Below are 57373 nucleotides of genomic sequence, written 5' to 3'. Positions count from 1 at the left end.
ATCGTCCCTAAATGCACCCTTATAACCGTGTTGGTCAGCACATAAGGGTGCCGATCCACTGTAAACGCACCCTTATACCCGTGTTGGTCAGCACATAAGGGTGCCGATCGTCTGTAAATGCACCCTTATAACCGTGTTGGTCATCGCATAAGGGTGCCGATAGTCCCTAAACGCACCCTTATAACCGTGTTGGTCATCACATAAGGGTGCCGATCCACTGTAAACACACCCTTATAACCGTGTTGGTCATCACATAAGGGTGCCGATAGTCCCTAAACGCACCCTTATAACCGTGTTGGTCATCACATAAGGGTGCCGATCGTCTGTAAATGCACCCTTATAACCGCGTTGGTCATCGCATAAGGGTGCTGATCCACTGTAAATGCACCCTTATAACCGTGTTGGTCAGCACATAAGGGTGCCGATCAACCGAAAACGCGCCCTTATACCCGTGTTGGTCACCATATAAGGGTCTCGATCAACCGAAAACGCATCCTTATGACCTTGTTTGTCACTTGATAAGGTGCCGATCATCAACAGAACACTACATGGTCATAAGGGTGTCAATAAAACCAAGAGCGTTTACGTATAAGTGGATATCAGTCTCCCTTGCAAAACCCTTCTCTTAAATATACGTATAACCACAAAGAGCTTCAATGAAATTGCAACTTTCTTAGTAGGAGGGCATTTTGGCGGAAAAATGTTATAGTAGTATTTAAACTGTCAAAGTATTTCGATATAGCAACGTTAGATCAGAGTTTATGCTAGTCGATATGCTTATTATTTCACATAATAGCTGCTTTTGTGATATATTAATATTTAAAATATTCTCACAAGTTTTAGGAAGGTGAAAAAATGACATCAGGAATTGAAGTAAACGACAGCAGTTTGCCTTTGCGCAGGGATGTAAAAATGCTTGGAAACATCCTTGGGGACATACTTGTCTATCATGGCGGGGTAGAATTGTTCGAAAAAGTAGAAAAAATCAGGGCGATGTGTAAAACACTCAGAAATGAAAATGACCCTGACACTTATTCTGCATTGAAAGCAGAAATCCAGAATTTATCTGTTCCAATGAGAAAAAACATTATCCGCGCATTTTCTGTATATTTCCATTTAATCAATGCAGCGGAACAAAATCACCGGATCCGCAGACGCCGCGACTATCTGCTTAAGTCTGAAATCAGCGCACAGCCAGGCTCTATTGAAGCAGCAATCCTTTCATTAAAAGAGAATTATATATCCTCAGATATTATTCAAAATGTTATCAATACCATTTCCCTGGAATTGATCATCACAGCACATCCTACAGAAGCTACCAAGCGTTCAATCCTTGAAATCCAAAAAAGGATTGCTGATATTCTTAAAAGCCTAGATAATCCGCTCCTGTCCAAAAAAGAGCGAGAAGGCATCGAGGAAAGCTTATTTAATGAAGTTTCTGTCCTTTGGCAGACAGATGAACTAAGGGACCGCAAACCGACGGTCATCGATGAAGTCAGGAATGGTCTATATTATTTTGACCAGACATTGTTCGATGTCTTGCCTGAAATCCATCAAGAGGTAGAAACAAGCCTGAAGGAGCATTATCCGGAACATGAATGGAAAGTCCCGCATTTCCTACGTTTTGGATCATGGATTGGCGGGGACAGGGATGGAAATCCAAATGTAACCCCGGAAATAACATGGGAAACATTGCAAAGACAAAGACGCCTGGTACTTAAAAAATATAAAGCTGTCTTAGTTGATTTGATGAAGCGATTCAGCCATTCAAATACACGTGCAGCTGTAAGTGAAGAATTACTTCATTCTGTTATAAGGGATGAGGAGAAATATCTAACGGAGGATCAAAAGTGGAATGTTGAAGGCGAGGTGTATCGACGAAAATTCGCTGTCATCATTCAAAGGCTTAAAGAAGCGGGTAAATCAGACATCGGCTACAAAGCATCAGAAGAAATGCTCGATGACCTTCTTGTCATTAAAAGAAGTGTTTATAAGCATCATCCGGTAAATCATGAACTTAAAACTTTACAAAAATTGATCAGACAAGTTCAGCTGTTCGGATTCCATCTTGCCACACTTGATATCCGAAACCACAGCGGGGAACACGAAGCAGCAATATCAGAAATTTTAAAAAAGGTAGGAGTCGCCCAGGATTATCCATCCCTATCAGAAGAGGAGAAGCAGGAATTGCTTGTCAAGATTCTCGAGGATCCACGGTCATTGCTTCTGCTTCATGAGGATTACTCTAAAGAGACGCAGGAAATGCTCGAGGTATTCCAGATGATCAAACGTGCGCACAGAGAATTCGGAAAACGCTCGATTTCGGTTTACTTAGTAAGTATGACGCAATCTGCGAGCGATTTACTAGAGGTGCTTGTACTCGCAAAAGAAGCTGGAATCTATAGACTCCATGCTGACGGTACGCTGGAAACAGATCTTAATGTCGCTCCTCTTCTCGAAACAATCGATGATTTAACTGCAGGTCCCAAGATTATGGAAACATTATTTAATTTGCCATTATACCGCAATCACTTGAAGAAGATGGAAGATCAGCAGGAGATCATGCTTGGATATTCGGATGGAAGCAAAGATGGCGGTACATTGACAGCAAACTGGAAGCTATACAAAGCTCAGCTTGAAATTAATGAGATGGCAGAGAAATATCAAATCGCGCTGAAGTTCTTCCATGGACGAGGCGGATCATTAGGACGGGGAGGCGGACCGCTGAACAGGAGCCTTCTTTCACAGCCAGTAGAGACCCTTGGCCAGGGGGTAAAAATCACGGAACAAGGGGAAGTTCTTTCTTCCCGTTACCTGTTGAAAGACATTGCATACAGAAGTCTGGAGCAGGCCACATCAACTATGATGAAGGCGGCAGCTAATGTTTTGAAGGAATCGGAACAAGGCCACCTTCGAGATAAAAGATGGGTAGAGGCGATTGAACAAATCTCTTCTGTTTCGTTAAAGAAATATCAATCATTAGTTTTTGAAGATCCTGATTTCCTGGTTTATTTCAATCAGGCTACCCCGCTTAAAGAGCTCGCAGAACTCAATATTGGATCAAGGCCGATGAGTCGTAAAAACAGCAGCAAATTTGAAAACTTGCGTGCTATTCCATGGGTATTCGCGTGGACACAGAGCAGGCAGCTATTTCCTGCTTGGTATGCAGCTGGTTCTGGCTTGCAAACCTTTGCGCAGGAAAGTCCAGAGAACCTGAAGTTATTGCAGGAAATGTACGCAGAATGGCCTTTCTTCCGCAGTACAGTTGATAATCTACAAATGGCGTTGATGAAAGCCGATATAACCACCGCTCAGGAATATACAACATTGGTGGAGGATAAACTTATTGCTGACCGGATTTTCGGTAACATTCTTGAGGAGTACGAACGCACCAAGAACATCCTGCTCCTAATAACAGAGGATGATGAGCTGCTTGATCATACACCGAATATCAAGGACTCAGTTCATAGGCGAAATCCATATGTCGATCCGCTAAACTTCATTCAAGTGGAATTAATTAAGGAACTTCGGAAGGATGAAGACCCTGAGGATGAATTATTGACCCAGGTATTATTGACAATCAGCGGTGTTGCTGCTGGTTTAAGGAATACTGGTTGACAAGAAGACCCGCTGATGGCGGGTCTCTCTTTTTAAGTTTATGGGCAATGCAAAATTTAACCCGACAATTTCATTTGTCTTTCCAGAGTCATTTGGGTTAAAATTTCATGGTTAAGTGTTTTAGCCATCTTAAGGGTAAGGTTCAGGATTTTGCGGATGCCTTCTTTGTGCCCATTAATAATAGCAAGGCTGTCACACTGAATTTCACTATCAACATTAACCTTTTGTTCGTAAACAGGATATTCGATATGACCGAGTTCATGCCAAATAATTGCTTCCTTAATATCATGATCAGCACAGAAAGAGGGATAATCATATACAACGATGAACCAATCAAACTCTGTTTCATAGGATTTGTAAAATAGGGTTAGGATACGTGAATCAATATCCCATACATCAAGCCACTTTTGACTTCGAAATCCAAATACCTTTAAGATTGCCTCTTTATTCTCGATAATCGCAATTCTCCCATATGCACGATACTTCTCCTGATTCAAAAGTTCACCGATGCACTTCAATAATATCCCCCTCTTCTAGAAGCCTCTCTAATATTGTTAAATATATTAGTCATTGCTAAACAACATGAGTAAAATAATGAGGGCCGGGAATACAAAAATTGGAAGGAGGGTGCTTAGTGCTTTGTTCACATAGTTATTTGAAAGTCACGCGAAGAATTCAGGATAATGAGCAAATATATGAAGAAAATGAGCAGTTCATTCGAATGTATCACGACAGGATCACCACAGCTTCAGAGATTTTTTACCTTCATGACATTCTGGATATCTCATTTAAAAACATGTCCGGAAGGAACGGGTTCCTTTACCTCCATACAACACGAGGAGTGTATTCGTTTTTTACTAATGCAACGCCGGACCGGCTGATCAAGGTCTATCAAGAAATAAAACAGCAAAGTAAACGGTGAAATTACATAATAAGCAGCATAAAATCGCACTCTATTTGCAAAGGGTGTGATTATATGTTTACTTCCATTGCTGGTGCTTTAGGACACCAACTGAATGAATATTTTATGGTTGCAGGTTCGATTTCATTGCAGGAATTATTGGAGGCTGAAGCAGAATATCATAGGGTATTAAAGCAATATTGGCAGCAGAATAATTACCTTACATATAAATGGTGGTTCCTTGTGATTCTTTCCATTATTCCGGCTATTATCTGGTGGATTAAGGTCGATAAAACAAAACTGATCGAAAATACAGCATTTGGTTTGTTTTATGGTGTTACAGCTATTTTTTTAGATTCAATCGGCAGCAATGCCATGGTTTGGACCTATCCAGTAAGGCTGACACCATATTTGAATCCTCAGCTATATCCCTATGACGTTGGAGTCGTCATCATCCCTTTCATGATGTTATATGAAAGATTCAGTAAGTCTTTTAAAAAGTTTTTCATTGCTACGGGTTTGTTATCCCTGTTTCTGGCTTTTGTTGCGGAGCCGTTTATGGTGTATCTAGGGATATATAAAGAAATCATATGGAAACACATTTATTCCTTCCCGATATACTGGTTAGTCGGATTGATGTGTTGGGGAATCATTAATAAATTCAAATCCTATTCGGCTAAGTCGTAATCTCTGGCTCTCAGGCCAGGGATTTTTAATGATATATTATTACAGAAGGAGGTGGCCCTATGACAGATTTTACAAAGAAGGTAATTACAATCATCAAAAAAATTCCTTATGGGAAAGTAATGACATATGGTCAAATCGCAAAAGCCGCTGGAAGTCCTGGAGCAGCTCGCCAGGTTGTCCGAATACTCCATTCCATGGCAGAAAAATATAATCTTCCCTGGCATAGAGTGATAAATGCCAAAGGGGAAATTGCTTTTAGGAATGAAGAAATGTTCCTTACGCAGAAGTCCATGCTTGAATCTGAGGGTATTGAATTCATATCAAATAAGTCAGTTTCACTCCGACTCTATCTATGGGATAGTGAGTGGGAATATATTCAATAATTTTTGCCTCTACCGTTGCAGATAGATCAAACTCGGTTATTCAACCTGCAGGTTATTGGCGGTTGAATAAAAAAAAACACCCATTTTGGGTGGTTCCTCGAATTAGCTCTTCGTAAGATATTGTCGATCTACTGAAAGCGGGGGCTGCTCTAACCATTCATTTGCAATCATGATATTAACTCCATCTTCGGAATATTTTAGTACCTCTGCATTTAATCGAGAGTAGTCGATTACGAGGTCGCTTCTTTGGCTCTCAGAGATAGCCATTCCATAGTTACCAATACCCGCATAAATCATAAGGCTAAAATGGAACATCATCAGCTTTTCTGAAAAAGGGGACTCCGTTGATTGTGTGACTTCTTGTTCGAATCCAGGAGGAACGGGGAGCGAGTTTTTTTCTAAATAATCTTGGAAGACTCCCTGGTGCTTTATGGCAATTTCCTTTCCTCTGAGGAAATAGTTTTTAACTTTTTTCGTTTTTGCAGCCTGGCTAAATCCGGTTGACAGTGCTGCACCCAATTGGTTGGTTTCAATATTGAAATGAAGATGGGTTATTTCTGTTCCAGAAAGTGACCCCCTGCGGCCAAGACCCTCAAGAAAGAAAGATTGCTTTTGGATGAATTCCACCTTCTCTGGATAAGGAATACATGGCGGCCGTGTTGCCAATCCTTTTTCCAGTGCAACCAGTGAGGCTTTCTTTTCAAGCTCCATTGATGACATCAGTGCTTTCGAATAAAAGGATTTCACTTCATCTCGATAAATATTTGGAAGCATCCGGCTATATCCGCCAATTCCTCCACCGGCCATATTCTTTATGTACTTAAGATAAAAAATATCAGAAAACAATCTTTGTACTTTTAAATTGACATCCTGATCTGTAAATCCATGTGGAACTGATACGCCCTCTCTGACAAACATGAATTTTATTTTATCTACATGCTGTTGTGAGAGGTCTTGTGCAAACTCCGCCACTAATTTTATATCGGGATCCTCAATGTTTTGCAAAAAATACTTTAATACACAAACTGACATCGTATCGCTTAAATATGTTGCCCATAAATAAGATAGTTCCGCTGCTGTCATTTTTATTGTATTATGAGTGAATTCCAAGCATTAGTCCCCCCTTGATTCATGAAGTAATATTCCCATTATCTATCGTAAATATAATGATTAATTAATACATAATTCAGTGGATTATTTCTAAATTTAAGTACGATTCTTCTGATGGTTTTGTTCCTTCATGATTAGGGAAAAAACAAAGAGGAGTAAATTGCATAGCGAGGTAGATTATGGATATTACAGAATTAGAAAAAGAAATCAGTGGTTATATTGGACGAATATTAAGAGAAAATTTCGGGCGTGGTCCCGGTAATGTCTTTTGCACCATTTCCCGTCCGTTTGTATCCATCTATATCACCAATTTTTTATCCCCAATGGAGAACACCCTAATTTCAAATAAACAAAGTGTCTATGTCCAAAAGACAAGAGACCTAATGATGGAAACACTTGAGGAACAAATCAAATCATTTATCCAGATAAATACGAAAGATGAGATTAAGGAGTTTTATTACGATTGGAACCTGGAAGCCAAATCAGGCATGTTTTTGTTTGTTTTTAAAAATGACCGGCCATATAATTTCAAAGACTTTAATAATAAAGAGCTTATAGAAAGAGAAACCGTCGAGCTCAGCATGGAAATACAGAAGGCGCCAGAAGAAACATACTGCAAATTATTAAATGAACGTACTCTGGTTATTGTGAGGCATGGCATTTTAATAAGCCTGGAAAAAGAATTCATTCAATTGGGATTTCAGGAAACTTTGAAAATCGCCAAACGGAATCTTGAAAAGAAGGTAATCAATGACCATAGAAATGCCTATGAAATATATTTAAACGCAGATATCAGTGATTACTTTGTGGACTGGAACTTTGATCAGGATAAGAGCTACACTTTATTTGTACTGCGGCCATAAATAAAACTTCCTTGCTTTATGGCAAATAAGATGTTACCATACTTATTAGGGTAATGATTAAAACTCTTAATCATACTTATTTAATAAATTTTTGCTTTACTTACTGATACAATTAAATTACTATTTCTGATAGCAATGAGTGGGCATAGAACCAGATCATAAGTCAGAAAAGGACTAATGCAAATTACTCCTTTTCTGACTTTTTTTATTGGAATTTATTAGGAAATATATAAATTAAATTGAAAAGGACTGATGGTACCCCATAATGAATATAAGCAAAAGAGAACTACTTACATGTATAGAAACATTTATTTCAGAGAAGAAGATGACTCTCTCTGGAACACCAAATACAATAAAGAAAAAAGAGTTGGAATCCTATTTAGAAGAATATGCTGCCGAGCAGGATATTGCATACGAAAAAAAGGTAGAGCCAACCAGGAGTATATACACCTTTACTGTAGAAGGCAAAGAGGCAAATGTTGAATTTTTCTATCGATACAGCCATTATTATACTAGACATTCTATTACTCTTAAATAATTCAAGCTGTTCCAATTGGAGCAGCTTTTCTTTATGAATTGCTTTCAAATGTATTGAAAACAATATAAGGATATAGGATAATTTTCTCAATGTTGTTTTATTAGAGGTGGCGAAATGGAAGAATCCTTTAATCACTTTTTTGAAAAGTATTTGGAAGCATGGCGAACTTCTTCTTTAACCGGATTAAAATCAATGATTTCACTAGAATACCAGGCAAGGGAAATAACTGCAGACAAAATTTCAGACTTTGGGTATGAAGAGTCAATTCAGGGATGGGAGCATGGATTTAATTTTGTTAAAGGTAACGGGGCCACCTGGGATTTGAAAGAGATAAAGAGGATCCAGCTCCGGGATCATGAAATAATGGCAGTGATTATTGCAAAACTGATTGTTGATGGAAAAAGCATGGAAACTTACAATCTATTTTTTCAAACATTCTCCTACGATTTCGGCTGGAAGCTGATTAGGAGTTACATAGAAGCAGGGATACCTGTCGGGCAGTTTGATTAATATAACAACTGGGGGGATGAACGATGAGCATCGCAGTAAAAGCCACCTTAATCTTTATTGGGACACTTTCAATTATCCTGGGAGTCATCGGAATCTTGGTTCCTCTATTGCCAACCACCCCTTTGATTCTGCTGGGTGCGGCCTGTTATGTCAAAGCTTCCGAGAAACTTTACCTGAAATTAATCAGGAATAAATGGTTAGGAGGATATATAAAAGATTTCCGAGAGAAAAACGGAATCACATCGAAAAATAAAATTTTGAGCATCTCTCTTATGTGGTTATCAATATCTGGGACCATATTATTATTTGATATCGATTTTTGGCTGGCAGCTGTTCTCATTATTATAGCAATGACGGTAAGTGCGTATATTCTTTCCTTCGATACGGTTTAACCAGCTGGGAAAGGATCTATAATGCAGCAGCTTCATAAACTAAAACTGAAAGACTGTTTAAAATCAGCATGATTAACAGATATTCGTATGGTTTCTTATAACAAAGAGAAGGCACTTCTCCTTACAGTAAGTTTTTATAGATAATTATTTATCATCTGTAAAGAGAAACTCTCTGTTTGCTTTTTGAGTCTAAAACATTCCTACAAGTATAAACAGAAGGAATTTTCAATATGAGAAAGAAAAAGGAAATTGTAAGGGTCATAGGATGCTTCATTAATAATGCAGGGGCATGGGGCGTAAATAAATATTTATTGTATGGGGCATAAGGCAGTCTAGTTGGGCTTGCTTCAAACTTTTATACATGGCCTTTCCACAATACGAGTTAGCGGAATGGATTGTAATCCGGTTTGCATACAGCTGTTTTTGAATCATTATTTCTACGAGCATAGTGCCATTTCTTATTTTGCTTGTAAGGTCATGGTCAAGTGAAAGATGGTCGATATCATAATTTCTGAGAAGGTATATGCATTCATCAATCGTTTCCGCCAAGACATAGCCCTCCGGTGCTTTACGATAATCATCAAGGAAAACACTTATTTTCTCCATTTCTAGCACTCCTTCCGTAAAGGGGGTGACTAAGAAAAGTCGAATAACCCATATTTTTCTTCCTTAATCTAAACCCTAACACATATTGTGACATAATGGGACATATTAATCTTGGGAAATTATTCAATATTTGCTGTTCACTTTAATTGTATTTAGTGTTTGATTAGAATATGGCGGTAAAATTAAACAAAATCTCGTACGCTTATTGTCAAGGTTTTGTTTTAAACGACGAAAAATCCTTGCGACAAAAAAAGGATTGGCGAGACTGAAAGGAGGAGATGGTAGATGCAATACATTGATGAACTGACTGTAAACCTTTTCGTCATGGGAACAACCTGTGTGCTCCTTTTGGGACGCCTTTTCTAGTTGAGGCCTTCTTGTTTTCTGGGTCTTTTTCTATTACAATGACTCCTTTTAAAAACCCCGGCAATACGCTTGCAATTCCACTACCTGCAACTACCACTCTATTTTTGGCTGCTTTTTTTATGCATCCATTTTCCCCAATTTTCTATGTATTAATAGGATGTTGAATTATGTCCTGTAAGTTAAACTGTATATATCTGAATATAAATGCATATCTGGTTAATTTTACGTAAAGAGGTGGAAAAATGAAAGAGTTACAAATATATGCGAAGGAATATCAAAAAGATATGGGCTGGGAAATAAGTTCTGAGGATTATAGCAAGAGCAGAGCTTCCCTTTTGAACAACTACTTACTATTAACCACAGAAGTAGCAGAAGTAGCCGAAGAACTTATAAAGGCTTTTAACCTTACACAAGGGCTTGTTCAGGAAGGGCTCAATGAGGAGGCGGCTTTTTCGATGGCAAGGGAAAGCATCAAACAGGATATTGGCAAGGAACTCTCCGATTGTCTAGCCTATTTACTAAAGTTTTATAATTATTTTGATATAGACCTGGAAGATAGTTTTTATGCAAAAATGGAGGAAGTTCGGGTGCGTAAAAACAAGGATCTTTGAATAATTAGTTAATAGAAGATTCTTGAGGAGTGGAGTCAATTTAATGAATGAACAACAGTTTGATAAAATGCTGAATATAAAAACTGCCGGCACACAGAAAGGGTTTATGCCATCTTTGCATTATCATCGGTACGAACCTACTCCATATAGTGCACTAGAGTTGTTTTTCCGTGAGTATAAGTTAAACCGCCATGACCAAATTGTAGATTTCGGATCTGGAAAAGGGCGTTTAAATTTTTATCTTAATTATCATTTCAATATAAATGTCACTGGTATTGAGATGAATGAAACTTTCTATTTTGAAGCGCTTCAAAATAAACAATGTTATTTAAAAAACCATCGGAACAGAACAGAATCTATTCACTTTTATTGTACTTTGGCAGAGGATTATGAAATCTCACATCTTGAAAATAAATTCTATTTCTTCAATCCATTTACGGTACAAATCATGATGAAAGTTGTCAATAATATCATGACTTCATTTGAAAAAGACCCAAGGGAAATTGATTTGATTCTTTATTTTCCCTCGGAAGACTATATCTTTTATTTGGAGACGCAAACACCATTTGAGCTGGAATACGAATTGAAATTGCCAGAGCCTAATCCAAATGAAAGATTTTTAGTGTATAGAATGAAAAACTTAAATTAAATTTTTTCTATAGGATGACTTAGTATATATTCCTGAAATCTTAAAGGAATTTCATAATTAATAGAGAAAGTATTACTGACTATGGAATGATTAGGAGGAACCGTATTGGAAGAGAAAGTGTTGAACGCAATCCAGGATGAGTATCCAGAGGACTTTGCCTGGTGTTATGGTTGCGGAAGGATGAATGAACATGGTCATCACTTTCGCACAGGATGGGACGGAGAGAAAACAATCACTATTTATAAACCTGAAAAGGAGCATATGGCATTGCCGGGTTTCGTGTACGGGGGGGTCATTGGTTCTCTTGTTGATTGCCACGGCACAGGTTCAGCTGCCTTATATCTCCATCGCAAAAATGGAAAAGAACCAGGTGAGGGGGCAGAGCCGCCAAGGTTTGTAACAGCTTCGCTGCATGTCGATTTCCTGAAGCCAACTCCTCATGGTACTGAATTGAAAGCGATTGGAATTGTTCATGAGATCCATCCTAAAAAGTATCGTGTAGAAACAGAAGTATTTTCAGGTGAGGCCTTATGTGCAAGGGGAGAAGTAATAGCTGTTGTCATGCCAGATACTTTTTTAGAAAAATAGAATGACAAAAACTGAAGACCCTGAAATCCCTCAGGGTCTTCAGTGAGTTACTTAACAGGTTCAAGCAAGTTCGTCGGAAGGTATCCTTCTTCACCGGAATCCTTCATTTTCACTTTGGTACGTCTGATGTCTCTTTCCAGGATTTCGGCTTCGCTGCCCTGTTTGATTTCCTTTACATCTTGATTTTTTACAATCTTGTCCACTCCTTCTATATCATTCAATTCAATTAATTCATAGAGTTCATCGTACGCTTCTTGGGAAAGTGCAAGATAGGCATCTTTTTGGATAGTGGCACTATCCCCATTTTGCAGTGTGTTCTCTTTTACTTGCTGTTCACTTTCTTTGTAGGAATCCTTCATGTTCTGGATGATTCCTGGAGTCTCTTTCTTGACTTTATCTACAACTTCTTTAGATTTTTCCTCGGTTGCCTCTGTTGCATTTTTTGTTTCTTCCTCTAGCTGTTTGGCTCCATGTTTAGCCTCATCACTATTGCATCCAGAGATCAACATAACTGCCATTCCAGCAGGAATAACCCATTTTTTTAAAGAAACGGCCATAATTGAAGTCCTCCTGATTAAACTGCTTTTATTTTGTAGGATACCACCCGGATTACTTGTTAAAACATTCATCATCCCGTCGACAAACTTTTGATTTTATATAATAATACCGTTATATATTATTTTCTGGGGGATTATTATGAAGTTAAAAAGGGAGATTTCACCGAATTGAGGCCGCAAAGAAGTTTATAGATGACCGATTTCCTGATTGTGATGGAGCAATGCTGGCGGGGAGTGTAACCCGGGGGGAAGCAACAGTTACTTCCGATTTGGATATTATTGTTTTTATAAAGGAAATCCCCACTGCATACAGGGAATCATTGATCGATTACGGATGGCCGATCGAGGTATTTGTCCACAATATACATACCTGTAGAGAATTCTTTCAAAATGATGTCAGAAGGGCGAGGCCCAGTTTGCCGAGAATGGTGGCAGAAGGCCAGATTATTAGGGATGGAGAGTTCCTGGCCGGTATAATTGATGAAGCAAAAAGTATCCTCCAAAAAGGGCCTGATGAATGGACAAAAGAAGAGATAGAAATCAAAAGATATTTTATTACAGACACCCTCGATGATTTGATTGGATCGAATAACAAGGCTGAGGAAATCTTTATCGCGAACGAATTGGCCGGCCAACTTCATGAATTTGTGCTTAGGGTTAACAAAAGGTGGATCGGCAAGTCAAAGTGGGCAGTCAGGGAATTAAGGAGATTTGATCCTGTTTTTACAGAACAATTTACAAGCTCATTCGAAATTTTTTACAGAACCGGTGATAAAGAACTGGTTGTACAATTGGCCGAACGAATTCTAGAGGAATCTGGAGGCAGATTGTTTGATGGCTTTTCTATTAAATAATAATAGCAGCCAGTCTAGGCTGCTTTTCATTTTTGTGGTTACGACTTTTTGAACCAATTAGAATATGTTAATGGTGATTTTATATTCCTTTTTGTAAGAAGGTTCCTTAAGGTAAATAACGGTATTCAAGTTCTTTGTGTTTAGAAAAAAACTAAATAGCATCTATACTTTATACCGCATCCAGATTATCAATTAAGCTTTGTAGGTAAGGAAGGCCGCAATACAAAAACAGCCGATGATGAACAGCTCTATCATGAGTAACTCTAGGACTCCTGATGCCCAAGCTCCTGCAATAGGTGCCAGGATCCCCATTATCAGACCAGTTATATACCCATTCAATAAAGATTTATAGTCAAAGAGATTGCCAAACAGGATACCTGATATTACTCCGATGATGACCGAGAACAAAGTGGCTTCAATAAAGTAAGAAGGATATAAGTTAATAAAAATAATCCCCGTACCCAGTGCCAATCCGCCACCGGCCATCATGGTTATTTTCATTCCCAGGTGAAGGCCGATATGCTTCCTTCGCTGGTACAGATAGATATATAAAACATAAGCAGATAAAAAATTGATTGGGTAAAAAATCACGATCCATTCCGGCAAGATTCATCACCTCCACATTCACTTTATTCATGCAACAAAAGAGAAGTGTTTGATCTCACGCTTATATTTTTAAAAATTATGTCCTTGATTCACCTGAAAGAGATTATAATATACTGAAGAACATGGTGTTTTGACATTTTAAAAAGGCTATTTTCTCAAACTTTGTTGCTATTGATGACAAAATAGGATGGAATACCTAAGTTTCTTCACAAATTAACGCTTAATAAGAGAAAAGAGCTTGCCAACTTAGTACCGACCTGCAAAATGGCTTTTATCACGTTAACAACAATCTTTACGAAAACAGCCTTTTAAAAACAAATTATTTTTTTCGCGTGAATAAAGAAAGGGTGTTGCCATTTGGATGAAATTCTTAAAAAGCTTCGCTACAAACCAGGAAATGCTGCGATAATGAATGCACCGGATAAATTCCAATTCGCTATTGACCAACTCGATGGCATGAACGATTTTTTACTTTTATTCGTTAACAATAGTCAAGAAGTGAGAGAATGGCTGCCGAATGCTCTGGATCATTTGAAGGAAGATGCAGTCTTCTGGATTGCCTTTCCTAAGAAAAGTTCCAAGGTGCAGACTGATATCAACCGAGACTCACTTTTTACACTGGTGAGGGAGGAATCAGACTATAGAGCGGTCAGTAATGTATCTATAGATGAAAAGTGGTCAGCACTCCGCTTCAGGCAGGAGCACCTCGTAAAATTAAAAAAGTGATGGAAAGAAATATAGCTTTCCTTTTATAAAATGTATGATAAAATAAATAAGTCAAAATTACATATTCCGTTTATACGGAAGAGGTTCTAGCTACCCTCTCAAAAAAACTAAGGGAAAACAGTACTGCTGTCTTAGTGGTACTGTTTTTTTGTTGTAAAGGAGAATTTATTCATGAGAAATCAAAAAGCTGTTGTCGTTTTCAGTGGCGGACAGGATAGCACTACCTGCCTGTTTTGGGCACTGAGGGAGTTCAGTGACGTTGAAGCTGTTACTTTCGATTATAATCAGCGGCACAGGACTGAAATTGAATGTGCAAAGGAAATCACAAGCGAGCTTGGTGTCAAGCATCATATTCTCGATATGAGCCTGCTTAGTCAACTGGCTCCTAATGCACTTACCCGAAATGATATTGAAGTGAAAGACGGAGAAGAAGGGGAACTGCCTTCCACCTTTGTACCTGGGAGAAATCTATTGTTTCTATCCTTTGCTGGTGTGCTGGCCAGTCAGGTGAACGCTAAGCACTTGGTTACCGGTGTATGTGAAACCGACTTCAGCGGCTATCCGGATTGCCGTGATATATTCATAAAGTCATTGAATGTAAGCCTCAATCTCTCCATGGATGAAAATTTTGTGATCCATACGCCGTTAATGTGGCTGACGAAAACGGAAACATGGAAGCTGGCTGATGATCTCGGTGCATTTGATTTTGTACGGTCAAGGACTTTGACGTGCTATAACGGGATTAGAGCTGATGGATGCGGTGAATGCCCTGCATGCAAGCTTCGGAAAAAAGGAATGGATGAGTTCCTTGAAGGTGCTGAGGCATGATGTACGATTTCCGTATAGTCGACCAACTTCAAAAAATAGATGAAGATATCAAGAGAGAACAATTGAAATATCACTCAAAACGTATCCTTGTCAGCAAGGAATTCACGTTTGATGCGGCACATCACCTGCATGCATATGAAGGCAAATGCAAAAACCTTCATGGACATACGTATAGGGTCATCTTTGGACTGAGCGGTTTTGTTGATGGGCGCGGACTGATGATTGATTTTGGTGACATCAAGGATATTTGGAAATCAGAAATCGAGAAGTATCTCGATCACAGATATTTGAATGAAACCTTGCCGCCAATGAATACAACAGCTGAAAACATGGTGGTTTGGATTTATGAACAAATAGCTGAAGCTCTGGCAAACAGAAAGCATTTATATGACGGAGCAAGAGTTGAATTCGTCCGACTCTATGAAACTCCTACAAGCTATGCCGAAGCAAGACGGGAGTGGATCGAGAGTGAGTAAGATTCCTGTTATGGAAATTTTTGGGCCGACGATCCAGGGAGAGGGAATGGTTGTTGGCCAGAAAACGATGTTTGTGAGAACTGCTGGTTGTGACTATTCCTGCGCATGGTGTGATTCGGCATTTACTTGGGATGGTTCTGGAAAAGACTTAATCAGGCAAATGGATGCAGAAGAAATTTGGAATGAACTATTAGCGTTGGGTGGAGTGGGTTTTTCGTATGTAACGATCTCAGGAGGAAACCCTGCTTTACTGAAAAACCTATCCTGTTTTGTTGAGTTGTTAATGGAAAACAAAATAAACATATGCCTGGAAACGCAGGGAAGCAAGTGGCAGGATTGGTTTTTGGACATTAACGTACTCACCCTGTCGCCCAAACCGCCTAGTTCTGGAATGATAACAGATTTTGATGTCCTCGACGATATTGTGGATCGATTGACTGAAAAGAGTTCCAATCAAAATGCAAGCCTGAAAATTGTTGTTTTTGATGACCATGATTATGAATACGCCAAAATCATTCATAAGCGATATCCCGAATTGCCTTTCTTCTTACAGGTAGGGAACGGCGATATCGGTACTCAAGATGGTGATAAGCTAACGAGTTCATTAGTCGGAAAATATGAATGGTTAATCAACAAGGTGATGGGAGACATGGAGATGAAGAATGTCAGGGTACTGCCGCAGCTTCATGTGTATATTTGGGGAAATAAAAGAGGGGTTTAAAACAGGAGGTTAATAATGAGAATCTTTTTATACTTAATTTCAATTATAACTGCCAATGTCATTACAGCCGCGCTTGCACCACTTCAGTTTGGCATGTTCATTGTACCGATGGGGACGTTATTGATTGGGGCAACCTTCATTTTCCGTGATCTTGTCCAGAATAAGTACGGCCGTGGAAAAACATATATGTTTATTGGCCTGGCACTGATATTGTCAGCTATTGTTTCTTCTATCCTAGGAGATACATTGTATATTGTTTTTGCTTCGGCACTCAGTTTTGCCATCGCTGAAACGACTGACACGGAAATTTACACGAGGCTTAATCTCCCAATGAGCTGGAGAGTATTCTATAGCGGATTAGTCGGCGGTTTGCTGGATTCCATGATATTCGTAGTGATTGGATTAAGTCCTATGGGAGCAAACTTCCTGCCATGGGAAGCCGTTCCAGCGGCAATTTTAGGCCAGGTAATTGTAAAGACCATCATTCAGGGGATTGGAGCCATGCTGCTTAACCCTATTAATAATATATTCAAAAATAAAGCGATGTCTAACTAATACTAAAGGTGCCCGATCTTTTGATCGAGCACTTTTTGTTTGACTGGGATGAATTTGCAGCAGGAATGTCAGCATATCGTTGCGAAACTTGCTGGACCAATAACAGTTCAAAATTGTTTCAGGTGGAAAGATATGTTTCTAATGAATTTCTTATAAAAAATAAAAAGCATTTCCATTCACATTTTTAATTTTTTCAAAACGATTTTTTCAATGGTTGTCCACGGCAGCATTTTTTTGAAGAGAATCAACTGACTGACACCTTTCCCGATAGGAAACCTAAACTGCGATTCTTTTTCGGAGGCAATCCTCGCTATAAGCCGGGCAACATCCTGGGGGTTCCCGTACTTGGCCTGACCGTTCATTAATTCGTTCATGATTGCTTTCTTTGCAGACTCATATGCTGACCCGCCTGCCATCGTAACTTGCTCAATGCTTTTCCATATATTTGTTTTATAGGAGCCTGGCTCAATAAGGAAGACATCAATTCCAAAAGGTCTTAGCTCTAGCCTTAAGCTTTCACTGTATCCTTCAAGTGCATGCTTGGATGCTACATAGGCAGACAAACCTGGAAAGCCGAACCTGCCGCTTATGCTGCTCATATTAATGATTTTCCCAGACCTTTGCTTTCGCATGGATGGCAGGATTGCCTGGGTTACTGCAATAACCCCGAATAAATTCGTTTCAAATTGATTTCGGTAATCATCCAAGGTTAATTCCTCAGAAAAACCTCCTTGTGCATACCCCGCATTATTGACAAGCAAATCTACCGATCCTATTGATTGCACGAATTCTTTAAATTCCTTGATAGATTCCTTCTGCGTTACATCCAACTGAATAACGACAATCTTTTCGGTCAGGTTTTCTTGCACTGCCAATTCCATCAGTTCATTTTGCTTTTGAAGATTCCTCATTGTGGCAATCACATGATAGCCGCTTTTGGCCAATTCAATAGCGGTCAATTTGCCGAAGCCACTGGAGGTACCTGTTATGATTGCATGCTTCATTTCTCCACCCACTAATATAATTTATAAATCATTTTACCTTTAAAAATTAGAAGTTGCTATGTATCTTTACAGCCAGCCTGGCAAAAATGTATTACTGTGGAACTCATGGATGGGGAGAGAAATGATGACTAAAAATGAAGCATTAAAATGTCTGGCCATAATAGAACATATCTATCCTGGGGTGTCAGTAAAAAGCGAAACTGTTTTAATGTGGATATCCTGTTGCGCTTCGCTTGAATACACATTTCTATATGAGAATTTAATTAAGCATATAAGGAAAGAACCATATCCCCCAATGATGGCCGAAATCCTGAATGGTACTGTAAATAAAGACATCTATTTTGGATGGCTGGAAGAATACTCGATAAGGGACCAAAAGCCAGGAAAATAAAATTTATGGTTTACAGGAATGTCAGCAAAAAAATAATATTAAGTAATAGTACCTGATAATAAAGTTTAATCCTTGAAATATCAGCATTTTGCAGAAAAAAATATCGAAACATGACATTTGTCATGTGTTCCATATGACACCTGCTACTGCACAGAATCGATTCCCTTATTTATAATTTAAGTACCTAATAAATCTGAAAGGGGAATTATTTAACAAGATGGCAACTCACAACGTAAAAGAACTCAGAAAACAGGTCGCCCCTTATGAAAGCTCAAACACTAAAGCGAGTATCATTCAAATAATCAACACGGTTATACCATTTATCGCATTATGGTATCTTGCCTATCAAAGTTTGTCTATATCTTATGGATTGACAATTGTGTTCGCTGCTATTGCAGCAGGTTTCATGGTCAGAATCTTCATCATCTTCCATGATTGCACACATCATTCTTTTTTCAAAAATCGCACAGCAAACAAAGTGGTTGGAACACTTACGGGAGTTTTAACCTTGTTCCCTTATAGCCAGTGGGGGCATGAACATTCTGTCCACCACGCAACAAGCAGTAATTTGGACAAGCGTGGGACAGGGGATATCTGGGTTCTGACAGTGGATGAGTATTTGGCTGCTCCAACGTGGCAGAAGCTAGCATACAGACTGTACCGAAATCCTTTTGTCATGTTTGTATTGGGACCTATTTATCTGGTATTGATCATGAATCGCTTCAATCGAAAAGGTGCAAGAATGAAGGAACGTTTGAACACCTATTTGACAAATGCTTTGATTTTTGGGATATCCGGTATGCTGATTTGGGCAATAGGCTGGAAAGCGTTCATAATGGTTGAAGGACCTGTTTTCTTCATCGCAGGAATGTTTGGCATCTGGCTGTTCTATGTCCAGCATACATTCGAAGATTCTTATTTTGAAGAAGATAAAAATTGGGAGTATGTAAAAGCAGCTGTTGAGGGAAGCTCATACTACAAACTGCCAAAAGTACTTCAGTGGATTACAGGAAACATTGGTTATCACCACGTTCATCACTTAAGCCCAAGAGTACCGAATTATAAGCTGGAAGAGGTTCATAATAATACTAAGCCTTTGCAGAATGTACCGACAATCACTCTTTCAACAAGTCTGACTTCCTTACGGTTCCGTCTTTGGGATGAACAGAAGAAGCAGTTCATTAGCTTCAAGGAAATGAAAGCTTTACAGCAAAAACCTAATCTGACGGCTCGGACGAAGCCGGAACTATAATATTTGCTCCTCTTATTCTGGATGTATTCTTGCGTCTGGGGTATGGGGAGTAATTTTTTGTAATTATATCCATTTATATTATGTTAAAATAAAATCAGCATTCATGAAGCAGAGGTTTTGATATGTTTAAGAGGTTTTTCAATTCACTTAGAAGTACTGGGATTTCACCCTACATCTGGACCATTTTGGGCATTCTTCCATTCTACTTTATCTGGCAGATGCCTTCGATGACCGGGAAAGCGGCAGGTGTCATCCTGACACTCATGTTTTTTCTCGTATACTGGGTGGCTTTTGTGTCGAGGGGTTGGACAGTTTACATATGGACTTGTATTCTAATCGGTATTTCCATAGCTTCGGCCAGTCTTTTCAGTTACGTATACTTTGCTTTTTTCATTGCTTATTTTATTGGCAATATCAAAGACCGTATACCGTTCCTTGTCTTATATTTCATTCATTTAGTAGGCACTTCCATTATCATAAACTTCGAGATTGTTCTTCAAGAGGATTTTTTCATTAAGCAGCTCCCGATTATCGTGATCGTGTGGATCAGTGTCATATTACTGCCGTTCAGTATCCATAACAGAAATGAGCGAGGCGAGCTGGAGGAGAAGCTTGAAGATGCGAATAAACGAATTTCAGAGCTAGTAAAAATTGAAGAGCGGCAAAGGATCGCCCGGGATTTACATGACACTCTCGGCCAAAAATTGTCGCTTATCGGTCTAAAAAGCGACTTGGCCCGTAAGTTAATCAATAAAGATCCTGAACTGGCAAAAGAAGAATTAAAAGATGTACAGCAAACAGCCAGGACAGCTTTGAATGAAGTAAGAAAAATGGTTGCAGAAATGAGAGGAATTCGCGTCAGGGATGAGCTGATCCATGTTAAGCAGATATTAAAAGCAGCTGAAATCAAGTTTGTCGGTGAAGAAGATGACTTTAACATTAACAACGTATCGTTGTTCTCGGAAAATATTCTCAGCATGTGCCTGAAGGAAGCAGTTACGAATGTCGTTAAACATAGTTCAGCAACTGAGTGCCTCATTTCCATACAACAAACAGAAAAGGAACTGATAGCTGAGGTAAGGGATAACGGAGTCGGAAATATAACCGAAGAAGATTTGTATAGAGGCAGCGGGCTTCAAGGCATGAGAGAACGGCTGGAGTTTGTGAACGGGACACTTGATATTTTTTCTTTAAACGGTACAACCCTTGTAATTAAGATTCCAAAAGTTTTAAAACAAACCGACAGGGAGGAACAGGGATGATTCGTATTGTTATTGCGGAGGACCAGCGAATGCTTTTAGGAGCATTGGGTTCCCTTCTTAGTCTTGAAGATGATATGGAAGTTGTTGGTAAAGCGAGCAATGGTGAGGAAGCAGTTTCCCTGGCAAAGGAACTCAAGCCGGATGTCTGCGTGATGGATATTGAGATGCCTGGGAAAACCGGGTTGGAAGCTGCGGAAGAATTGAAAGCCACAGGCTGCAAGGTCATCATATTAACGACATTTGCCCGTTCAGGATATTTCCAGCGAGCGCTTAAAGCAGGCGTGAGCGGGTATCTGCTTAAAGATAGTCCCTCAGAGGAACTCGCCAGCACTATCAGAAGTGTGATGGGAGGGAGACGAGTGTTTGCCCCTGAACTCATGGATGATGTTTACAGCGAGGAAAATCCTCTGACGGAACGGGAGATGGAGGTCCTCGAGCTTGTTGCAGACGGCAAGAATACAAAGGAAATCGCCGGCCAGCTTAGCATTACTACTGGTACTGTCCGAAATTATATTTCCACTATCCTGGATAAGCTCCAGGTTTCCAACAGAATAGAAGCCATTACACACTCGAAGGAAAAAGGATGGTTTAAATAATAAAAAGAGCCTGCAGGCTCTTTTTTATTTGTAAAATACCTTATCAATATTATACTTCGCTTTAAGTACGTTTATTGCATAAGTTTCGTATATTTCTCTGTCTATTGGATCTACCACTGTAATTACAGCAATCTTGTTGACTTCATGACGATGGTTTTTAATAGGGGAAACATTATCCTCGAAATGTTTTTTTACGCGAGGTCTTAGCTTACGCGCTTTCCCTACGAACATCAATTCATCGTCAGCGTCGAAGAACATTATGATTCCGCCTTTATCCCTCGGAATCCGGTGGTAATCGGTAAAACCATATTCGCTGCTGATGACGGCTTCAACCTTTTCTCCTAATTGCTTGCTTCGTGTAATGACAACGTCTGGTGCTGGCAATTCAATTTTAATCACTTATAATCACTTCCTATTCTTCAATTAGTAAATCGTACCACAGCAATAAATGAAAAGCCACATAATATTATTTTACCCAATCGAAAAGAGCCTGACCCACTTAAGCGGCATAAAATACCGCAGAGGGACAGACTCCAATTACATGTTGTGTTTGTTATTCAGTTATTCCAACACCATCCAGGCCAGCCTGAGTTGCCTTATACTCCTCGCTGCCAGCCCCAAATAGGTCATCAGCAGACTGGAGAAGTGCTTTCCTGGCATCGCTGAAGTTAGAGTCTGGAGTCAAATAAACCGTCAGAGCCCGGTAATAAATTTGTCCAAGCTTCTGTTTGCCAATTTGTTCGCCTGTTAAGTAGGCTGCATGATTAATGATGGAAGAGTTAATGTGCACGCCGCCATTATCGAGATTCAGCGGAAGATTATAATACTCATCCATATGCTTCGGGTATTTTCCTTCGCCATTTCCATACGCGAAATATGCGCTGCCTACTGGGAATCTGTTAGGGTTGCTCAAGCTTCTTAGGGCGTCCCGGCCGCTATCGACAGCTGTTTTTCCCATGATATCTTCACCCAGCTCCCAGTCATCTTCATCTATCAGAGCACCGAAGATATCAGAAAAAGCCTCATTAAGTGCACCAGATTGGAAACGGTATTTTAGATTAGCGGATGTATTCGTGACACCATGCGTCATTTCATGTGCAGCAACGTCCAGACCCGCTGAAAGGGATATCATGAAGTCACCATCTCCGTCGCCATACGTCATCTGTGATCCATTCCAAAATGCGTTATTGTATTTGTCTCCATAATGGACGGATGATATGATAGCCATTCCTTTTCCATCAATTGAATTGCGATCATGTTCATTTAGGAAGTAGTGGTATACCTTTTCTGAATTATAATGGGCGTCTACACCTGCACGTTCGTAATCACTTGTCCAGGCTGCATCTTTGGAAGCAAACAGATCACCAGGAAGCCTTGTTGTGCTTGACCGCCATTGATTCTTAAAATCGTAAGTGAAAATGCCTTCTGCATTTTCCAAAGTATTGTCGTAAAGATAGAAGGTGGAACCTTCTTGTGAGCGCGCCTCATTTTGATGGGATATATTCAGAACACGATGATCACCTTTTACTCCCAGTCCTGACCCTTTTGAAGCGGTATATTCACCTGCATGCATTAATCCGTTATACTGGTCCACTACGTTTCCAGTTTTAGCATCTATATACACAAACCAGTTTCCAGGATGCTCTCCAAGGAAATTTACATTTACTTTATAGGCTAAGTATTCAGAATCATTAAATGGATATACTACTAATTCTGTTTTAGGTTTTGTTTCAAGCTCGTCAGGTGCTGATACTGAACCTTTGGCAATTTCAAGTGCCTGCTCAGCTGAAATATTAGTTTGGACACTGAGATCTTTTCCTGCAATATCATTATTATATTGGCCATTTACGGATTTGACTGTACCATCCTTGTTATAGTGGACAACCAGCTCTGCGCCTTCAACAGGTACTCCATTTATGGTTTGCTGCAGTCTCACGTGCTTCATTCCAAGTTTGTCCGTTTCCTCGCTTTTAACCTTCAAGCTTTTACCAGGGTTATTTAGTTTAAGTTGATCTTTATTTTCTTCTAAAAATTCTACTGCTCCTGTTTTTGCAGCCCTTTCTGCTTTCATGAAAACAGAAGGATTCTGCTGTATAGGGGAGACAACTTTTAATGAAAGAGTGCTTGAAACTTGATCAGGTTGTACAGCGTTTGCCGGAGAGCCAACTAGTGGGCTAACCATTAACGCCGTGGATAAAAGCATAGGGATTACAAGTTTTTTCTTTTCCATTTTTCAACACTCCAAATTCTATATTATTCCCTGCCGTGTCCAAAATAGTATGATTAGCATTCTATATGTTTTGGAGGGGTCATTGATAGTTTAATAGATAAAAGCATTAAAGTTAATCAAAAAGTAGTTTTATTCTGAAAATTGAACATATAGGCGGGTGGCAGGAATTTGTTTCGTGTGACGAAAGATGTGGTTTCTCTTAAAAGTACAGTTCTTCCTTCCTGAATTTGGTTTATTACCAAAAGGCTTTTTTTGCAGGACTTTTTACACACATAAAAGAAACCTCAAGCACAGTAAGCCAAAACTTGATATTTTTCTGCTCAAAAAGCAATAATGAGAAGGATGGTTGGTAAAACCCAGCCTATTAAAGAAAGCAGGGATTAACTTGAATCAATTTAGATTTTTAGGTATATCAGAATTACTTGCAGAAACATTAAACCAACATGGGATGTCCAAGCCTACTTCCATTCAGGAAAAAGCGATTCCGTTATTGCTTGATGGCAAGGATGTGATTGCCCAGTCACAGACAGGTACTGGGAAGACATTCGCTTTTGTGCTGCCAATAATCGAAAAAATCGATACTCATAATCCAAATATACAGGCATTGATTGTAACACCCACAAGAGAACTCGCATTACAGATTACCCAAGAAATCAAAAAGCTGACCGAAAATATTGAAGAAATGAACGTTCTGGCAGTATATGGCGGACAGGATGTCGAAGCACAGCTAAAAAAACTCAAGAAAAATATCCATATAGTGATTGGCACCCCTGGAAGATTGCTTGACCATATCCGCAGGGAGACGGTCGATTTTTCCAAAGCAGCGTTTCTAGTCCTGGATGAAGCAGACCAAATGCTTCATATTGGTTTCCTGAACGAAGTTGAAGAAATAATCAAGCAAACACCAAAAACAAGGCAAACATTGCTCTTCTCTGCCACAATGCCGGAAGAAATCAAAAGGCTGGCTAAACAACATATGTACAAACCAGAATACATCCAGGTTGAGAAAACGCAAGCTCCGTTAGAAAACATCAAACAGATTGCCATCAGTTCAACAGATAGGTCCAAGCAAGGTGATTTGATTGATTCCCTCAGAACCTATCAGCCATTTCTCGCCGTGATTTTTTGCAGGACCAAGAGAAGGGTAAGCAAACTGAACGACGTATTAAAAGCAAATCATTTCAATTGTGATGAGCTGCACGGTGACCTTTCACAGGCGAAAAGGGAGCAGGTAATGAAGAAATTCCGCGAAGCCAAAATTCAGTACCTTATAGCAACTGATGTTGCGGCGCGGGGGCTTGACGTCGAAGGAGTCACACACGTATTTAATTATGACATTCCGCTTGACACAGAAAGTTATATACACAGAATTGGGCGAACAGGCAGGGCTGGAAGTGAAGGACTCGCGTTAACCTTTTATACAGCCAAAGATAGAGCTTTATTAGAACAAATTGAATCAGAGCTAAACATTAAAATCGAAAAGAACAATATGGGGAACGCCAAAAAAGGAGAAGCCAAACCTGGAGGTCAAAGATCAGCAGAGGGTCAAAAGGCCGGAGACTTAAAAGGACAACGTACAAGGTCGAGAAGAAGAAATGACGGCAAGCCTGAAAGAGATCACAGAGGTGAAAAAACAGCCAGAAAACCCACCTCCCGCGAAGGAAGACGTCCATCAGGGTTAGCAGGCGAAGAACGGAGAGAAAGGGAACACCAACCTTCAAGACGTGAGCGAAGAAGCGACCAAGAAGCGGAAAGGCCGAGGTCCTCTCGCATGGACGGAATAAGAAAGGAAAGACCTGCAACGACTACACGTAATGACGGACCGAAGAATAATACAGGTGAAAAACCGAAACGATATGGCGCGAAAGGACAAAATGCCAGTTCACCAGGACGCGGGCAGAATTCCAGTTCATCAGGGCGCCGCATGGAAAATAGAAGTACTTCAAGAAACCGCCGAAGCAGATAGCAAAAAATAGACCGCTTAGCCGCGGTCTATTTTTTATAAAAGAGGTTCCTTTAAACGCTCTTAATGTTGCTTGTTAGGAAGCTTGTCACTGGGATTCTCTTTACCCTGCCGCTTTCTATTTTGCTCATCTTTTCGCTGCTTATCGTGCAGTTTTTGCACATATTCGTGTGTGTTCTCCATTCATGTACCTCCTGTAAATTCTGGCTCGTCGTTAATTTTTCCATTTGAGCTCAGGTTCATTCACGGAAGGGCGGGAATACTTGCGTGAAATGATGGATTTCCATTATGGCTGGTGAGCTATCTTTGTATTTTGCCTCAAACCGAAACTTAAATGGGGGCAACAGAATTAGGATTGATGATATGAAAAGTATGCCAACATTCAAAGAAACTCTTATTGCGCTTTGAGTTATTTCTTATTAAAAATATATACCTGGGCATTCGCAGGCCTGTTAAATTTCGGGCCTGCGAATCCTCTTTTTATCAATTCTTTTCTCATAAACATCATGATTCCGCCGTGACCAACGATTAAAATATCTTCACCATGTTCAATGGCCTGGTCTAACACCCTGTTAATTCTTGCTAAAACTTCACTTTTGCTCTCCTTTTGGGATTTATGTCCCAAAAACCATGCCAATCGGATTAAAGTTATATGAAGCCAAAGAGGAAGCCGTAAATCAGTGTGAATGACCGGATAAAGTGACATTTCCCTGAGATCTTCCAAAAAGATTATATTACCATTATAAGCCCGGGATGCGGTTCGTTTCGCTCTTTCTAAATCGCTGGAGTAACATTTACTCCATTGATGCCCCTGATGGTCAATTTCCACTTCCTCCACGCTTGATTCATTATAATCCTGCTGCCAGGTCAGAAGCTCCTTTGAGGTTACAAATCTTCCTGGATACCCTAGGGAAACTTTAAAATGACGCAATAAGCCAATTTTCATAATTACCACCTAATCACTTTTAATAATATGTAGTTCTACAAATGACACAATAATACCTTTAATAAATGTATGTGTTAGTTTGAAGGAAATGAGGAATTTTAAAAGCAGGAGGTGTCTTAATTGCCAAGAGGAAAAGAGTTAGAGCAGCTGCCGATGGCGAATACTTTGCCAGGGATGGGAGAAGACCGCAGTAAATATAACCGTGAAATCCTTACCGGTATTACTGAAGATGTAAGAGCTATGCCTTCAAAAATTAGTGAAAACAGCAAAAATAGAGAGCAAAAAGAAACTTGAGGGGAAAGACCCTCAAGTTTTCCAAGTATACGTTTCCCATTAATTCACTATTATTAAAGGATCACGGGTTTTTTTAAGGAGAACCCAAGCTGATCATACAATTTAAATCATAAGTGTAAAATCATTATATTTTTAGACTGCTTCAAACTCAGAGGTTGCAAAGCTGTCAAAAATCTCTGTAGATTAAGACAGGTTTGAGAGAAGAAAGACCTAATCTGTCAAGAATATCTCTATGTTAAGACAGGTTTCAGAGAAGGTTGGGCGTAGCTGTCAAGAATCTTTTTGTTCAGACAGGTAAGATAGCAGAGACCAATGCCCTAAAGAATCCACTATTAAATTCACCAGTTAAGCCATTACCAGATATAAATGAGTTGATATCTAGCTGAAACCATACTATGATAAAAGAGTAACGTAAACGTTTACGTAAAGGGTTTGATGGTTAATGAGTTATACGATAAAAGATGTGGCAAAACAAGCGAATGTCTCAACTGCCACCGTCTCGCGTGTTCTAAACGGACTCAGTGGTTACTCTAAGGAAACAGAAGAAAAGGTCTTGCGTGCCATTAAAGAGCTTGGCTATATGCCGAATGCTTTTGCCCGTGGATTGGTCAGTAATAAGTCAAATACATTGGGTATACTTTTCCCAGAGGTATCCAGTCAGTTTTCCTCTAAGATTCTGCGTGGTGTTGAAGAGGCGGCTCATGAACTTGGCTCAAGCGTAATTGTTTGTAATACAGCCTCTCAAGGACAGCGTACCATGAAGTATTTAGAGCTCCTATCAGAGAAGAGGGTGGACGGAATCCTGTTTGTCAGTGAAAAGATCACTGAGGAATATTACAAGCAGCTAAAGTCCATGAAAGTACCCGTTGTTCTTGTTTCGACTGAATCCTATCAGTACCCATTGCCATTCGTTAAAGTGGATGACAAGCATGCCGCATTCACGGCTACAGATTATTTGGTTAAAATGGGGCACAGGAAGATTGGGATGATTGGCGGAAATATAGAAGATGTTATAGCTGGTCAGCCAAGGGTTGAGGGATATAAACAAGCCCTTGCTAATCATGAATTGTCAATAAAGGAAGAGAATATTAAACACTCGAAAGGTTTTTCTTTTAAAGATGGCTTTAATAGTTTTCCGGATCTCATAAAAAGTGCGCCAGATTTAACCGCTGTATTTGCAGCAAGCGATTCCCTCGCTTTGGGTGCGGTATCTTCCGCGTACAGGCTCGGAATAAAAATACCAGACCAACTGTCTATCATTGGGTACGATAACCTCCCTATTGCAGAAATGGCCATACCACCTCTGACAACTGTAGCCCAGCCATTGGAACAAATGGGAAAGGTTGCGGCAGAAATGCTTTTCACGATGATGTCAAAGGGGATAATAGTGGAAAGCCGAATCATGCCTCATTCAGTGGTAGAGCGCGAAAGTGTGAAAAGGATATAGAGTTAAATAGATCCTGCTTTGATGACCCCGAAAAAAGGACGTAAACGTTTACTTAAGGAATTTACTAGGAGTGATTTTTTTGAAAAAGCATTGGTGGAAAGAATCTGTCATATATCAAATATACCCTCGCAGCTTTATGGATACCAACGGGGATGGAATTGGTGATATTCCCGGAATCATATCCAAGCTGGACTATTTAAAGACGCTGGGTGTTGACGTAATCTGGCTTTCACCTGTCTATAAATCACCTAATGACGATAATGGATACGATATCAGTGATTATCGGGACATCATGGATGATTTCGGCACGATGGCAGATTGGGAGCTTCTTTTAAAAGAAATGCATGACAGAGGAATGAAGCTGATCATGGACCTGGTCGTAAACCATAGTTCGGATGAACATCATTGGTTTGTAGAATCTAAGAAATCAACGGATAACCCATATCGGGATTATTATATTTGGAAGCCAGGTAAAGATGGCAAGGAACCTAACAATTGGCAATCAACATTCAGTGGTTCAGCATGGCAGTATGATGAAAACACTGATGAATATTTTTTGCATATATTCAGTAAAAAACAGCCGGATTTGAACTGGGAGAACCCTAAACTTCGCCAAGAAGTATATGACATGATGAAATTCTGGCTGGACAAGGGCGTTGATGGATTCAGGATGGATGTTATCAATTTCATTTCGAAAGTAGATGGCCTTCCTGACGCACCTAATACTGAAGGGAAACCCTATGTATCAGGCAGCAGGTATTTTATGAATGGGCCGAAAATACACGATTACCTGCAGGAAATGAACAGGGAAGCACTTGCCGGTTATGATGTAATGACAGTAGGTGAAATGCCGGGTGTAAATGTTGAGCAAGCCAAGCTTTACACTGATGAATCCAGAAATGAAGTAAATATGGTATTCCAATTTGAGCATGTTGACCTTGATTCAGGGCCAGGAGGAAAATGGGATCTTAAGCCTCTCAAGCTTACTGATTTAAAGACAAACTTTACCAAATGGCAAACAGGCCTTGAGGATATTGGTTGGAACAGCCTGTATCTGAACAATCATGACCAGCCGCGAATGGTTTCGAGATTTGGAAATGACGGACAATACCGTGTGGAATCGGCCAAGATGCTGGCTACTTTCCTGCATATGTTAAAGGGAACTCCTTACATTTATCAGGGCGAAGAAATCGGAATGACCAATATTCGCTTTGATTCAATCGATGACTACAAGGATATCGAAACACTCAATATGTATAATGAAAAAGTGAATCAAAATGGGGAAGATCCTGCAAAAGTTATGGAATCCATTTATGTTAAAGGAAGAGACAATGCCCGAACTCCATTCCAGTGGGACGATAGTAAGCACGGTGGATTCACGGAAGGTACTCCCTGGATAAAAGTCAATCCAAATTATAAAGAAATCAACGCCAAGCAGGCTGTAAAAGACGAAGATTCTATCTACCACTATTACAGGAAGCTCATCCAACTACGGAAAGAGCACCCAGTCATTGTCCATGGCAGATATGACATTCTGCTTCCGGAAGATGAGAGAATTTATGTTTATACAAGAACATTGGATTCGAAAAAATTACTTGTCCTTTTGAACTTTACTGGTGAGGAGCAGAGCTTCACACTTCCAGCAAACCTGCAAAATAAGACAAATCATGTCTTGATTGCAAATTATGAATCTCCGCCGGAATATGGATCCTCCATTCCTTTGAGGCCATATGAAGCGATTGTATACCTCCTTGATATTTAACATGAATTTTAAAAAGGCTGCCAATGTGCAGCCTTTTTGGCTTTTAATAAGGGTTTTGAAAGTCATCAATACAAAAAACTTAGACTAAAGTCGTAGTAAAGTTCAAGCTTCTCTACGAGGATTCAATTTCTTCTAAATCTTATCATAAAGACAAGAAGAAAAAACAAGGAGGAACTTGAAGATGGTTAAAAACAAAGTAGTTATGATTACAGGTGTCACGCAGGGACTGGGTAAAGCATTGACCTTAAAATTCGCAAAGGAAGGGGCGAAACTTGCAATCTGCGCACGAAGGACAATTGAACTTAATAAAGTCAGGGAGGAAGCGCTATCGTATGGGGTCGAGGTGCTGGCTGTAACAGCTGATGTCTCGATTCCAAGAGAGGTTGAAAGATTCGTTGCTCTTGCACTCGAAACCTTTGGAAGGGTTGATGTGTTAATCAATAATGCATCCATTCTTGGTCCTAGTCCAATGCCCCTTTTGCTCGATTATCCAGAGGAAGATTTCACAGAGGTCGTAAAGGTTAACAGCGTTAGCGCCTTTCTGGTAACAAGGAGGGTGCTGCCTGCCATGCTTGTGCAGAACGAAGGAGCGATCATAAATGTAACATCAGAAGCTGGCCATGTTGGATACGCTGGCTGGGGAGCATATGGGATTTCGAAGTTTGCGGTCGAAGGATTGACCCAAACATGGGCTGATGAACTGAAATCAACAAATATTAGAATAAATATGGTCGATCCTGGAGAGATGGATACAGAAATGCATGCACTGGCAGTTCCGGACTGTAATTACAAGTTAGCTGATCCGAATGAGGTGGTCGATGTTTTTCTTTATCTTGCCTCAGATGTCTCCAAAGGGGTCCATGGCCAGCGGTTTGAAGCACAAACATTTGAATGGGGGAGATTTTAATGCAGACGAAATCAAATGCCAATCCCTATGAATTCTTCCTGCCAAATAATCTTAATGCTTCCCATCCACCTGAAAGACGAGGGCTACGACGCGACCAGGTGAAAATGATGGTATTACACAAAGAAACTGGAAAGGTAAGTCACGACCGCTTTTTTAATCTGGAAAACTATATAACCAGAGGCGATGTTCTTGTACTGAATAATAGCAGGACAATTCCCGCTGCCCTGAAGGCTGCCTGGCTTCGGGACGGAGTAACCATTTCTACTGAGGTAGAAATAAGGCTGGCCAGAAAAAAGACCGATTCCATATGGGAAGCATTGGCAACACTTCCCAATGTAAAAACCGGGGACCTTTTCAGATTTTCAGAAACTTTACAGGCTAAGGTGATTGGAGAAGTATTTAAATCACCGTTAAAAATTATGCAATTCTCACTAAACGGCATTGACTTAAAGGAAGCTATCTATTCAATCGGCCAACCAATAAGATATGAATACATTCAGGACCCCTGGCATCTGGATTATTACCAGACTGTTTTTGCTAGTCAGCCTGGATCCATAGAAATGCCATCTGCAGGCCGGGCTTTCAGCTGGGAGTTGTTATGGAAACTAGAGGAGAAAGGGGTCAAAATAATTTATATACAGCTTCATACCGGGCTTAGCTATTTGCTTGATGACGAATATCCTCATTCACCAGAAGACCTTTTTGAAGAATACTGTATACGGCAGGAAGATATGAATCTAATAGTTAAGGCAAAGGCTGCAGGACATAAGATTATAGCAGGAGGCACGACAGTTGTAAGGGCACTTGAAACTGCAGCTGCAAAGTCAACTCTTAATGGATGGACAAATTTATACATCACCCCTGATTATCAGTTGCAGCTGGTGGATGGAATCATTACAGGATTTCATGAACCTGAAGCCAGCCATTTGGATATGCTGACAGCCTTCGTAAATGAAAAAGAACTGTTTGAAGCCTATACTGCGGCAATTGAAAAAAATATCTTTGGCATGAATTCGGTGATATTAATTTGATCATTTAAAAGAAGATCAAGGTGAAAATCTATATTGAGTTTGGACTAACATTCTAATTGGGATTCTATTTATTTTAAAAGGGGGAGTATGAAATGGAATTCCATCACATTGGAATCGAAGTGGGTAATTTGCAGGCTTCGCAAGTTTTTTATAAAAATATCCTGGGCTTTCAATACAGTGAAACCATTCGTTTTGGCAAAGAAGATATTATCTTTTTGGAAAAAGGCGGTTTCAAAATAGAACTATTTCAACAAAAATCAGACTCAGCCAGTAGGGAAAGGATCCATTTTTGTTTCAGGGTTAATAATCTAGATAAAAAAATCAAGGAAATGAAAGAACATAACATGTTTCCTGTCGAGGGTCCTTATTTTCTGGATAGCAAGAAAATTGTATTTTATGAGGGCCTTGACAATGAATTAATAGAGTTTCTAGAGATCCAAGGATAAAAATAAGGAACGGAAAACATGGGCGTTTTCCGTTCCTTTATTTTTTTATATCCCATTTCTTTACTATATTTAGAAAGCTTAGCCGGTATTTTTTCATGATAGTATAAACTAGGTAGTAAACGATCAACCCGAACAAAAGGATATTAATAATCATGCCAATAAAGAAAACGGCGCCTAAATGAATTCCAGCATCCATCCCGTGTGAAGGCATTCCTGAAGCAGAGGGAAAGATACCGTACGGAAAGAGAGTCTCTCCGACTAGAACATTCAGATAGAATAAAAATGGGAATAGCCATATAAGGGCTACACCGCTGATGAAACCAGCCAAGGGATTCCCTTTGAGAACCTTTGCGCTTATAGTCGAAATGATGGGCCCCATACCGAAAGATGGAATAAAGTGTACTAAAAAACCCAGCGTGAATCCAAGAGAAACATGATGTGCGTTCTCTTTAATCCTGAATAATTTTATAAGAAGGAATTTTAGTCTTCGCAAATATTTGCTGATCATAATTCATCAACCCCAAATCAGTATACAATTAGATGAAATATTTTAACAGCCCTTTTAATAAATTCATTTAGGTCTCTATAGCAGTCTTTTATAAATTTTATGATTAACTACTATTCAGGATGTGAATTAATGATATAGTTAAAATATATTTTCGGCGAATCTTTTAAATATTAAACATGTTTTTCATGTTGCATGGGTAAAAATAGGCATATACAGAACTAGATAATGTTTCGGAGAGTGATGACAACTGATGCGGTTTACTAAGATGATTCCTAATATGTTCACGCTTGGGAATCTATATTGCGGTTTTCTTTCAATTGGATTTGCGGCTACTGGTCAATTCAACAATGCAGCGATTTTAATTTTGATTGGCATGATGCTCGACAGTATGGACGGAAGATTGGCGAGAATGCTTAAGGCGGACAGTCAGCTGGGCAAGGAGTTAGATTCACTGGCAGATATAGTCACTTTTGGTGTTGCACCTTCGTTCCTCGTATATTATACATATTTTTATCAGTTTGGCTTATGGGGATTGATGGTAGCCGGACTGTTTCCGTTGTTCGGTGCTTATCGACTCGCCAGGTTCAATATAAGTACGGATAAATCCTCACTAAATTACTTTATTGGGGTCCCGATTACTGCCGCGGGCGGAATTATGGCAATCCTTACGTTATTCGGGGACTTGATTCCAAATATCGTAACAACAGTGGTCTTTACAGCCCTGAGTTTCCTGATGGTTAGCAGGGTCAGAATACCAAGCTTTAAAGAAGTTCCACTTCCAAAGTACGGAACAATAGTGACCGTTTTCCTTGGTTCTTTGCTGTTTGTAATCTGGAAGGGGACATATGGACAATTTCCATATCTGATATACATCGCAACACCGTTATATATAGCCTATCTTGCCTATCGGTTTGTGAAGGGAAAAAATAAGAACCATATTGAATAGCACAAAAAAAGCCTTTGCTGTCTTAGCAAAGGCTTTTGATTTGCAGTGAAATTAATCTCGTGCAGAATTGTTAAAGGCACGTGATACATCTTCTTTAAGGTCTCCGGCAGTTTCTTTAAGTTTGCCTTTCCCTTTATCTAGACGACCTTCCGCTTCCATAGATTCGTTGTCTGTCAATTTTCCAAATTGCTTTTTTGTTTCACCTTTAACCTGATCAAATGCACCTTTTGTTTGTTCGTCATTCATGGTCGTTGGCCTCCTTTGATTGAGTATATTGAATTATACCCGAATGAAATGAAGACAAACTTTTCTTTCGTTCTCATGTGTCCTTTGCGGGAGAACCCCTTAATTATCTACTTCTAAAGCTGTTTAAGATTCTCATTTTTCTAAACCTCAAAAATAACTCTGTATTTTATAATTATTTTTGTCGATTTTATGTTATTAATATTAAAAATTCAATATGAAGTAAATAAAATACGTTTAACCGTAAATTGTTGTTGCTTTTTAAGGTAAATAAATTTACTCTATAAAGTAAGGAGGTGGAAGTGTTGGAAAAAATCAGATTGAATGTCGGTTTATTGAGAAAGCGTGTTCCAAACCTTACGACTGCAGCAAAATCTGTTGGCCTCCGACCCGCTACTGTTTCAAATCTTACTACGGGAAAAATTCCCGTTGGCAGAGCAGAGGTACGGACGATAGTGGCACTCGCTGAACTTGCAGGCTGCAGTCTTGATGAATTGATTTTAAGAGGGGAGAGTGTGGAGATGATTGAGACTGGTATCAAAACGTTAGATTTATTTGCTCCAATCGCTAAAGGAGGGACAGTGGGTTTGGTAGCGCGTCCAGGCATGGGCCAATTAGTGGTATTAGCTGAGATGCTGCACAGGTTGAAAAATGATGGCTATATAAATATCCTTATAAAACCAAAAGGTAATCATCCTGAAATTGACGATATTCTTGATAACGTAGATTTTGTTGCGGAGAATATAGATGAAGTCTATAAAATGATGGAATCTGCTGGCAAGGCCAAACATTTCGTACTTACAGCGGATCGTTCCTATGTTTTAACAGGAGAAATGTTCACGCTTCTTGAAATGCTGGATGGAAAGGGAATGACAGAAATAACGACATTCCTGCTTGATCTTAAAGGAGAGGCGGTTGATGATAACCTTCCATATGGTCCACTTGATACATTATGGCAATTTGATGCCGACCTGGCGGCCAGACACAAATATCCTGCGGTTAACCCAATCTACTCAACATCTTCCATCCTGGAAGGATCATATTTAGACCCTGTACACCACAGTATACAGCAAAAAGCACAAAAGCTCCTTCGCCGCTACCGGGAATTACGTTCGATTGTAACAGTGCACGGTCTCGGCCGGCTCCCGGCCTCCGAACTGCAGGTTTACGAGCAGGGAGAGAAGCTTGAGGCGTATTTGACTCAGCCTTTTTACGTAGCTGAGCCTTATACAGGGAAAAAAGGTGTGAGTGTAAGTTTAAAAGATACTTTAAGTGATGTAAAAAAAATACTTGAGGAACCTTCAAGTATTTATAATGCGGAAGACCTGAATTTTATTGGCAAGATTGATTTATGATAACTACTGCAAAAGAAGCCCAAATCAGCGTGGGCTTTTTTTAAATCCGCCTGGTATATTACTCTTCTTGAATGTCAATCTTAAGATGAATAAACAATGAAGTTAGCGTAGGTGAGAGCAGTGATATGAAAAGGAATAAAAACTATATACCATTTGTCATTCTTTTCATCTTTCATTCTTGCTTGCTAGTGTTTACTATCTATAAAAAGAAGGACAGAAAGAGGCTATTCATCTTGCTTCTGTCCGGAATAGGACTTTGTTTTGTCTTTGAGTACTTCGTATTGAGCATTTTCAAAGCTTATCGATACAAACCAAAAATGTTCCTTAATAAGGACCTGGACAACTTTTTTGGTGCAATTCTTTCACAAGCTATATTTGTTCCTTTCACAGCTGTGTTCATTACAGTATTTAAGGTTGGCTGGAAAGGGAAAGCCTTATTCGCCATATACTTCGCTGGAATTGAAAGATTATTTTTGAAATTGGCTATACATCAAAACAATTGGTGGAAAACAAAATATACGATTACCTTGATCCCGGTATTTTTTTATATAAATGATTTTTGGTACTCTCAGCTAAAAAAGAAGAATCCTTTGTTCCTATTTGGCTCTTTATTTCTATCCATTCTTGTCAGTGGGTTCAATTTAATGTACTCTGTGTCATTTTTCAGCAAGTTCAGATTTGGCCGGGGCAGGTGGCATAGCTGGAAGGAACATTTCAAAGTAGCACCGCTTTACTATTTCCTCTTATCGTTAGCCACTGCAGTATTTATTAAAAACGATTCAGGCAGGAAGGGAATTTTAGTTACTGCCGCTTTTTCAAAATTGATTGATATGCTAGTGTTGAATACTGGCATTGCAAAAAAGAATTTCTCATATGTATTAATCAATAATTCGATCCATCTGTTGATGATTTCCTGGGCTGCACTATTGAAGAAATGGATTTATCGCGATCTTGGAAGACCAGACATTGATAACTTTGATGATATGAATAGAGCCGGCAATTAATTGCCGGCTCGATCCTTATCATGATCTTTAACTAACGCCTTTACAATAAATCTGTTCAGGGTATATACCCTCAACTTTAATAGCGGCCTACCTGCAGCTGCTTGAATACTTCATCCCGGACTTCCTGAAGTGTGTCAGGTTGGAGCAGCTTAGTTGTACTGATTTTTAAATATGCCTGTTCATCAATACTTCCTTCCTGCTGAAGTTTATCTAAATGCGGAAGGCGGAAATTACCGATTGGCAAATAGGCTAAATACAGTTTGTCTCCGTTATGCTCCAATGAAATTTTTACTCCTTTAAGTACAGGATAAAAATAGGAGGTATAATCCTGTTCAATTATCAAATCTTCTTTCACTGCCGCTTTTATATAAGGAAGCGTGGTAGGCAGTGAGATGAAGTAGATCATCTGGTCATATGAATAGTGTAAATCGGAAACATTGAAACCATATTGATTCGTAACCCGCTTACAATAATTTTTCATCGAAAGATTATATAACGGCCTGCTTGTTAACGCAGTCATCATGACAAAGGCCAACGATGCGAAAATAAAAGTCATTTCAATCAATTCTTACAAACTCCTTAAAAGAAACTACTGTATTTTTCCCTGAGTTTTTAGCTTTATAAAGGGCCTGATCTGCAGCCTCAATAAGTTCATTTTTACTGTTGATAGAAGGGTGATCAGTGCATGCAGTCCCGATGCTTACTGTCAAAGTTCCGTCAGGTTGCGTTTCCTCTCCGGGAAAACTGGCTTGTTCAACATTTTTCCTGATTGCCTCTGCCAGGATTTCTGCATGTTGAAGGGAAGAATCAGGTAAAAGCACTACAAACTCTTCACCGCCAAACCTGAAAGAGAAATCACCTGGTCTTAAAGAATGGTCAATTACTCCAGCGAACTTTATCAATACCTCATTTCCCAGCAGGTGTCCGTTTTTATCATTAAAGATTTTAAAATAATCTATATCTAAAATGATAAGGGACAGCGGACCTTGATTTCCAAAATTAAATGGGAAATGGTCATCGAGTATTGTTTGAAATGCCCGCTGATTTAAAAGTCCTGTCAATCCATCTCTTAAGGCCATTTCCTCTATCTGCTGATACAGGTTAGCATGATCAAGCGCTATGGCCGCCTGGTTTGCAAGCGGCAGGATATTCTCTGTATCCATTAACGTAATAGGCCTTTTGTTGACAATATTGTCTATAAGGAGGATTCCAATGTTCTTCCCTTGATTGATCAGGGGTATGACAGCAAATTCCTCGGTTTGAAATAGCCTATTAATAAGTACCTGAGAGGAATCCGATTCATCAATCTCCTTTATTATCACCGGCTGTTGATTCGATAAAGCTAAGCTAAAGACATTATGGCCATCAAGCGGAATGTCCAATGATCGGAGTATTCCATTCAATTCAGGATCTGTAAAATTGCTGTCAAAATTATGTTCAATCAAATCACGCAGCTTTAATTTATCTTCTGAAATTTTCTCCCAGACTTCGTAGCCTCTTTTAACATCAATTGGGCCAACACCTACTATTCCTTTTAAGGATTGAGATTCATTGGAGGACAGGAAAATCATTGCCCTGTTAAAACCAAGACCATGTCCAGCAGTAACAGAAGTCAGGATCACTTTTAATAGCATATCCTGCTGGAGAGTGCGCTGCATGATTGTGCTTACTTCACGGAACACTTGTAAATGCTTCGATTGGTTCATAAGCATATTCATCCATAGGTGATGATTTCTCTTATTATTTATGATGAAGCGTGAAACATAACCGGCTCCAACACCCAGTGCAAGGTAAACAGGGGAAGCCAGGATTGGAGAAATGTCGGCTTGCCAGAAAACAAGAGCAGTGCTCAGCAGGGCTGCAGTAACCCCGCCCAATATTTGAAATGAGTAACCAGTGAAGCCAATAAAAAAAAGAGTAAGCCATACTAATTCATCTGTTCCAAAAAAAATTGCCGAAACTTCAACCAGCACTAAAGTGGCGAAAGACAGTATAAGCCGGTTTAAAGAAGCGCTTACATAGAATCTTATGAGATTTGAAAACACAGATAAGCCACAGGAAATTAAAATTAATGGAATAATTACACTCAGCTTGCTCACTCCTATTGGTGTATCGTAAGTCTATTTTACTATTTTTTTCTTTATACAGCAGGGTGTTTTAATAAAAAAAACGCTTTAAGGCAAATTTATTAACATAACTAATAAAATCAACTGAATCAGAAATAATAATTATATCATCGAAGCTTTGGAGTGAGAAGATGGAAGATAAGACGAAAATCAGTTTAACAGCTGCAGAGATGTCCATCATGTGGACGCAATATTTAAATGATACTGTTTCAATTTGTGTATTAAACTATTTCTTGAATAATATTGATGATAAGAGTGTGAAAGAAACAGTCCAATTTGCCCTCAGTGCTTCACAAAAAAACATATCCCTATCTAAAGAGATTTTCGATGCAGAAGGATTTCCATATCCAATCGGCTTTACCAAAAAAGATGTAAATGTACATGCTCCAAGACTTTTTTCAGATACCTTCGTTTTGATGTACCTAAGGCATATGTCCATTTTGGCGATGGCAGCTAATAGTGCCGCAATCGGCCTGGGAACGCGGCCGGATGTGATTGCTCTGCACAAGAGTGTGTTAAAATCCGCTATCCTACTCCAGGATTTGACCAGGGAATTAATGCTTGAACAAGGTACTTACATAAGGCCTCCATTTATCTCGATTCCCGATAAAGCAGATTTCGTGGAAAAGCAAAAGTTCCTATCAGGAATAAAAAATAGAAGAAGAGCTTTAACATCTGTAGAAATTACTCATCTTTTCATGAATGTACAGACCAATCAAATTGGCAAGGCGTTGATTATGGGGTTTATACAGATTGCCCAGAATAAAGAGGTTAAAGGATATTTACAGCGTGGGAAGAAAATAGCCCAAAAGCATGTGGATTTATTCAGTGAAATTTTAAAGGATAATGATATTCCGGCTCCGATGTTCTGGGATTCTGCTGTTACAGATACGACAACACAAATCTTTTCAGATAAGCTGATCATGTTCCATGTGACGGCCATGATTGCTGCTGGTTTAGGGAACTATGGTGCTGCCATGGCGGCGAGTCCCCGAAAGGATATAGGTATCAAGTATGCATCATTGATTCCGGAAATCGCATTATATGCGGAGGATGGGGCGAATATCATGATTAACCATTCATGGCTGGAAGAGCCGCCGATGGCAGATGACAGAGACCAGCTTTCGGGACAGAAATAAGCTGAGCAGCATAAGAAAAGGCTCCAGCCAATGTACTGCACCCTAAAGTTAGAATGAATTTTAACATTTAGGATTCAGTGCACCCAGGAGCCTTTTTTTGTATACAATTATTTTGATCCGTGCAGATCCGGGAATTTAACAGGTGTATTTAACGATAATTGATCCCGGTAAGAGCGGTATGAGACGACACTGTGATCTTTGGAATGAACATCAAGCTGCAGAATTTTATGGCCGTTTGTTTCTAAATAATAATGCATTTGTCCCTGTTCAAGTTCATAGAATGACAATGTCAAGCCCAGATAGTGTTTTTTTACGATTTTACTGTCAGGATGGCTAATGACATAATCGGAAATTTGCTGTACCGATGCCGATGGGGTTGATGTGATGGAATAGATAGTCTCTTTTGCGTGACTATAAGCCTGGTTCAAGGTGCTTTTTGCTTTTTCAAGAAAATTATTAACTGATTTATTCATTTTCATCCCTCCAATTATTTAGAAGATGTTAATTAATATACCCCTCTCTTAGAAATAGAATCCATTTAATTTACTACCTCAAATGTTGATTGAAAAACACGGGAATGATGAGTTACTATCCTTTAATCTGCTTGCTGGACTTAATCCTGATGGAAATCTGTTACTATAGTTAAGTAGAAATCGTCTATAAAAATAAAATAGTTAAAATGAAATGCAGAAATCATAAAAGGGAGACTAGAGTATTGGACTATAGAATAAAAAGCTTTGAAGAATTAAGAAGGCTATTCGGTGAGCCAAGTGAACTCGCCAAACGAAAAGTAATTTCTTACATAGACCAGCATTGCCAAAACTACATAGCACAATCGCCATTTTTAATTTTATCTACCTCTGACAATGCCGGCAGCTGTGACTCTTCCCCCAGGGGTGATTCTCCGGGATTCGTATTGGTACTTGATGAAAAAAGGATCGTTATTCCAGACCGTCCAGGTAACAAGAGAATGGATTCCCTTAAAAATTTATTATCAAATCCACATGTAGGTTTGTTATTTCTTATACCTGGTATGTTAGAAACTTTGAGAGTGAATGGAAAGGCGAGCCTGACACTGGACCCTGACATACTTGCCAGGATGTCAGCTGGAGGCAAAAATCCATTACTGGGAATCGTAATAGAAGTAGAGGAATGCTTCATACAGTGCGGAAAGGCATTAAAACGTTCAGAGTTATGGATCCCCGAAAGCTGGGCAGATCCAGATTCACTGCCTTCTGGTGCTGAAATATTGGCGGCACATTCAAAATTGCCCGGCACTACTGCAGAAGATATAGAAAATAGGTTAGCAGATGGATATAAAAATAGATTGTTTTAATAATGATTTATTTAGTCCGCCTTTAAAAAAATTAAAGCTGCCAATTGGCAGCTTTTGCAATTTCTATGGATTCTTTCTTTTTTCGACTCTCGCTCTAATTACTTCGTTAAGTCGATCAGGATAATTGGTGAACATGCCGTTTACACCCCAATCGATTAGCATCTCCATATCTTCCTTTTCGTTTACTGTATACGGAACAATTAATAAGCCGGAGTCAGTAATTTTTTTAATATAGGCAGGATTGACCGCTGTGAAATGCAGCCCCACCCCAATAGCATACTCCCTGATTTTATGAACTTCACTATCCGAAATACTTGCTGGAGCATAGTAGGATAGTAATTGTATCAAAGGAATCGATTGATCCAGGTCATGAATCTTGCGCAAGCTTTCCACACTGAATGATTGGATGATGATATTTCCTTCAAGTTCATATTCTTTCAGGGTTGAGAGAAGCTTTTCTTCCATACCTGGATAGACATCCGGAGATTTTGTTTCAATAAAGAAATTTGAATCAGGACCGAACCTATCGAGAATTTCGCGGAGTGTAGGTACTTGAAGTCCTTTATATGCTGGATTCGCTTTTTCTGGGAATGCCTCATTAAACCAGCTGCCTGCATCAAGCCGTTTAATTTCTTCCAGAGTAAAATCCTTTGCATATCCTTTTTTTCCTGTTGTCCTATCCATTGTTTCATCATGAAGAGCAATCAGTTCTCCATCCTTGGTCATTTGCAGATCGACTTCAATGTAATCGCCATTCATCAAGTTCCCGATCTCGTAAGAAGGGAAAGTATGTTCAGGGGCATGACCAGAGGCTCCACGGTGTGAAATGTTCATAACCTTAGTCTGCACTGTTATCGATGGACTGGCCGCTAGTGTTGATAAGCCCAACGGTGTGAAAATGACCAAAGATGCAATTGCCAACCAGCGATATATTCGGCCCATAGTTTCCCCCCCAGAATTGACATAGGTTGTAAGGACTTCATTAGCTTGAAGGCCTGTTCCTGTGTGAATATTATTTACATCTGTGAAGGGAATATGCTGAAATTACTGCCAGACCTTCCACCAATTTCTTTTGGATTGTTTGGAGGCTGCGGTTTCCCTGAAATTGTCGACCATATCCTTGAACATTTCATCCCTCTGCCTGATTTCCTGCCTTAACTCATCCCTTTCACTTTGCAGGGTTTTGATGAAATAATCACGTTCTTGACTTATCACTTGATTGAGATTTGCTAATTCCTGGTTTGTTGTCTCTCTGCTGTCCGAAACATAGTCCGCAAGAATTTTGAATTCCTCTGATACCGTTTCAGTCGTCTCATTCAGTCGTTTGGCCAAGAGTGATAATTCTTTTGAAGTTCCAGTAGAAAGTTTATTCACAGTAGTTTCCAATTTGGTTATTTTATCTGTCGTTCCTTTTGATGACTTAGTTAAACTCGATGTCAAGGTTGCGATTCGTTCAGAAGTTCCTTTTGAAACATTCGAGATACTGCCTGAAAGGGAGTTTATTTTTTCAGAAGTACCTTTCGAAACCTTCGCAACACTTTCAGTCAGCTTTGTGATTTTATCAGTTGTTCCTTTTGAGCTCTTATGGATACTCTCAGTTAACTGGGCTATTTTTTCAGAAGTTCCCTGGGAAGCCATACTCACACGATCAGAGAGCTTACTGAACATTTCGGTTGTTCCCCTGGAAACCTTCGCTAGATTCGCATGGATTTCGGAAGTGCCTTTCGAAACATTCGTAAGCTCTGATGAAATCGTTCCGAGCCGTTCGGAACTATCTTCCGAATTTTTTGTCACCGTTTCTGATAATTCCATGATATGCTCGTTGGTTCGTTGGCCTGTTTTATAAATGGAATCAGACAGTGTTTTAACAGTTGTAAAAGTTCCTTTAGAGATTTCTTTTTTTACTTCTTCAAGCACTTCTTTTCGAATGCCATTTCTGATTTCAGACTTAACTTCTTCAATCAGCGAATCCTTATATAGCTCCATTGCCTTCATGAAAGCACCATAATCGCTGGTACTGTTTGATTCGGACAGTGCAGGCATCGCCGTACTAACAGCAAGGGTATTATCCTGTGATTCCTGTACAGGAACCTGGTTTGTGTCAACATGCCGCTGTAAAAGCTCCCTGATCATTTCTTTACTTAAATTCTTATCCCGCATTTGTTTTATTTTCATCAATTGTTCAATTTCCATATCCGTGTAAAACCTGGCTCCCTGTTTCGTCCTGGGAACAATCAATAAGCCGGCAAGATCTTTTTCCCATTGTCTGATGGTTCCAGACGGTACATTAATTTTCTTGGACACCTCTTTAATTGTATATGCCTTCAAGAATTGAGTGTCAGTCATCATGCACATTCCTTTCTGTAATTGGTTTATGGAAAACGATGTCCTATAACAATTCAGCAAGAACATTACTGTTTTCCTGCATGTTGACAAAAGCTCTCAAAAGTAGTGGGATTTCAGCATAACAACCTGAAAAGATACAGAGTTCGCATTTTATTTTCAAGGAAAAAGTTTGTTTTATCGTGATGATATCAAAAATTTGATTTACAATAGTCATGTAAGCCTATAATTAGGCTGAGAGGGATATAACAATAAAAATATTGTCGGAAGTTGGTTGCCCTCAACATAATATCTAAATCTGAAGCTTTTTGGAGGGGTAAGAAATGACTGAGGTAAAAGTCCGGATAGAAAAGGATTTCCTGGGTACCAAGGAAGTACTGGCGGATGCGTATTACGGAATCCAGACATTAAGGGCGGTTGAAAATTTCCCGATTACCGGATACAGAATACATAGTGAATTAATTAAGGCTATGGCCATGGTTAAAAAAGCAGCTGCACTAGCGAATATGGAAACAGGCAGACTATACGGGGGACTGGGTGAAGTGATTGTAAAGGCTGCTGATGAAATCATCCAGGGGCAATGGCATGACCAGTTTATTGTGGATCCGATCCAGGGAGGAGCAGGGACCTCGATCAACATGAATACTAATGAGGTCATTGCGAATCGTGCGCTGGAGTTGCTGGGAGAGCAAAAGGGTGACTATTTTACTCTTAGCCCTAACTCCCATGTAAACATGGCACAGTCGACAAATGATGCTTTTCCTACTGCCATCCACTTATCTGTATTATCACTGCTGGACAAGCTTTTAGATACTATGGAGATCATGCGTGATGTTTTTTCCCAGAAAGCAAGGGAATTTGATCCGATCATCAAAATGGGAAGAACTCATCTCCAGGATGCTGTGCCCATCCGGCTTGGCCAGGAATTCGAAGCATACACACGAGTGGTCGAACGTGATATTGAAAGAATAAAGCATACACGAGGACACCTTTTTGAGGTAAATATGGGGGCGACAGCTGTAGGGACAGGTCTTAATGCCAATCCTAAATATATTAAAAATGTAGTCCGCCATCTTTCTGAAATAAGCGGTTATCCTTTGAAAAATGCTGATCACTTAGTTGATGCGACACAGAATACCGATGCCTATACAACTGTATCTGCTGCACTGAAGGTTTGTATGATGAATATGTCCAAAATCGCTAATGATCTAAGATTGATGGCATCAGGGCCAAGGGTGGGCTTCAATGAGATTTTCTTGCCATCAAGGCAGCCTGGTTCGTCGATCATGCCAGGGAAGGTAAACCCTGTCATGCCTGAGGTCATTAACCAGGTCGCTTTCCAGGTCATAGGGAATGACCATACGATCTGCCTTGCTTCTGAAGCAGGTCAGCTTGAGCTGAACGTAATGGAGCCGGTTCTTGTTTTCAATCTAATCCAATCAATTAGTATCATGAACAACGGTTTCAAGGTGTTTACTGATCATTGTCTTGTTGGCATTGAAGCAAATAAAGAGAAGCTTGAAAAAGATGTTGAACGAAGTGTCGGTATCATCACCGCAGTCAATCCCCATTTAGGGTACGAAGCTGTATCGAGAATTGCCAGGGAAGCGATCCTTACTGGGAAATCTGTAAGGGAACTATGCCTGGCTTATGATGTATTAACCGAGGAAGAGCTTGACTTAATCCTAAATCCTTATGAAATGACCAACCCTGGAATAGCAGGAGAAGAGTTGCTGAATAAAGATTGATTACAAAAAGCCGTTGTCGTTAAGGATAAAGGGTTCCGTTTTCGGGTGCTTTATTATTAATAGACACAGGAATTGACGTATGAATTGGCATACGTCTTTTTCTTTATTTATCAAGGTTTCTACGAAATTCCATTAACTTTGACATGTCAATTGACATCATTATTATGATGGACAATAAGGATCCGCATCTAGGATTAAGAGGGTCCGCACTTATCGGGTGGGAGATCAGGTTAAGGCCAGAGCTGGAAAATAGACGGAATAATTCCGCTTAATTAGTAATTAATATTAAAAAAGGCTGAAATAGACGGAGAGATTCCGCCTATTGACTCGAAAAATTCGAATATGGGTGATTTTGCTGTGCATAAGCGGAAAACCTTCCCTTATTTACCCCGAAACATGCTCCATTCTGAATTTAACCGGAAAATCTCCGCTTATTTTACTTTTGCTGGTTTTTCGATAAAGGACAAGTCATCTTATTTAAAAGGTTACGATGAACCGTATCACAACTAATGAGGTTTTACTTAAATAAGGTTTTGGTATGCCTAATAAAGGTACTCGCCAATTTTACTACCGCGAGTTTTACTTTTTTATTTACCAATAATGATGCCAATACAACTGTCATTTCGGCATATATTTTAAAAAAAACACCTCAAAACGGAACGGTTTACGGTCAAGACAACGGCTTTTTATTATTATGCCTCAAAGCTTCTTACCTCTATGTTTTTTCTTAAATGGAGAGTTAGGGTTAAGGTTCCGAGTAAAAAGGTAGCAATCCCTGCACTTGCCAGGACACCAGGTACACCGATCCACTTTGCCAGCAATGCGCCTGCAGCCGGGGCTGCAAGCATCGAAAATGTCTGCAGTGAGGCGGCGGTCGAAGAAACCCTGCCCATTATGTTCTTAGGCGTTTCTGATTGGAGGACATACCCGTATGGAACTCCTTCAGCAGAAGCAAGAATCCCAAGCAGGAAGGCAGCGGCCATCCATAAAGTTTTAGGGAGTTCAAATATACCCATGACACCTATTCCTATAGTTAGGATCAGCATACCGCTCATGACAGAAGCAGTGGCCATAAGATGAATCGGCTTATTTTTCCAGCCTGTAAATTTGCCGAGGATAATGGCGCCGATGACGCTGCCAAATCCGACAGAACTGACCAGTAAACCGAATTCTTCACTGGCAAATCCGAGAAGTTGCGCAACAAAGACAAACAAGCCATCATATAGAAAGATAATAAAAAAGGCAATGGATGAGAGAAGGATCGCAGCTTTTAAAATCCTGGCTGAGAGAATATGCCGGATTCCTTCTGTAAGATCTTCCAAATATGAATTCTTTTGTTGTTTTTGTTCAATCTCTTCATTTTTGATTTTTGGCAATGTCAGCAAAAACGCAATCGCGATTAAGAATCCCACACCCTCAAATATAAAAGGGCTCTTTACTCCGTAAATGGCAATGAATCCACCACCTAGAGCCGGGCCGATAATTTTCATTGTGTTGACGGACAATTGGCTTAAGGTGACAGCTTCTGGAAGTTCCTCCTCATCAACGATATGCCTGATGGCGCTTTGCCTGGCTGGGTCGTATAATGCGGCCACAGTAGCTTTAAGAAAAACAAATAGCAGCAGGACATAAAGATTTGGCGCAAAAAACAAGCCAGCTACAAATAAGATTCTTAACCATAGACATGATATCATCATCATTTTTTGCGGCAGTCTGTCAACATACACACTGGCAAACGGACCAATGATCACCCAGGGTAATCCCATGACGATGATGACTGAAGCGATCGCTCCTTCGCCAAGCCCCCAATGGTAGGCGACAATCACCTGTATAGCTAAAAAGTCCAGCCAATTTCCCAGATCGGAAAACACTTGTGCACCAAATAGAGAACGATAAGCCTTGTTCTTTAACGGTTTAAAAATACCTGCTTTCATTTTACAGCCCCCAAATATCCGATTCCAGTGCTGTCTTTCTTCTTTTCATTTGTTGCTCTCCAAGCTTTTTCGGATCTTGCCCCTTAGGAAGGCCGTCATTCTCAATGGATGTAAGTGCCTCCTTTATCCATTGAAGCTCAGCCTCGAGTTTCAACTCTGCGTATCTCATCGCGAGCATTCCAACACTGTTTATATAAGATGTATTATTTTGCTTCCATTTTATGATGAAGTTTAGAACTTCCTGTGACTCAATGGCTCTTGCCTTTAAATGGCCGGCTAAGATTGTCAAATCCATCTCCTTATGCCAGGCGGCCATTTTAATGAATAACTCATCCTTTATGGAAGGAGGTTCAGGCTTGATGGCAAGCCAGCTTTCTAATTCAGTCCAGCCTTTGCCGGTCAGTTCATAAAGCTTTTTCCTCCGACCATCCGCTTCGGATTCAACCGTTATTATAAAACCTTGTTCTTCTAGCTTCTTAAGTTTGGGATAAAGACTGCCGTAACTCATGCCCCAAAATAAGCCTGCTGCTTTATGCTCGAATTCCGCTTTGATATCATAGCCGGTACTGGGCCTGAAACTAATCACTGCAAGTATGGAATGCTCGATTGACATCTGCCATTCTCCTTATCTATATTAAGTATATATCATTATGATATATCAATATGATATATATATTTAAAAAAAATGTCAAAAATGAATAAAACTCTGTTTTTTTGCTGGCCAAAGGGGAAATAAGCCAATAAAGAAATGTTCAGTTGCCATATGATATGACGCACCTAAAGAATAGGAGGAATAAAATTGGCATTTCGCAAACCCTTGGAAATCGCACAAGTGACCATTGATTCTGGCACATACAAGGCAGCAATGCCTATTAAAAACATGCTGGCACTAGGGTTTCTGGGTGGAGCTTTTATCGCAATCGGATATCTTTTGGATATAAGGGTTATCGCAAATCTGCCACACGAATGGGGGACCTTTGGAACATTTCTCGGCGCCTCGGTTTTTCCGCTTGGCCTGATCTTGATTCTTCTTGCCGGAGGAGAACTGCTGACAGGAAATATGACAGCGATCTCAATGGCAAGTCTAGCTAAGAAAGTAACAGTAAAGAATCTATTGAAAAATTGGTTTTGGATTACTTTAAGCAATTTTGTAGGTGCATTGTTCGTAGCCTATTTTTTTGGACATATTGTCGGCTTAACCGAAACTGGTCCTTATCTTGACAAAACAGTGGCGGTTGCAGGGGCAAAACTGGACGCCGGCTTCTGGGCAGCTTTTTTTTCGGGGATCGGCTGTAACTGGCTCGTTGGTTTAGCAGTATGGCTGTCATATGGAGCTTCCGACATGACGGGAAAGGTTATAGGAATTTGGTTCCCAATCATGGGTTTCGTCGCTATAGGATTTCAGCACGTCGTCGCCAATATGTTCGTTATCCCAGCAGCAATTTTTGCAGGGTATTATAGTTGGGGTGAGTACTTCGCCAACTTTGTTCCGGTATATTTAGGGAATGCAGTAGGCGGAGGCGTGTTTGTTGCTTTGATTTATTGGATGAGCTATAAGGATAGCCTCAAAAAGCAAGCAGCTCTATCAGAGAATCAGGTTTCAAAGGCAAACGCGAAAAAACGGGCTGTAAGGTAAATAAAAGTGGAACCTCATGTCTGAGGTTCCACTTTTGTTTCTAAGTATACTTATATTAATCCAAGAGACTTTAACCCATTGTAAATTCCTGAATTTGTAACTGTTGTTGTCTTATGCTTTGCATGTTGGAAAAGGTCAGGATGGGCATTTCCCATTGCAAAACCTTCACCAGCAAAGGCCAGCATTTCTTTATCATTCATTCCGTCTCCAAAGGCTATTGATTCTTCACGAGCAATACCAAGTTTCTTCAAAAGAAATTCGACACCGATACCTTTGTTTACATGGTTACGAATCACATCAAAACAATGCCGCATTCCTTCAATATTTACTTGTGACAGGTGAATTCCGTTTTTGAACTGATAGAGTAAATCACCTTTATTCCCTGAAGTAATGATTGTCATGCCTAGAATGTTTCCAATCACATCCTCGGTAAATAAAGCATTCTGTCGTAAATGGAATTGTTTAAGAAATGTTTTCACCGATTGAGATTCAAGGTTGGTTAAGTAATTTTTTGAATTCGTATAACACACAACTTCATGTCCATTTGCACTGGCAACGTTCAGTATATAGCTTACATCCTCTGGCTTCATTGGTTCTGCAAAAATAGTTTCCTTTTCATATATTCCCAGCGCACCGTTATAACCGATAAAAGAAGAAATTTTTAGCTCTTCCGCAAGATCCGATATCTCATGTAGCGGACGTCCTGTAGCCAACACAACTTCAATATGTTGTTTCTTCATTTCATTGATGGCAGTCCTTGTAGAATCTTCTATTGAATCATCTGGTCTAAGAATGGTTCCGTCAATATCGAGAAATAAAATCCTGTAGTTGCCCATGTGAATTTCTCCTGTCTTAATTGGATATTTTAAGTGTTACACAACTGCAGCACAGTTATCAAATATTTATAAAGGGATCTGTTGGATAAGCTTGTTTAACAAAAATACCATTTGGGTAAACTTTAACCAAGAAAGCAGAAGAAAAGGAGATGTTGCTAATGTTATGGACAATAGCAGGAATATTGCTGGTGCTATGGATCTTAGGAATGGTTTTCGAGGTAGCCGGCGGACTCATCCACATCCTCCTCGTAATCGGCATTATCTTGATTGCATACAAGGCAATTAAGGGACGGGCTACAGGCTGATAAAATTTTAAGGCAGCGGCGCTAATCGCCGGTGTCTTTATTTTTGCATGAAGGGATGTCCGGATTGTTTCGTTAAAGTCACTTAAAACTGCTTTTCGTGCTGTAAAACAGTTTAACCAGTACAGAGAAGAGAAGCAGCTACTTAAAAAGGCAAATTTTATTATTTAGAGCCGTTTTCTTTATTTTCAGCTGTTTTTCATAATACAATGAATATACATACTTTTTTGGGGAGAGTGGATGTCCAATAATGAAAATAAATGATATATCAAAAGCTTTATTGGGGCGTACACCCTCAATTATGGGGCATAAGCAATTAATCAAATTCGCCGTCTTGCTGCCTCTTGTGGAGGTTGACAATGAGGTTCATATTCTGTTTGAAGTACGGGCGCTCACACTTAGGAGGCAGCCAGGTGAGATTTGCTTTCCTGGCGGGAAAATTGAAAAGGGAGAGGAGCCGAGAAAAGCTGCTGTAAGGGAAACTTCCGAGGAGCTTGGTATTAAGGAAAGCGATATTGTAAATGTGATTCCATTGGATTTTATGGTTTCTGCCTTTGGGACAATTATATACCCATTTGTTGGAACCATCACAAACCCTGGTCTCATTAAACCCAATGAAGCCGAAGTAGGGGAGGTATTCACTGTTCCATTATCCTTCTTTAATAAAAATCAGCCGGATACGTATAAGATTAATTTCCAGGTTGAGCCTGAAGATGGCTTTCCTTTCGATCTGATTATAGGCGGTGAAAATTATAACTGGCAGACGAGGTCAATGGATGAATACTTTTATCGGGAGAACGGAAAGGTGATCTGGGGTCTTACCGCACGGGTGCTGACTCATTTCCTTGAACTTATGGAACAACAGAATAGTCAAGAGTAGGAGGGCCTATCCTGGCGCCTCCTTTTTTCGTTCCTATTACCATTATTTTGAAAAAGTTTTTCGCCTGATCCGGTCTTCCTTGAAAACTAATCCAGATTCAGCTTTTATCTATTTCAGATTAAAAAAATCTCTATAACTATTATTTCATCAAAATATTTTCCTTCTTTAATGGTTAGTGACAAAACTCCTATTTATTTGCAAAGACAGAAATATATAGGAGAAAAGGTTGCGATTGGTAGATTTATTATTTATAATTTTAAGATAATTATTCATAGAAAGTTGGTTAAAAATGAAATTGTACATATCAGTCGACATGGAAGGGATTACCGGTTTGGTTGACCATACCCATGTTGATTCATCAAAACTCAATTATGATCGCGGCCGAAAAATTATGACACAGGAAGCGAATTATGTGATTACCAAAGCATTTGAAACTGGCTTCAAGGAAGTTATCGTGAATGACAGTCATTCAAAAATGAATAACCTGCTGATAGAGGATCTCCATCCTGAAACTCAGTTGATTACCGGAGACGTTAAACCGTTTTCAATGGTACAGGGGTTAGATGATAGTTTCAAAGGTGCCGTATTTGTCGGCTATCATGCACGAGCGTCAATGAGTGGAGTAATGTCACACTCGATGATTTTCGGTGTCCGCCACATGTGGATCAACGATGTTCAAATTGGTGAATTAGGATTCAATGCCTACGTCGCTGGTTATTATGGTGTCCCAGTCATTATGGTAGCAGGCGATGATGGAGCAGCCAGCGAAGCTGAAGCGTTAATTCCGAATATTACCACCGCAGTGGTAAAGGAATCGATATCCAGATCTGCAGCAATATCTTTAACACCAGCCAAAGCTGGAGAACTGCTTGCTGAAAAAACTGAACATGCTATTAAAAATTTGGAAAAAGTGAAACCGCTTACACCCCCTGACAACCCGGTTCTGAAAATCGAATTTGCCAATTACGGCCAGGCAGAATGGGCAAATCTAATGCCTGGAACAGAAATAGAAGAGGGGACAACCATTGTAAGCTACAAGGCAAAAAATATTCTAGAAGCCTATCAAGCTATGCTTGTGATGACAGAATTAGCCATGAGGACTACCTTTGCATAAAGGTGTTCTTTTCACTTTTGAATGGACTGAGCATACATATGAAAATTACCGCAACGACATCAGACTAAAGACATGATAAGGAAGTGAGTTAATGCTCCAATACATAATGAAACGGCTGGGCTCTATGGCGTTGACTTTATTGGTCATCATCACATTGACATTTTTCTTAATGCACTCCATACCCGGTTCACCTTTTAACGAGGAGCGCGCAACAAGTGAGGCGGTACAGAAGAACCTCGAGAGTTTTTATCACTTGGATGAACCACTATATGTCCAATATTTTTTATATTTAAAATCAGTTGCGACTTTCGATTTTGGCCCATCAATCAAAAAGTCTTCGCAAACCGTTAATGAGATGCTGGGAAGAGGTTTCCCTGTCTCGTTTGAACTTGGAATGGTCACACTCATTGTTGCTATCTTTTCGGGTATTTTGCTGGGAATCATTGCTGCTCTTCGACACAATGGCGTTATCGATTATCTTGCGATGACAGTGGCGGTAATTGGCATATCTGTCCCAAACTTTGTCATGGCGACATTATTGATACAGCAGCTTGCTGTAACCTGGCAGATTTTACCTGTTGCCACCTGGACTAGTCCCAAGCATATGATCCTTCCTACACTTGCTCTTGCGACTGGGCCAATGGCAATCATCGCCCGCCTGACAAGAGCGAGCATGCTGGAGGTTTTGACCCAGGACTATATCAGAACTGCCAAAGCAAAAGGTCTTTCACCTGCAAAGATTGTCTTCAAACATGCATTAAAAAATGCATTGCTCCCAGTAGTTACGATTCTGGGCTCCCTCGCGGCAAGCATTTTGACAGGAACCTTCGTAATTGAAAAAATCTTTGCAATACCTGGGATGGGAAAGTACTTTGTTGAAAGCATCAACCAGCGTGACTATCCAGTCATTATGGGAACGACGATTTTTTACAGTACAGTGCTGGTCGTGATGCTTTTCCTGGTTGACCTTGCATACGGAATCCTTGATCCGAGAATTAAACTTCACAAAAAGGAGGGGAAATAATGGCTCTGCGTAAACACCAGGAACAACGAGCGAATTCGTCAATTCCAGATGAATGGTTTGTTCCTATAGATAAAAGTACCTCAGAAGCAGAAGCTGTTGTCCGGCCGAGCCTCTCTTATTGGCAGGATGCATGGAGACGCCTCCTGAAAAACAAATTGGCCATGTTGGGGTTATTCTTCTTATCAGTATTGACATTCATGGCTATTTTCGGACCGCTTATCTCGCCACATACAGTTGACCATCAGGACCTTGTAAACCAGAACCTCCCGCCTTCGAGTGATCACTGGTTCGGTACGGATGAGCTTGGCCGGGATGTTTTCACGCGTACATGGTTCGGAGCCCGGATTTCTTTGTTCGTTGGAATTGCTGCTGCATTAATTGATTTTATCATCGGCGTCATCTATGGCGGTATTGCTGGCTATAAAGGCGGCAGGACAGACCATTACATGATGAGGGTCGTAGAGGTCCTTTATGGTCTTCCGTATTTACTGGTAGTAATTTTGATCAGCGTCGTTATGGGTCCAAGCCTTGCCACGATCATCTTTGCCTTGACGATTACCGGATGGATAGGGATGGCAAGGATAGTCCGCGGCCAGGTCCTGCAAATCAAGAACTATGAATATGTGTTAGCATCTAAGACATTTGGCACAAAAGCGGGGCGGATCATCCGTAAAAATCTTCTGCCAAATACTATGGGACCGATCATCGTTCAGATTACTCTCTCTGTTCCATCAGCCATTTTTGCAGAGGCCTTCCTCAGCTTCCTGGGTTTGGGGATCCAGGCACCTCTTGCAAGCTGGGGTTCAATGGCAAGTGATGCTTTACCAGTCATATTATCAGGTGATTGGTGGAGATTGTTTTTTCCGGCTTTCTTCATTTCTTTAACGATGTTCTCATTTAATGTGTTAGGCGACGGGCTTCAGGATGCGCTTGACCCGAAGCTAAGGAGGTAAACACCATGGAAAAAGTACTGGAAGTAAAAGACCTTCACGTTTCATTCAAGACATATGGCGGTGAAGTGAAAGCTGTCCGCGGTGTCACTTTTGATTTACAAAAAGGAGAGACCCTGGCAATTGTAGGAGAGTCCGGCTGCGGAAAAAGCGTGACATCCCAAAGCATCATGAGGCTTATACCGGAACCGCCGGGGAAGTTTGATGGCGGATCAATCTTTTTTAAAGGAAAAGACCTGACGAAATTAAAGGACCCTGAAATGCGGAAAATCCGCGGATCCGATATTTCTATGATCTTTCAGGATCCAATGACCGCTTTGAATCCCACATTGACCATTGGTGACCAGCTAACAGAAGGTATCCTTCAGCACATGAAGCTGACAAAAGAGCAGGCGAAAAAGGTAGCGATTGAAATGCTTTCTCTGGTTGGAATCCCGAGCCCTAATATTCGATTGAAACAATATCCTCATCAATTCAGCGGGGGCATGCGCCAAAGGATCGTGATCGCGATGGCACTAGTATGCCAGCCAGAGGTACTAATAGCTGACGAGCCTACAACCGCCCTTGATGTGACAATCCAGGCACAAATCCTGGAATTGTTCCGTGACATTCAGAAAAAAACTGGTGTATCGATTATTTTGATAACACATGATCTAGGTGTAGTTGCGCAGGTAGCTGATCGCGTCGCAGTGATGTATGCCGGCAAAATTGTCGAGACAGGGACCAGAAGAGAAATCTTTTACAACCCGCAGCACCCATATACGAAGGGGTTATTGAATTCTGTCCCACGGTTGGATGCTGAAGGCGCGGATTTGATTCCGATTGGAGGGACCCCGCCTGATTTATTCTCACCGCCGGTCGGTTGTCCATTCACAGCAAGGTGTCCATATGCAATGGCGGTATGTGACAAAGTTTATCCGGATAAGACCAGCCTTTCAGCTAGCCACGAGATAGACTGCTGGCTTCAGGATGAACGGGCCCAAAAGCTGCTGGCAACCAGGTAACGGTCAAACAGGCTTTGGCCTTTTGATATAAAATCAATTCAACTTAAGGGGGAAGCAGAGTGAAGAAGTTTTTGACCATGCTAATGGCGGTAATACTTGTGTTCACTATGGCGGCATGTACTGCCAAGGAAAATGCCGGCAAAGAGTCGACAGAAGGGAAGGATAATGGGGAAAAGGGAGGGGAAAAAGTCCTTTACCTTAACAACGGACAAGAGCCAACTTCTTTTGACCCGCCAATTGGATTTGATTCAGCATCATGGAATGCTTTGAACAACCTGATGGAGGGGCTCACAAGACTTGGAAAAGACCATCAGCCTGAAGCTGCAACAGCAGAAAAGTGGGATGTATCTGAAGATGGAAAAACATACACCTTCCATATTCGTGAAGATGCAAAATGGTCTAATGGCGATGATGTAACTGCCAATGATTTCGTGTTCGCATGGAAACGCCTGCTGGATCCTGCAACTGGTTCAGCTGCAGCATTCCTTGGCTATTTCATTGAAGGCGGCGAGGATTTTAACAGCGGAAAGGGTTCTGCAGATAATGTCAAAGTAAAAGCTGTAGACGATAAGACATTTGAAGTTACACTCATTAGCCCTCAGGCTTATTTTCTCAGTGTAATTGCCAATCCTGCATTCTTCCCGATCAATGAAAAAGTTGCCAAAGAAAATCCAAAATGGTTCTCAGAAGCCAAATCGTTCGTAGGAAATGGACCATTCAATCTGGCAAGCTGGGAACATGACACAAAATTCGTCATGAAAAAGAATGACAAGTACTGGGATGCAAAAAATGTAAAACTTGACCGTGTAGAGTGGGCTATTGTTGATGATACAAATACAGAGTACCAAATGTACCAGGCTGGAGACCTGGATGTATCCGACGTTCCTGCAGAATTGAGCGATAAGCTGTTCAAAGACGGGAAAGTGAAGGTTGATGACCAGGCAGGAGATTACTTCTATCGATTCAATGTCACGAAAGAGCCGTTCCAGAACCTCAATATCCGAAAAGCTTTTGCTCTTGCTGTAGATCAGCAAAAGATTGTCGACTTTGTTACCAAAAACAAAGAAGAAGCAGCATATGGTTTTGTATCTCCTGGGTTTAAAGATCCTTCAGGAAAGGATTTCCGAGAAGTAAACGGTGATTTCAACAAAACAGACATTGAAGAGGCAAAAGCCTTATTGAAGAAGGGTATGGAAGAGGAAGGTTATACAAAACTTCCAGATGTTACCCTAACCTATAGCACAGATGATACGCATAAAAAAATCGCTGAGGCATTACAGCAAATGTTTAAAGAAAACCTGGATGTAGAAGTTAAACTTGCGAACATGGAATGGAACGTATTCGCAGAAGAACAGAAAGCTTTAAAACACCAGCTTTCACGAAGTTCATTCCTGGCTGATTACGCAGATCCAATCAACTTCCTTGAAAACTTCCAGACCGGACACTCCATGAACCGTACTGGCTGGGGAAATCCGAAGTATGATGAGTTAATCCAAAAAGCAAAGAATGAATCTGATGAGACAAAACGTTTTGACTTAATGTACGAAGCAGAAAAAATCCTGTTCGAAGAAGCACCAATCTTCACAGTGCATTTTTACAATCAGGTATATCTTCAAAATGAAGCAGTTTCAGATGTCCTCCGTCATCCAGTAGGATATATGGAATTAAAGTGGGCAGACAAGAAGTAATGATTCTAAGAAAGAGGTGTTCATCTTGGAACACCTCTTTTTGACTAATGAATGTTCCCGTATATAGTAACTTCACAAGGTTAGACTATTTGAACTATGATTGCCAAAAGTATATCTGAAGGATCAAATTTTACCTTACTAGTACATACTCTTTTATTATATTTTATTGCATATTTAGCAAAGCTTTGTGACTGCTTACTGAAAAAGGCGCTGAAACAAAATGTCGAGAAAAGCAGGGCTGCTGCATTTACCAAAATACCGGGAGAGGGAAAAACGAACTGCTGCTATTTACAAAATAAATCTCTGGGAAAGTTTTGACTTGCGAGCAATGGAAGGCTAAATAAATGATCAAAAATTGAAGGGAGTTGATGAATATGGCCATTAAACCTGAACGATTAAAAAAAGGTGATACAGTTGCCGTTATTGCGCCAGCAAGTCCGCCTAACAAAGAAAATTTAAACCGGGCCCTTTCTTTTCTAACAGAATTAGGTCTGAATTACAAACTGGGGAAATCCGTATACACTGAATATGGTTATCTTGCGGGTGAGGATTATGAAAGATTGGCAGATTTTCATGAGATG

At 40.0% G+C, this 57373-nt stretch carries 63 protein-coding genes and 1 riboswitch (1 of these 64 only partly in view); of the genes, 43 read left to right on the top strand and 20 right to left on the bottom strand.

The window, feature by feature from the left end; all coding sequences use genetic code 11:
* The first annotated feature begins 855 nt into the window (after positions 1–855).
* On the top strand, positions 856–3618 hold the full coding sequence (gene ppc / locus B5X77_RS17260) for a phosphoenolpyruvate carboxylase (protein WP_079509180.1): 2763 nt from the start codon (positions 856–858) through the stop codon (positions 3616–3618).
* Between the two features lie 56 nt (positions 3619–3674).
* Here ppc and B5X77_RS17255 read toward each other — a convergent pair whose 3' ends face one another.
* On the bottom strand, positions 3675–4136 hold the full coding sequence (locus B5X77_RS17255) for a hypothetical protein (protein ID WP_079509179.1): 462 nt from the start codon (positions 4134–4136) through the stop codon (positions 3675–3677).
* A 116-nt stretch (positions 4137–4252) separates the two neighbouring features.
* Here B5X77_RS17255 and B5X77_RS17250 point away from each other — a divergent pair, with 116 nt between their 5' ends.
* The 3 genes from B5X77_RS17250 to B5X77_RS17240 are packed head-to-tail and all read left to right on the top strand — an operon-like array spanning position 4253 to position 5589.
* A complete protein-coding gene (locus B5X77_RS17250; RefSeq protein WP_079509178.1) occupies positions 4253–4540 on the top strand; it encodes a hypothetical protein in 288 nt (95 codons plus the stop codon).
* A gap of 54 nt (positions 4541–4594) precedes the next feature.
* Positions 4595–5206 (top strand): CBO0543 family protein, encoded by a 612-nt coding sequence (locus tag B5X77_RS17245; RefSeq protein WP_079509177.1) that lies wholly within the window; start codon positions 4595–4597, stop codon positions 5204–5206.
* A 59-nt stretch (positions 5207–5265) separates the two neighbouring features.
* Positions 5266–5589, top strand: coding sequence for an MGMT family protein (locus B5X77_RS17240; protein WP_079509176.1), 324 nt, complete (start codon positions 5266–5268; stop codon positions 5587–5589).
* Between the two features lie 102 nt (positions 5590–5691).
* On the opposite strand, the gene B5X77_RS17235 is transcribed toward B5X77_RS17240, so the two are convergent.
* Positions 5692–6699 (bottom strand): DUF3231 family protein, encoded by a 1008-nt coding sequence (locus tag B5X77_RS17235; RefSeq protein WP_257391839.1) that lies wholly within the window; start codon positions 6697–6699, stop codon positions 5692–5694.
* Positions 6700–6878: 179 nt separating this feature from the next.
* On the opposite strand from B5X77_RS17235, the gene B5X77_RS17230 reads away from it, so the two are divergent.
* The 4 genes from B5X77_RS17230 (at position 6879) to B5X77_RS17215 (ending at position 9002) form a co-directional block, all read left to right on the top strand.
* A complete protein-coding gene (locus B5X77_RS17230) occupies positions 6879–7562 on the top strand; it encodes a Na-translocating system protein MpsC family protein (RefSeq protein WP_079509175.1) in 684 nt (227 codons plus the stop codon).
* A gap of 265 nt (positions 7563–7827) precedes the next feature.
* Positions 7828–8100, top strand: a complete 273-nt coding sequence (locus tag B5X77_RS17225) for a hypothetical protein (RefSeq protein ID WP_079509174.1) — start codon at positions 7828–7830, stop codon at positions 8098–8100.
* 114 nt (positions 8101–8214) lie between these two features.
* Entirely contained in the window at positions 8215–8610 is a 396-nt protein-coding gene (locus B5X77_RS17220) for a flavoprotein (protein ID WP_079509173.1), read from the top strand.
* A gap of 23 nt (positions 8611–8633) precedes the next feature.
* Positions 8634–9002, top strand: coding sequence for a YbaN family protein (locus B5X77_RS17215; protein ID WP_079509172.1), 369 nt, complete (start codon positions 8634–8636; stop codon positions 9000–9002).
* A 273-nt stretch (positions 9003–9275) separates the two neighbouring features.
* Here the strand turns inward: B5X77_RS17215 and B5X77_RS17210 are convergent, their stop codons facing one another.
* On the bottom strand, positions 9276–9608 hold the full coding sequence (locus B5X77_RS17210; RefSeq protein WP_079509171.1) for a cyclic-phosphate processing receiver domain-containing protein: 333 nt from the start codon (positions 9606–9608) through the stop codon (positions 9276–9278).
* A gap of 608 nt (positions 9609–10216) precedes the next feature.
* Here B5X77_RS17210 and B5X77_RS17205 point away from each other — a divergent pair.
* The 3 genes from B5X77_RS17205 (at position 10217) to B5X77_RS17195 (ending at position 11822) form a co-directional block, all read left to right on the top strand.
* The gene (locus B5X77_RS17205) at positions 10217–10585 is read left to right on the top strand and encodes a MazG nucleotide pyrophosphohydrolase domain-containing protein (protein WP_079509170.1); all 369 of its coding nucleotides are present in this window, start codon (positions 10217–10219) and stop codon (positions 10583–10585) included.
* A gap of 43 nt (positions 10586–10628) precedes the next feature.
* A complete protein-coding gene (locus B5X77_RS17200) occupies positions 10629–11234 on the top strand; it encodes a methyltransferase (RefSeq protein WP_079509169.1) in 606 nt (201 codons plus the stop codon).
* A 105-nt stretch (positions 11235–11339) separates the two neighbouring features.
* Positions 11340–11822 (top strand): PaaI family thioesterase, encoded by a 483-nt coding sequence (locus B5X77_RS17195; RefSeq protein ID WP_079509168.1) that lies wholly within the window; start codon positions 11340–11342, stop codon positions 11820–11822.
* A 47-nt stretch (positions 11823–11869) separates the two neighbouring features.
* On the opposite strand, the gene B5X77_RS17190 is transcribed toward B5X77_RS17195, so the two are convergent.
* A complete protein-coding gene (locus tag B5X77_RS17190; protein ID WP_079509167.1) occupies positions 11870–12379 on the bottom strand; it encodes a hypothetical protein in 510 nt (169 codons plus the stop codon).
* A gap of 167 nt (positions 12380–12546) precedes the next feature.
* On the opposite strand from B5X77_RS17190, the gene B5X77_RS17185 reads away from it, so the two are divergent.
* Positions 12547–13233: a nucleotidyltransferase domain-containing protein gene (locus tag B5X77_RS17185; protein ID WP_079509166.1), complete on the top strand. Its 687-nt coding sequence runs from the start codon at positions 12547–12549 to the stop codon at positions 13231–13233.
* A gap of 192 nt (positions 13234–13425) precedes the next feature.
* Here B5X77_RS17185 and B5X77_RS17180 read toward each other — a convergent pair whose 3' ends face one another.
* Positions 13426–13839, bottom strand: coding sequence for a hypothetical protein (locus tag B5X77_RS17180; RefSeq protein WP_079509165.1), 414 nt, complete (start codon positions 13837–13839; stop codon positions 13426–13428).
* A gap of 357 nt (positions 13840–14196) precedes the next feature.
* On the opposite strand from B5X77_RS17180, the gene B5X77_RS17175 reads away from it, so the two are divergent.
* The 5 genes from B5X77_RS17175 to B5X77_RS17155 all read left to right on the top strand — a co-directional run bounded on the left by B5X77_RS17175 (position 14197) and on the right by B5X77_RS17155 (position 17145).
* On the top strand, positions 14197–14565 hold the full coding sequence (locus tag B5X77_RS17175; RefSeq protein WP_079509164.1) for a hypothetical protein: 369 nt from the start codon (positions 14197–14199) through the stop codon (positions 14563–14565).
* A gap of 74 nt (positions 14566–14639) precedes the next feature.
* A riboswitch (PreQ1 riboswitch) is annotated at positions 14640–14682 on the top strand.
* A gap of 54 nt (positions 14683–14736) precedes the next feature.
* On the top strand, positions 14737–15393 hold the full coding sequence (queC, locus tag B5X77_RS17170) for a 7-cyano-7-deazaguanine synthase QueC (RefSeq protein WP_079509163.1): 657 nt from the start codon (positions 14737–14739) through the stop codon (positions 15391–15393).
* A complete protein-coding gene (gene queD / locus B5X77_RS17165) occupies positions 15393–15869 on the top strand; it encodes a 6-carboxytetrahydropterin synthase QueD (protein ID WP_079510277.1) in 477 nt (158 codons plus the stop codon). Before queC ends, queD begins: the two co-directional genes overlap by 1 nt.
* Complete coding sequence (queE, locus tag B5X77_RS17160) at positions 15862–16590, top strand: 7-carboxy-7-deazaguanine synthase QueE (protein ID WP_079509162.1); 729 nt, start codon at positions 15862–15864, stop codon at positions 16588–16590. The genes queD and queE overlap by 8 nt, the downstream gene beginning before the upstream one ends.
* 15 nt (positions 16591–16605) lie before the next feature.
* Positions 16606–17145: a VUT family protein gene (locus B5X77_RS17155; RefSeq protein ID WP_079509161.1), complete on the top strand. Its 540-nt coding sequence runs from the start codon at positions 16606–16608 to the stop codon at positions 17143–17145.
* 176 nt (positions 17146–17321) lie between these two features.
* Here the strand turns inward: B5X77_RS17155 and B5X77_RS17150 are convergent, their stop codons facing one another.
* A complete protein-coding gene (locus B5X77_RS17150; protein ID WP_079509160.1) occupies positions 17322–18149 on the bottom strand; it encodes an SDR family oxidoreductase in 828 nt (275 codons plus the stop codon).
* A gap of 121 nt (positions 18150–18270) precedes the next feature.
* On the opposite strand from B5X77_RS17150, the gene B5X77_RS17145 reads away from it, so the two are divergent.
* The 4 genes from B5X77_RS17145 to B5X77_RS17130 all read left to right on the top strand — a co-directional run bounded on the left by B5X77_RS17145 (position 18271) and on the right by B5X77_RS17130 (position 21650).
* Positions 18271–18540: a replicative helicase loader/inhibitor gene (locus B5X77_RS17145; RefSeq protein ID WP_176167361.1), complete on the top strand. Its 270-nt coding sequence runs from the start codon at positions 18271–18273 to the stop codon at positions 18538–18540.
* A gap of 217 nt (positions 18541–18757) precedes the next feature.
* On the top strand, positions 18758–19792 hold the full coding sequence (locus tag B5X77_RS17140; protein WP_079509158.1) for a Delta(5) desaturase DesA: 1035 nt from the start codon (positions 18758–18760) through the stop codon (positions 19790–19792).
* A gap of 122 nt (positions 19793–19914) precedes the next feature.
* Complete coding sequence (locus B5X77_RS17135; protein WP_079509157.1) at positions 19915–21054, top strand: sensor histidine kinase; 1140 nt, start codon at positions 19915–19917, stop codon at positions 21052–21054.
* The gene (locus tag B5X77_RS17130) at positions 21051–21650 is read left to right on the top strand and encodes a response regulator transcription factor (RefSeq protein WP_079509156.1); all 600 of its coding nucleotides are present in this window, start codon (positions 21051–21053) and stop codon (positions 21648–21650) included. The genes B5X77_RS17135 and B5X77_RS17130 overlap by 4 nt, the downstream gene beginning before the upstream one ends.
* A 24-nt stretch (positions 21651–21674) precedes the next feature.
* Here B5X77_RS17130 and B5X77_RS17125 read toward each other — a convergent pair whose 3' ends face one another.
* Positions 21675–22049 (bottom strand): nucleotide excision repair endonuclease, encoded by a 375-nt coding sequence (locus B5X77_RS17125; RefSeq protein ID WP_023614140.1) that lies wholly within the window; start codon positions 22047–22049, stop codon positions 21675–21677.
* 154 nt (positions 22050–22203) lie between these two features.
* A complete protein-coding gene (locus B5X77_RS17120) occupies positions 22204–23880 on the bottom strand; it encodes a M4 family metallopeptidase (protein ID WP_079509155.1) in 1677 nt (558 codons plus the stop codon).
* A gap of 385 nt (positions 23881–24265) precedes the next feature.
* On the opposite strand from B5X77_RS17120, the gene B5X77_RS17115 reads away from it, so the two are divergent.
* Complete coding sequence (locus B5X77_RS17115) at positions 24266–25846, top strand: DEAD/DEAH box helicase (protein WP_373887815.1); 1581 nt, start codon at positions 24266–24268, stop codon at positions 25844–25846.
* 60 nt (positions 25847–25906) lie between these two features.
* On the opposite strand, the gene B5X77_RS17110 is transcribed toward B5X77_RS17115, so the two are convergent.
* Positions 25907–26026, bottom strand: coding sequence for a DUF4023 domain-containing protein (locus B5X77_RS17110; protein WP_079509154.1), 120 nt, complete (start codon positions 26024–26026; stop codon positions 25907–25909).
* 226 nt (positions 26027–26252) lie between these two features.
* Entirely contained in the window at positions 26253–26789 is a 537-nt protein-coding gene (locus tag B5X77_RS17105; protein ID WP_079509153.1) for a histidine phosphatase family protein, read from the bottom strand.
* A 120-nt stretch (positions 26790–26909) separates the two neighbouring features.
* Between B5X77_RS17105 and B5X77_RS23435 the strand changes: the two genes are divergently transcribed.
* The 6 genes from B5X77_RS23435 to B5X77_RS17080 all read left to right on the top strand — a co-directional run bounded on the left by B5X77_RS23435 (position 26910) and on the right by B5X77_RS17080 (position 32676).
* Positions 26910–27083, top strand: coding sequence for a hypothetical protein (locus B5X77_RS23435; RefSeq protein WP_176167360.1), 174 nt, complete (start codon positions 26910–26912; stop codon positions 27081–27083).
* A gap of 442 nt (positions 27084–27525) precedes the next feature.
* Complete coding sequence (locus B5X77_RS17100) at positions 27526–28530, top strand: LacI family DNA-binding transcriptional regulator (RefSeq protein WP_079509152.1); 1005 nt, start codon at positions 27526–27528, stop codon at positions 28528–28530.
* A gap of 79 nt (positions 28531–28609) precedes the next feature.
* Entirely contained in the window at positions 28610–30292 is a 1683-nt protein-coding gene (locus B5X77_RS17095) for a glycoside hydrolase family 13 protein (RefSeq protein WP_079509151.1), read from the top strand.
* A gap of 181 nt (positions 30293–30473) precedes the next feature.
* Positions 30474–31199, top strand: a complete 726-nt coding sequence (locus tag B5X77_RS17090; protein ID WP_079509150.1) for an SDR family NAD(P)-dependent oxidoreductase — start codon at positions 30474–30476, stop codon at positions 31197–31199.
* Positions 31199–32230, top strand: a complete 1032-nt coding sequence (locus B5X77_RS17085; protein ID WP_257391838.1) for an S-adenosylmethionine:tRNA ribosyltransferase-isomerase — start codon at positions 31199–31201, stop codon at positions 32228–32230. Before B5X77_RS17090 ends, B5X77_RS17085 begins: the two co-directional genes overlap by 1 nt.
* A 92-nt stretch (positions 32231–32322) precedes the next feature.
* Complete coding sequence (locus tag B5X77_RS17080) at positions 32323–32676, top strand: VOC family protein (RefSeq protein ID WP_079509149.1); 354 nt, start codon at positions 32323–32325, stop codon at positions 32674–32676.
* A 37-nt stretch (positions 32677–32713) separates the two neighbouring features.
* Here B5X77_RS17080 and B5X77_RS17075 read toward each other — a convergent pair whose 3' ends face one another.
* A complete protein-coding gene (locus B5X77_RS17075) occupies positions 32714–33184 on the bottom strand; it encodes a DUF2062 domain-containing protein (protein WP_079509148.1) in 471 nt (156 codons plus the stop codon).
* Positions 33185–33434: 250 nt separating this feature from the next.
* Here B5X77_RS17075 and pssA point away from each other — a divergent pair, with 250 nt between their 5' ends.
* A complete protein-coding gene (gene pssA, locus B5X77_RS17070; RefSeq protein WP_079509147.1) occupies positions 33435–34130 on the top strand; it encodes a CDP-diacylglycerol--serine O-phosphatidyltransferase in 696 nt (231 codons plus the stop codon).
* Positions 34131–34181: 51 nt separating this feature from the next.
* Here the strand turns inward: pssA and B5X77_RS17065 are convergent, their stop codons facing one another.
* Positions 34182–34376, bottom strand: a complete 195-nt coding sequence (locus tag B5X77_RS17065; protein WP_079509146.1) for a CsbD family protein — start codon at positions 34374–34376, stop codon at positions 34182–34184.
* 302 nt (positions 34377–34678) lie between these two features.
* On the opposite strand from B5X77_RS17065, the gene B5X77_RS17060 reads away from it, so the two are divergent.
* The gene (locus tag B5X77_RS17060) at positions 34679–35728 is read left to right on the top strand and encodes a P-loop NTPase family protein (protein ID WP_079509145.1); all 1050 of its coding nucleotides are present in this window, start codon (positions 34679–34681) and stop codon (positions 35726–35728) included.
* 125 nt (positions 35729–35853) lie between these two features.
* The gene (locus B5X77_RS17055) at positions 35854–36732 is read left to right on the top strand and encodes a hypothetical protein (protein WP_079509144.1); all 879 of its coding nucleotides are present in this window, start codon (positions 35854–35856) and stop codon (positions 36730–36732) included.
* Positions 36733–36808: 76 nt separating this feature from the next.
* Here B5X77_RS17055 and B5X77_RS17050 read toward each other — a convergent pair whose 3' ends face one another.
* Positions 36809–37297, bottom strand: coding sequence for a hypothetical protein (locus tag B5X77_RS17050; RefSeq protein WP_079509143.1), 489 nt, complete (start codon positions 37295–37297; stop codon positions 36809–36811).
* Positions 37290–38777 carry a GGDEF domain-containing protein gene (locus B5X77_RS17045; protein ID WP_079509142.1) on the bottom strand — a complete coding sequence of 496 codons (1488 nt, stop codon included), beginning with the start codon at positions 38775–38777 and terminating at the stop codon, positions 37290–37292. The genes B5X77_RS17050 and B5X77_RS17045 overlap by 8 nt, the downstream gene beginning before the upstream one ends.
* A 212-nt stretch (positions 38778–38989) precedes the next feature.
* On the opposite strand from B5X77_RS17045, the gene B5X77_RS17040 reads away from it, so the two are divergent.
* Positions 38990–39997, top strand: coding sequence for a DUF3231 family protein (locus tag B5X77_RS17040; RefSeq protein ID WP_079509141.1), 1008 nt, complete (start codon positions 38990–38992; stop codon positions 39995–39997).
* Positions 39998–40104: 107 nt separating this feature from the next.
* Here B5X77_RS17040 and B5X77_RS17035 read toward each other — a convergent pair whose 3' ends face one another.
* On the bottom strand, positions 40105–40470 hold the full coding sequence (locus B5X77_RS17035; protein ID WP_079509140.1) for a hypothetical protein: 366 nt from the start codon (positions 40468–40470) through the stop codon (positions 40105–40107).
* 206 nt (positions 40471–40676) lie between these two features.
* Between B5X77_RS17035 and B5X77_RS17030 the strand changes: the two genes are divergently transcribed.
* Positions 40677–41333, top strand: coding sequence for a pyridoxamine 5'-phosphate oxidase family protein (locus B5X77_RS17030; RefSeq protein ID WP_079509139.1), 657 nt, complete (start codon positions 40677–40679; stop codon positions 41331–41333).
* A 63-nt stretch (positions 41334–41396) separates the two neighbouring features.
* On the opposite strand, the gene B5X77_RS17025 is transcribed toward B5X77_RS17030, so the two are convergent.
* Together B5X77_RS17025 and B5X77_RS17020 are read right to left on the bottom strand one after the other, a co-directional pair.
* The gene (locus tag B5X77_RS17025) at positions 41397–42275 is read right to left on the bottom strand and encodes a glycerophosphodiester phosphodiesterase (protein ID WP_079509138.1); all 879 of its coding nucleotides are present in this window, start codon (positions 42273–42275) and stop codon (positions 41397–41399) included.
* 102 nt (positions 42276–42377) lie between these two features.
* The gene (locus tag B5X77_RS17020; protein WP_176167359.1) at positions 42378–43682 is read right to left on the bottom strand and encodes a MerR family transcriptional regulator; all 1305 of its coding nucleotides are present in this window, start codon (positions 43680–43682) and stop codon (positions 42378–42380) included.
* Between the two features lie 317 nt (positions 43683–43999).
* On the opposite strand from B5X77_RS17020, the gene aspA reads away from it, so the two are divergent.
* Complete coding sequence (aspA, locus tag B5X77_RS17015; RefSeq protein WP_079509136.1) at positions 44000–45424, top strand: aspartate ammonia-lyase; 1425 nt, start codon at positions 44000–44002, stop codon at positions 45422–45424.
* A 692-nt stretch (positions 45425–46116) separates the two neighbouring features.
* Here the strand turns inward: aspA and B5X77_RS17010 are convergent.
* Both B5X77_RS17010 and B5X77_RS17005 read right to left on the bottom strand, forming a co-directional pair.
* On the bottom strand, positions 46117–47358 hold the full coding sequence (locus tag B5X77_RS17010) for an MFS transporter (RefSeq protein WP_079509135.1): 1242 nt from the start codon (positions 47356–47358) through the stop codon (positions 46117–46119).
* A gap of 1 nt (position 47359) precedes the next feature.
* The gene (locus tag B5X77_RS17005; RefSeq protein WP_079509134.1) at positions 47360–47971 is read right to left on the bottom strand and encodes a PadR family transcriptional regulator; all 612 of its coding nucleotides are present in this window, start codon (positions 47969–47971) and stop codon (positions 47360–47362) included.
* Between the two features lie 186 nt (positions 47972–48157).
* Between B5X77_RS17005 and B5X77_RS17000 the strand changes: the two genes are divergently transcribed.
* Positions 48158–48994 (top strand): formate/nitrite transporter family protein, encoded by an 837-nt coding sequence (locus tag B5X77_RS17000; RefSeq protein WP_079509133.1) that lies wholly within the window; start codon positions 48158–48160, stop codon positions 48992–48994.
* 50 nt (positions 48995–49044) lie between these two features.
* On the opposite strand, the gene B5X77_RS16995 is transcribed toward B5X77_RS17000, so the two are convergent.
* The gene (locus tag B5X77_RS16995) at positions 49045–49830 is read right to left on the bottom strand and encodes a Cof-type HAD-IIB family hydrolase (RefSeq protein ID WP_079509132.1); all 786 of its coding nucleotides are present in this window, start codon (positions 49828–49830) and stop codon (positions 49045–49047) included.
* 158 nt (positions 49831–49988) lie between these two features.
* Here B5X77_RS16995 and B5X77_RS23070 point away from each other — a divergent pair, with 158 nt between their 5' ends.
* The 8 genes from B5X77_RS23070 to B5X77_RS16960 form a co-directional block, all read left to right on the top strand.
* Positions 49989–50135, top strand: coding sequence for a lmo0937 family membrane protein (locus B5X77_RS23070; protein WP_139378380.1), 147 nt, complete (start codon positions 49989–49991; stop codon positions 50133–50135).
* A gap of 247 nt (positions 50136–50382) precedes the next feature.
* On the top strand, positions 50383–51012 hold the full coding sequence (locus B5X77_RS16990) for an NUDIX hydrolase (protein WP_079509131.1): 630 nt from the start codon (positions 50383–50385) through the stop codon (positions 51010–51012).
* 289 nt (positions 51013–51301) lie between these two features.
* On the top strand, positions 51302–52126 hold the full coding sequence (locus tag B5X77_RS16985) for a M55 family metallopeptidase (RefSeq protein WP_079509130.1): 825 nt from the start codon (positions 51302–51304) through the stop codon (positions 52124–52126).
* A 91-nt stretch (positions 52127–52217) separates the two neighbouring features.
* Positions 52218–53150, top strand: coding sequence for an ABC transporter permease (locus B5X77_RS16980; protein ID WP_079509129.1), 933 nt, complete (start codon positions 52218–52220; stop codon positions 53148–53150).
* Positions 53150–54103 carry an ABC transporter permease gene (locus B5X77_RS16975; RefSeq protein ID WP_079509128.1) on the top strand — a complete coding sequence of 318 codons (954 nt, stop codon included), beginning with the start codon at positions 53150–53152 and terminating at the stop codon, positions 54101–54103. The genes B5X77_RS16980 and B5X77_RS16975 overlap by 1 nt, the downstream gene beginning before the upstream one ends.
* Before the next feature lie 5 nt (positions 54104–54108).
* Positions 54109–55104 carry an ABC transporter ATP-binding protein gene (locus B5X77_RS16970; RefSeq protein WP_079509127.1) on the top strand — a complete coding sequence of 332 codons (996 nt, stop codon included), beginning with the start codon at positions 54109–54111 and terminating at the stop codon, positions 55102–55104.
* A 77-nt stretch (positions 55105–55181) separates the two neighbouring features.
* The gene (locus B5X77_RS16965) at positions 55182–56792 is read left to right on the top strand and encodes a peptide ABC transporter substrate-binding protein (RefSeq protein WP_079510275.1); all 1611 of its coding nucleotides are present in this window, start codon (positions 55182–55184) and stop codon (positions 56790–56792) included.
* A 374-nt stretch (positions 56793–57166) separates the two neighbouring features.
* A protein-coding gene (locus B5X77_RS16960) for a S66 peptidase family protein (RefSeq protein WP_079509126.1) crosses the window boundary here: on the top strand, positions 57167–57373 show its 5' end (the start). It continues 714 nt past the right edge of the window; 207 of the gene's 921 nt are visible here — the first part of the coding sequence; the start codon lies at positions 57167–57169; its stop codon lies beyond the right edge, outside the window.

Source organism: Mesobacillus jeotgali, assembly GCF_900166585.1.
GTDB classification, from domain to species: Bacteria; Bacillota; Bacilli; order Bacillales; family Cytobacillaceae; genus Mesobacillus; species Mesobacillus jeotgali_A.
This window is presented reverse-complemented; position numbering and strand designations above follow the sequence as displayed.

Coding starts and splice junctions, on each gene's coding strand:
- ppc (WP_079509180.1), top strand. CDS start 856: ATGACATCAGGAATTGAAGTAAACGACAGCAGTTTGCCTTTGCGCAGG.
- B5X77_RS17245 (WP_079509177.1), top strand. CDS start 4,595: ATGTTTACTTCCATTGCTGGTGCTTTAGGACACCAACTGAATGAATAT.
- B5X77_RS17240 (WP_079509176.1), top strand. CDS start 5,266: ATGACAGATTTTACAAAGAAGGTAATTACAATCATCAAAAAAATTCCT.
- B5X77_RS17230 (WP_079509175.1), top strand. CDS start 6,879: ATGGATATTACAGAATTAGAAAAAGAAATCAGTGGTTATATTGGACGA.
- B5X77_RS17225 (WP_079509174.1), top strand. CDS start 7,828: ATGAATATAAGCAAAAGAGAACTACTTACATGTATAGAAACATTTATT.
- B5X77_RS17220 (WP_079509173.1), top strand. CDS start 8,215: ATGGAAGAATCCTTTAATCACTTTTTTGAAAAGTATTTGGAAGCATGG.
- B5X77_RS17215 (WP_079509172.1), top strand. CDS start 8,634: ATGAGCATCGCAGTAAAAGCCACCTTAATCTTTATTGGGACACTTTCA.
- B5X77_RS17210 (WP_079509171.1), bottom strand. CDS start 9,608: ATGGAGAAAATAAGTGTTTTCCTTGATGATTATCGTAAAGCACCGGAG.
- B5X77_RS17205 (WP_079509170.1), top strand. CDS start 10,217: ATGAAAGAGTTACAAATATATGCGAAGGAATATCAAAAAGATATGGGC.
- B5X77_RS17200 (WP_079509169.1), top strand. CDS start 10,629: ATGAATGAACAACAGTTTGATAAAATGCTGAATATAAAAACTGCCGGC.
- B5X77_RS17190 (WP_079509167.1), bottom strand. CDS start 12,379: ATGGCCGTTTCTTTAAAAAAATGGGTTATTCCTGCTGGAATGGCAGTT.
- queC (WP_079509163.1), top strand. CDS start 14,737: ATGAGAAATCAAAAAGCTGTTGTCGTTTTCAGTGGCGGACAGGATAGC.
- queD (WP_079510277.1), top strand. CDS start 15,393: ATGTACGATTTCCGTATAGTCGACCAACTTCAAAAAATAGATGAAGAT.
- B5X77_RS17155 (WP_079509161.1), top strand. CDS start 16,606: ATGAGAATCTTTTTATACTTAATTTCAATTATAACTGCCAATGTCATT.
- B5X77_RS17150 (WP_079509160.1), bottom strand. CDS start 18,149: ATGAAGCATGCAATCATAACAGGTACCTCCAGTGGCTTCGGCAAATTG.
- B5X77_RS17145 (WP_176167361.1), top strand. CDS start 18,271: ATGATGACTAAAAATGAAGCATTAAAATGTCTGGCCATAATAGAACAT.
- B5X77_RS17140 (WP_079509158.1), top strand. CDS start 18,758: ATGGCAACTCACAACGTAAAAGAACTCAGAAAACAGGTCGCCCCTTAT.
- B5X77_RS17135 (WP_079509157.1), top strand. CDS start 19,915: ATGTTTAAGAGGTTTTTCAATTCACTTAGAAGTACTGGGATTTCACCC.
- B5X77_RS17130 (WP_079509156.1), top strand. CDS start 21,051: ATGATTCGTATTGTTATTGCGGAGGACCAGCGAATGCTTTTAGGAGCA.
- B5X77_RS17120 (WP_079509155.1), bottom strand. CDS start 23,880: ATGGAAAAGAAAAAACTTGTAATCCCTATGCTTTTATCCACGGCGTTA.
- B5X77_RS17110 (WP_079509154.1), bottom strand. CDS start 26,026: ATGGAGAACACACACGAATATGTGCAAAAACTGCACGATAAGCAGCGA.
- B5X77_RS17105 (WP_079509153.1), bottom strand. CDS start 26,789: ATGAAAATTGGCTTATTGCGTCATTTTAAAGTTTCCCTAGGGTATCCA.
- B5X77_RS17100 (WP_079509152.1), top strand. CDS start 27,526: ATGAGTTATACGATAAAAGATGTGGCAAAACAAGCGAATGTCTCAACT.
- B5X77_RS17090 (WP_079509150.1), top strand. CDS start 30,474: ATGGTTAAAAACAAAGTAGTTATGATTACAGGTGTCACGCAGGGACTG.
- B5X77_RS17085 (WP_257391838.1), top strand. CDS start 31,199: ATGCAGACGAAATCAAATGCCAATCCCTATGAATTCTTCCTGCCAAAT.
- B5X77_RS17080 (WP_079509149.1), top strand. CDS start 32,323: ATGGAATTCCATCACATTGGAATCGAAGTGGGTAATTTGCAGGCTTCG.
- B5X77_RS17075 (WP_079509148.1), bottom strand. CDS start 33,184: ATGATCAGCAAATATTTGCGAAGACTAAAATTCCTTCTTATAAAATTA.
- pssA (WP_079509147.1), top strand. CDS start 33,435: ATGCGGTTTACTAAGATGATTCCTAATATGTTCACGCTTGGGAATCTA.
- B5X77_RS17065 (WP_079509146.1), bottom strand. CDS start 34,376: ATGAATGACGAACAAACAAAAGGTGCATTTGATCAGGTTAAAGGTGAA.
- B5X77_RS17055 (WP_079509144.1), top strand. CDS start 35,854: ATGAAAAGGAATAAAAACTATATACCATTTGTCATTCTTTTCATCTTT.
- B5X77_RS17040 (WP_079509141.1), top strand. CDS start 38,990: ATGGAAGATAAGACGAAAATCAGTTTAACAGCTGCAGAGATGTCCATC.
- B5X77_RS17035 (WP_079509140.1), bottom strand. CDS start 40,470: ATGAATAAATCAGTTAATAATTTTCTTGAAAAAGCAAAAAGCACCTTG.
- B5X77_RS17030 (WP_079509139.1), top strand. CDS start 40,677: ATGAAATGCAGAAATCATAAAAGGGAGACTAGAGTATTGGACTATAGA.
- B5X77_RS17025 (WP_079509138.1), bottom strand. CDS start 42,275: ATGGGCCGAATATATCGCTGGTTGGCAATTGCATCTTTGGTCATTTTC.
- B5X77_RS17020 (WP_176167359.1), bottom strand. CDS start 43,682: ATGATGACTGACACTCAATTCTTGAAGGCATATACAATTAAAGAGGTG.
- aspA (WP_079509136.1), top strand. CDS start 44,000: ATGACTGAGGTAAAAGTCCGGATAGAAAAGGATTTCCTGGGTACCAAG.
- B5X77_RS17010 (WP_079509135.1), bottom strand. CDS start 47,358: ATGAAAGCAGGTATTTTTAAACCGTTAAAGAACAAGGCTTATCGTTCT.
- B5X77_RS17005 (WP_079509134.1), bottom strand. CDS start 47,971: ATGTCAATCGAGCATTCCATACTTGCAGTGATTAGTTTCAGGCCCAGT.
- B5X77_RS16995 (WP_079509132.1), bottom strand. CDS start 49,830: ATGGGCAACTACAGGATTTTATTTCTCGATATTGACGGAACCATTCTT.
- B5X77_RS23070 (WP_139378380.1), top strand. CDS start 49,989: ATGTTATGGACAATAGCAGGAATATTGCTGGTGCTATGGATCTTAGGA.
- B5X77_RS16990 (WP_079509131.1), top strand. CDS start 50,383: ATGAAAATAAATGATATATCAAAAGCTTTATTGGGGCGTACACCCTCA.
- B5X77_RS16985 (WP_079509130.1), top strand. CDS start 51,302: ATGAAATTGTACATATCAGTCGACATGGAAGGGATTACCGGTTTGGTT.
- B5X77_RS16980 (WP_079509129.1), top strand. CDS start 52,218: ATGCTCCAATACATAATGAAACGGCTGGGCTCTATGGCGTTGACTTTA.
- B5X77_RS16975 (WP_079509128.1), top strand. CDS start 53,150: ATGGCTCTGCGTAAACACCAGGAACAACGAGCGAATTCGTCAATTCCA.
- B5X77_RS16970 (WP_079509127.1), top strand. CDS start 54,109: ATGGAAAAAGTACTGGAAGTAAAAGACCTTCACGTTTCATTCAAGACA.
- B5X77_RS16965 (WP_079510275.1), top strand. CDS start 55,182: ATGCTAATGGCGGTAATACTTGTGTTCACTATGGCGGCATGTACTGCC.